At 45.0% G+C, this 56,407-nt stretch carries 61 protein-coding genes; 27 read left to right on the top strand and 34 right to left on the bottom strand.

The annotated features are described in order from the left end of the window. Positions 1-134: 134 nt before the first annotated feature. From QUA83_RS01625 to QUA83_RS01605, 5 genes are all read right to left on the bottom strand, one after another. Complete coding sequence (locus QUA83_RS01625) at positions 135-1,439, bottom strand: TldD/PmbA family protein (protein WP_333291022.1); 1,305 nt, start codon at positions 1,437-1,439, stop codon at positions 135-137. Positions 1,440-1,658: 219 nt separating this feature from the next. Then, complete coding sequence (locus QUA83_RS01620; RefSeq protein ID WP_333291021.1) at positions 1,659-3,251, bottom strand: tetratricopeptide repeat protein; 1,593 nt, start codon at positions 3,249-3,251, stop codon at positions 1,659-1,661. Then, positions 3,208-4,563, bottom strand: coding sequence for a P-loop NTPase fold protein (locus tag QUA83_RS01615; RefSeq protein ID WP_333291020.1), 1,356 nt, complete (start codon positions 4,561-4,563; stop codon positions 3,208-3,210). Before QUA83_RS01615 ends, QUA83_RS01620 begins: the two co-directional genes overlap by 44 nt. 180 nt (positions 4,564-4,743) lie before the next feature. Next, positions 4,744-5,265 carry a tetratricopeptide repeat protein gene (locus QUA83_RS01610; RefSeq protein WP_333291019.1) on the bottom strand — a complete coding sequence of 174 codons (522 nt, stop codon included), beginning with the start codon at positions 5,263-5,265 and terminating at the stop codon, positions 4,744-4,746. Positions 5,266-5,312: 47 nt separating this feature from the next. Continuing rightward, entirely contained in the window at positions 5,313-5,672 is a 360-nt protein-coding gene (locus QUA83_RS01605; RefSeq protein ID WP_190738047.1) for a single-stranded DNA-binding protein, read from the bottom strand. Positions 5,673-6,003: 331 nt separating this feature from the next. Here QUA83_RS01605 and QUA83_RS01600 point away from each other — a divergent pair, with 331 nt between their 5' ends. The 3 genes from QUA83_RS01600 (at position 6,004) to mreD (ending at position 8,468) form a co-directional block, all read left to right on the top strand. Further along, entirely contained in the window at positions 6,004-7,011 is a 1,008-nt protein-coding gene (locus QUA83_RS01600) for a rod shape-determining protein (protein ID WP_015174156.1), read from the top strand. Positions 7,012-7,098: 87 nt separating this feature from the next. Beyond that, positions 7,099-7,905, top strand: coding sequence for a rod shape-determining protein MreC (mreC, locus tag QUA83_RS01595; protein WP_333291018.1), 807 nt, complete (start codon positions 7,099-7,101; stop codon positions 7,903-7,905). Next, positions 7,902-8,468: a rod shape-determining protein MreD gene (mreD, locus tag QUA83_RS01590; RefSeq protein ID WP_333291017.1), complete on the top strand. Its 567-nt coding sequence runs from the start codon at positions 7,902-7,904 to the stop codon at positions 8,466-8,468. Before mreC ends, mreD begins: the two co-directional genes overlap by 4 nt. An 84-nt stretch (positions 8,469-8,552) precedes the next feature. Here the strand turns inward: mreD and QUA83_RS01585 are convergent, their stop codons facing one another. Then, complete coding sequence (locus tag QUA83_RS01585) at positions 8,553-9,344, bottom strand: HAD family hydrolase (protein WP_333291016.1); 792 nt, start codon at positions 9,342-9,344, stop codon at positions 8,553-8,555. Positions 9,345-9,590: 246 nt separating this feature from the next. On the opposite strand from QUA83_RS01585, the gene argB reads away from it, so the two are divergent. Further along, entirely contained in the window at positions 9,591-10,502 is a 912-nt protein-coding gene (argB, locus tag QUA83_RS01580) for an acetylglutamate kinase (protein WP_333291015.1), read from the top strand. A gap of 184 nt (positions 10,503-10,686) precedes the next feature. Continuing rightward, positions 10,687-10,929 carry a DUF4926 domain-containing protein gene (locus QUA83_RS01575; protein WP_333291014.1) on the top strand — a complete coding sequence of 81 codons (243 nt, stop codon included), beginning with the start codon at positions 10,687-10,689 and terminating at the stop codon, positions 10,927-10,929. Positions 10,930-11,049: 120 nt separating this feature from the next. On the opposite strand, the gene QUA83_RS01570 is transcribed toward QUA83_RS01575, so the two are convergent. The 4 genes from QUA83_RS01570 to QUA83_RS01555 all read right to left on the bottom strand — a co-directional run bounded on the left by QUA83_RS01570 (position 11,050) and on the right by QUA83_RS01555 (position 12,608). Beyond that, positions 11,050-11,346 carry a hypothetical protein gene (locus QUA83_RS01570; RefSeq protein WP_333122947.1) on the bottom strand — a complete coding sequence of 99 codons (297 nt, stop codon included), beginning with the start codon at positions 11,344-11,346 and terminating at the stop codon, positions 11,050-11,052. Next, positions 11,333-11,629, bottom strand: coding sequence for a BrnT family toxin (locus QUA83_RS01565; RefSeq protein WP_333291013.1), 297 nt, complete (start codon positions 11,627-11,629; stop codon positions 11,333-11,335). Before QUA83_RS01565 ends, QUA83_RS01570 begins: the two co-directional genes overlap by 14 nt. 254 nt (positions 11,630-11,883) lie before the next feature. Next, on the bottom strand, positions 11,884-12,159 hold the full coding sequence (locus QUA83_RS01560; RefSeq protein WP_333291113.1) for a type II toxin-antitoxin system VapC family toxin: 276 nt from the start codon (positions 12,157-12,159) through the stop codon (positions 11,884-11,886). A 101-nt stretch (positions 12,160-12,260) separates the two neighbouring features. After that, complete coding sequence (locus QUA83_RS01555) at positions 12,261-12,608, bottom strand: hypothetical protein (RefSeq protein ID WP_333291012.1); 348 nt, start codon at positions 12,606-12,608, stop codon at positions 12,261-12,263. Between the two features lie 277 nt (positions 12,609-12,885). Here QUA83_RS01555 and QUA83_RS01550 point away from each other — a divergent pair, with 277 nt between their 5' ends. After that, the gene (locus QUA83_RS01550; protein ID WP_333291011.1) at positions 12,886-13,179 is read left to right on the top strand and encodes a DUF433 domain-containing protein; all 294 of its coding nucleotides are present in this window, start codon (positions 12,886-12,888) and stop codon (positions 13,177-13,179) included. After that, positions 13,176-13,520: a DUF5615 family PIN-like protein gene (locus QUA83_RS01545; RefSeq protein ID WP_333291010.1), complete on the top strand. Its 345-nt coding sequence runs from the start codon at positions 13,176-13,178 to the stop codon at positions 13,518-13,520. Before QUA83_RS01550 ends, QUA83_RS01545 begins: the two co-directional genes overlap by 4 nt. A 171-nt stretch (positions 13,521-13,691) precedes the next feature. Here QUA83_RS01545 and QUA83_RS01540 read toward each other — a convergent pair whose 3' ends face one another. The 7 genes from QUA83_RS01540 to QUA83_RS01510 form a co-directional block, all read right to left on the bottom strand. Then, entirely contained in the window at positions 13,692-14,060 is a 369-nt protein-coding gene (locus QUA83_RS01540; protein ID WP_333291009.1) for a DUF5615 family PIN-like protein, read from the bottom strand. Next, on the bottom strand, positions 14,060-14,284 hold the full coding sequence (locus QUA83_RS01535) for a DUF433 domain-containing protein (RefSeq protein ID WP_190742266.1): 225 nt from the start codon (positions 14,282-14,284) through the stop codon (positions 14,060-14,062). Before QUA83_RS01535 ends, QUA83_RS01540 begins: the two co-directional genes overlap by 1 nt. A gap of 118 nt (positions 14,285-14,402) precedes the next feature. Beyond that, positions 14,403-14,876, bottom strand: a complete 474-nt coding sequence (locus tag QUA83_RS01530) for a hypothetical protein (protein ID WP_333291008.1) — start codon at positions 14,874-14,876, stop codon at positions 14,403-14,405. Positions 14,877-14,945: 69 nt separating this feature from the next. Further along, positions 14,946-15,335 (bottom strand): type II toxin-antitoxin system VapC family toxin, encoded by a 390-nt coding sequence (locus tag QUA83_RS01525; RefSeq protein ID WP_333144409.1) that lies wholly within the window; start codon positions 15,333-15,335, stop codon positions 14,946-14,948. Beyond that, a complete protein-coding gene (locus tag QUA83_RS01520) occupies positions 15,332-15,670 on the bottom strand; it encodes a hypothetical protein (RefSeq protein ID WP_333291007.1) in 339 nt (112 codons plus the stop codon). The genes QUA83_RS01525 and QUA83_RS01520 overlap by 4 nt, the downstream gene beginning before the upstream one ends. A gap of 221 nt (positions 15,671-15,891) precedes the next feature. Further along, positions 15,892-16,542, bottom strand: a complete 651-nt coding sequence (locus tag QUA83_RS01515; protein WP_333291006.1) for a hypothetical protein — start codon at positions 16,540-16,542, stop codon at positions 15,892-15,894. A gap of 149 nt (positions 16,543-16,691) precedes the next feature. Then, complete coding sequence (locus QUA83_RS01510; RefSeq protein ID WP_333291005.1) at positions 16,692-18,833, bottom strand: hypothetical protein; 2,142 nt, start codon at positions 18,831-18,833, stop codon at positions 16,692-16,694. Between the two features lie 415 nt (positions 18,834-19,248). Between QUA83_RS01510 and QUA83_RS01505 the strand changes: the two genes are divergently transcribed. Both QUA83_RS01505 and QUA83_RS01500 read left to right on the top strand, forming a co-directional pair. Next, positions 19,249-19,752 (top strand): DNA-binding response regulator, encoded by a 504-nt coding sequence (locus tag QUA83_RS01505; RefSeq protein ID WP_333291004.1) that lies wholly within the window; start codon positions 19,249-19,251, stop codon positions 19,750-19,752. Positions 19,753-19,923: 171 nt separating this feature from the next. Then, positions 19,924-21,711 carry a cellulose-binding protein gene (locus tag QUA83_RS01500; RefSeq protein ID WP_333291003.1) on the top strand — a complete coding sequence of 596 codons (1,788 nt, stop codon included), beginning with the start codon at positions 19,924-19,926 and terminating at the stop codon, positions 21,709-21,711. A 17-nt stretch (positions 21,712-21,728) separates the two neighbouring features. Here the strand turns inward: QUA83_RS01500 and QUA83_RS01495 are convergent, their stop codons facing one another. The 4 genes from QUA83_RS01495 to msrA all read right to left on the bottom strand — a co-directional run bounded on the left by QUA83_RS01495 (position 21,729) and on the right by msrA (position 23,917). After that, positions 21,729-22,310, bottom strand: a complete 582-nt coding sequence (locus QUA83_RS01495; RefSeq protein WP_333291002.1) for a DUF948 domain-containing protein — start codon at positions 22,308-22,310, stop codon at positions 21,729-21,731. 37 nt (positions 22,311-22,347) lie between these two features. Continuing rightward, a complete protein-coding gene (locus tag QUA83_RS01490; RefSeq protein ID WP_333059922.1) occupies positions 22,348-22,689 on the bottom strand; it encodes a YtxH domain-containing protein in 342 nt (113 codons plus the stop codon). A 121-nt stretch (positions 22,690-22,810) separates the two neighbouring features. Further along, positions 22,811-23,134, bottom strand: a complete 324-nt coding sequence (locus tag QUA83_RS01485) for a hypothetical protein (protein ID WP_333291001.1) — start codon at positions 23,132-23,134, stop codon at positions 22,811-22,813. Between the two features lie 129 nt (positions 23,135-23,263). After that, entirely contained in the window at positions 23,264-23,917 is a 654-nt protein-coding gene (msrA, locus tag QUA83_RS01480; RefSeq protein ID WP_333291000.1) for a peptide-methionine (S)-S-oxide reductase MsrA, read from the bottom strand. Between the two features lie 317 nt (positions 23,918-24,234). Between msrA and QUA83_RS01475 the strand changes: the two genes are divergently transcribed. Further along, positions 24,235-24,372, top strand: a complete 138-nt coding sequence (locus tag QUA83_RS01475; protein WP_333290999.1) for a hypothetical protein — start codon at positions 24,235-24,237, stop codon at positions 24,370-24,372. A 259-nt stretch (positions 24,373-24,631) separates the two neighbouring features. Here QUA83_RS01475 and QUA83_RS01470 read toward each other — a convergent pair whose 3' ends face one another. Next, positions 24,632-25,561, bottom strand: a complete 930-nt coding sequence (locus QUA83_RS01470) for a DUF6999 family protein (RefSeq protein ID WP_333290998.1) — start codon at positions 25,559-25,561, stop codon at positions 24,632-24,634. After that, entirely contained in the window at positions 25,561-27,429 is a 1,869-nt protein-coding gene (locus QUA83_RS01465; protein WP_333290997.1) for a 3-oxoacyl-[acyl-carrier-protein] synthase III C-terminal domain-containing protein, read from the bottom strand. Before QUA83_RS01465 ends, QUA83_RS01470 begins: the two co-directional genes overlap by 1 nt. A 246-nt stretch (positions 27,430-27,675) precedes the next feature. On the opposite strand from QUA83_RS01465, the gene QUA83_RS01460 reads away from it, so the two are divergent. After that, positions 27,676-28,692 carry a hypothetical protein gene (locus tag QUA83_RS01460; RefSeq protein WP_333290996.1) on the top strand — a complete coding sequence of 339 codons (1,017 nt, stop codon included), beginning with the start codon at positions 27,676-27,678 and terminating at the stop codon, positions 28,690-28,692. 203 nt (positions 28,693-28,895) lie between these two features. Here QUA83_RS01460 and serS read toward each other — a convergent pair whose 3' ends face one another. From serS to QUA83_RS01435, 5 genes are all read right to left on the bottom strand, one after another. Beyond that, the gene (gene serS, locus QUA83_RS01455) at positions 28,896-30,176 is read right to left on the bottom strand and encodes a serine--tRNA ligase (RefSeq protein WP_333290995.1); all 1,281 of its coding nucleotides are present in this window, start codon (positions 30,174-30,176) and stop codon (positions 28,896-28,898) included. Between the two features lie 368 nt (positions 30,177-30,544). Then, entirely contained in the window at positions 30,545-32,176 is a 1,632-nt protein-coding gene (locus QUA83_RS01450) for an iron uptake porin (protein ID WP_333290994.1), read from the bottom strand. Between the two features lie 45 nt (positions 32,177-32,221). Continuing rightward, a complete protein-coding gene (locus QUA83_RS01445; protein WP_333148314.1) occupies positions 32,222-33,226 on the bottom strand; it encodes an ABC transporter permease subunit in 1,005 nt (334 codons plus the stop codon). After that, positions 33,223-34,818, bottom strand: coding sequence for a sugar ABC transporter ATP-binding protein (locus QUA83_RS01440; RefSeq protein WP_333290993.1), 1,596 nt, complete (start codon positions 34,816-34,818; stop codon positions 33,223-33,225). The genes QUA83_RS01445 and QUA83_RS01440 overlap by 4 nt, the downstream gene beginning before the upstream one ends. 251 nt (positions 34,819-35,069) lie before the next feature. Then, on the bottom strand, positions 35,070-36,116 hold the full coding sequence (locus QUA83_RS01435) for an ABC transporter substrate-binding protein (protein ID WP_333290992.1): 1,047 nt from the start codon (positions 36,114-36,116) through the stop codon (positions 35,070-35,072). A 780-nt stretch (positions 36,117-36,896) separates the two neighbouring features. Here QUA83_RS01435 and QUA83_RS01430 point away from each other — a divergent pair. Then, a complete protein-coding gene (locus QUA83_RS01430) occupies positions 36,897-38,060 on the top strand; it encodes a glycosyltransferase family 4 protein (RefSeq protein WP_333290991.1) in 1,164 nt (387 codons plus the stop codon). A 118-nt stretch (positions 38,061-38,178) separates the two neighbouring features. Then, positions 38,179-38,559 (top strand): hypothetical protein, encoded by a 381-nt coding sequence (locus QUA83_RS01425; RefSeq protein ID WP_333290990.1) that lies wholly within the window; start codon positions 38,179-38,181, stop codon positions 38,557-38,559. Positions 38,560-38,694: 135 nt separating this feature from the next. Here QUA83_RS01425 and QUA83_RS01420 read toward each other — a convergent pair whose 3' ends face one another. Beyond that, positions 38,695-38,943, bottom strand: coding sequence for a chlororespiratory reduction protein 7 (locus QUA83_RS01420; protein WP_333034902.1), 249 nt, complete (start codon positions 38,941-38,943; stop codon positions 38,695-38,697). A gap of 298 nt (positions 38,944-39,241) precedes the next feature. On the opposite strand from QUA83_RS01420, the gene sir reads away from it, so the two are divergent. From sir to QUA83_RS01395, 5 genes are all read left to right on the top strand, one after another. Then, positions 39,242-41,233, top strand: coding sequence for a sulfite reductase, ferredoxin dependent (gene sir / locus QUA83_RS01415; protein WP_333290989.1), 1,992 nt, complete (start codon positions 39,242-39,244; stop codon positions 41,231-41,233). A gap of 255 nt (positions 41,234-41,488) precedes the next feature. After that, positions 41,489-42,310: an RsmE family RNA methyltransferase gene (locus tag QUA83_RS01410; RefSeq protein ID WP_333290988.1), complete on the top strand. Its 822-nt coding sequence runs from the start codon at positions 41,489-41,491 to the stop codon at positions 42,308-42,310. 80 nt (positions 42,311-42,390) lie between these two features. Further along, the gene (locus QUA83_RS01405; protein ID WP_333290987.1) at positions 42,391-42,621 is read left to right on the top strand and encodes a hypothetical protein; all 231 of its coding nucleotides are present in this window, start codon (positions 42,391-42,393) and stop codon (positions 42,619-42,621) included. Positions 42,622-42,718: 97 nt separating this feature from the next. Then, positions 42,719-43,159: a lysozyme inhibitor LprI family protein gene (locus QUA83_RS01400; protein WP_333290986.1), complete on the top strand. Its 441-nt coding sequence runs from the start codon at positions 42,719-42,721 to the stop codon at positions 43,157-43,159. Positions 43,160-43,212: 53 nt separating this feature from the next. After that, positions 43,213-43,965, top strand: a complete 753-nt coding sequence (locus QUA83_RS01395; protein ID WP_333290985.1) for a PPC domain-containing protein — start codon at positions 43,213-43,215, stop codon at positions 43,963-43,965. Positions 43,966-43,983: 18 nt separating this feature from the next. On the opposite strand, the gene QUA83_RS01390 is transcribed toward QUA83_RS01395, so the two are convergent. Next, positions 43,984-44,220, bottom strand: a complete 237-nt coding sequence (locus tag QUA83_RS01390) for a YgiT-type zinc finger protein (protein ID WP_333290984.1) — start codon at positions 44,218-44,220, stop codon at positions 43,984-43,986. Positions 44,221-44,328: 108 nt separating this feature from the next. Here QUA83_RS01390 and QUA83_RS01385 point away from each other — a divergent pair, with 108 nt between their 5' ends. Next, positions 44,329-45,486: a tetratricopeptide repeat protein gene (locus QUA83_RS01385; RefSeq protein ID WP_333290983.1), complete on the top strand. Its 1,158-nt coding sequence runs from the start codon at positions 44,329-44,331 to the stop codon at positions 45,484-45,486. A gap of 104 nt (positions 45,487-45,590) precedes the next feature. On the opposite strand, the gene QUA83_RS01380 is transcribed toward QUA83_RS01385, so the two are convergent. Further along, entirely contained in the window at positions 45,591-46,043 is a 453-nt protein-coding gene (locus tag QUA83_RS01380) for a hypothetical protein (RefSeq protein WP_333290982.1), read from the bottom strand. 317 nt (positions 46,044-46,360) lie between these two features. On the opposite strand from QUA83_RS01380, the gene QUA83_RS01375 reads away from it, so the two are divergent. Together QUA83_RS01375 and QUA83_RS01370 are read left to right on the top strand one after the other, a co-directional pair. Beyond that, complete coding sequence (locus QUA83_RS01375; RefSeq protein ID WP_333290981.1) at positions 46,361-46,978, top strand: triacylglycerol lipase; 618 nt, start codon at positions 46,361-46,363, stop codon at positions 46,976-46,978. Between the two features lie 2 nt (positions 46,979-46,980). Beyond that, positions 46,981-47,592, top strand: coding sequence for an alpha/beta fold hydrolase (locus QUA83_RS01370; protein ID WP_333290980.1), 612 nt, complete (start codon positions 46,981-46,983; stop codon positions 47,590-47,592). 127 nt (positions 47,593-47,719) lie between these two features. Here QUA83_RS01370 and QUA83_RS01365 read toward each other — a convergent pair whose 3' ends face one another. Beyond that, on the bottom strand, positions 47,720-48,151 hold the full coding sequence (locus QUA83_RS01365) for a VOC family protein (protein WP_333290979.1): 432 nt from the start codon (positions 48,149-48,151) through the stop codon (positions 47,720-47,722). Positions 48,152-48,162: 11 nt separating this feature from the next. Between QUA83_RS01365 and QUA83_RS01360 the strand changes: the two genes are divergently transcribed. Beyond that, a complete protein-coding gene (locus QUA83_RS01360) occupies positions 48,163-49,002 on the top strand; it encodes a TIGR00297 family protein (RefSeq protein ID WP_333290978.1) in 840 nt (279 codons plus the stop codon). 175 nt (positions 49,003-49,177) lie between these two features. Here QUA83_RS01360 and hetR read toward each other — a convergent pair whose 3' ends face one another. Both hetR and QUA83_RS01350 read right to left on the bottom strand, forming a co-directional pair. Then, the gene (gene hetR / locus QUA83_RS01355) at positions 49,178-50,083 is read right to left on the bottom strand and encodes a heterocyst differentiation master regulator HetR (RefSeq protein ID WP_333077431.1); all 906 of its coding nucleotides are present in this window, start codon (positions 50,081-50,083) and stop codon (positions 49,178-49,180) included. 853 nt (positions 50,084-50,936) lie between these two features. Further along, on the bottom strand, positions 50,937-51,164 hold the full coding sequence (locus tag QUA83_RS01350) for a hypothetical protein (protein WP_333290977.1): 228 nt from the start codon (positions 51,162-51,164) through the stop codon (positions 50,937-50,939). A gap of 521 nt (positions 51,165-51,685) precedes the next feature. Between QUA83_RS01350 and QUA83_RS01345 the strand changes: the two genes are divergently transcribed. The 5 genes from QUA83_RS01345 (at position 51,686) to QUA83_RS01325 (ending at position 56,376) form a co-directional block, all read left to right on the top strand. Next, a protein-coding gene (locus QUA83_RS01345) for an ISAzo13 family transposase (protein WP_333290976.1) occupies positions 51,686-52,911 on the top strand; the annotation gives its coding sequence in 2 pieces (ribosomal slippage) (positions 51,686-52,169 and positions 52,169-52,911; 1,227 coding nt in all). 78 nt (positions 52,912-52,989) lie between these two features. Continuing rightward, a complete protein-coding gene (locus tag QUA83_RS01340) occupies positions 52,990-53,121 on the top strand; it encodes a hypothetical protein (protein WP_333290975.1) in 132 nt (43 codons plus the stop codon). 371 nt (positions 53,122-53,492) lie between these two features. Further along, positions 53,493-55,301, top strand: coding sequence for an aspartate kinase (locus tag QUA83_RS01335; protein ID WP_333290974.1), 1,809 nt, complete (start codon positions 53,493-53,495; stop codon positions 55,299-55,301). 233 nt (positions 55,302-55,534) lie between these two features. Beyond that, the gene (locus tag QUA83_RS01330) at positions 55,535-55,954 is read left to right on the top strand and encodes a hypothetical protein (protein ID WP_333290973.1); all 420 of its coding nucleotides are present in this window, start codon (positions 55,535-55,537) and stop codon (positions 55,952-55,954) included. After that, the gene (locus tag QUA83_RS01325) at positions 55,951-56,376 is read left to right on the top strand and encodes a hypothetical protein (RefSeq protein ID WP_333290972.1); all 426 of its coding nucleotides are present in this window, start codon (positions 55,951-55,953) and stop codon (positions 56,374-56,376) included. The genes QUA83_RS01330 and QUA83_RS01325 overlap by 4 nt, the downstream gene beginning before the upstream one ends. Positions 56,377-56,407: the final 31 nt, after the last annotated feature.

Below are 56,407 nucleotides of genomic sequence, written 5' to 3'. Positions count from 1 at the left end.
CTGCCTGGGAACCCATGTCCAGAGGCTTTGCCTCGCAAGCTTTCATCCAAATTCGAGGCAGAGCCTCATCATCTGTATTACCAGGCAGAGCCTGGTAACGAGTAAGCCTGGTAACGAGTAAAACCGCACTGAACTTATTGCCTGGAAGCTACACCCAAATGTTGAAACAGCATACTCGGCAAATAGGCTGCACCGCCTACCCATTCGGCTTCGCTACTCAAATCTGCCAAATTTTTAAACGCTTCAAAAATGCTGCCTGCCACCATTGTATTCTTGACGCGGCCGACAATTTTGCCTTTTTCTACTTTATAGCCTAAGTCCAAATTGACAGAAAATTCGCCCGCTAACTGATTGGACTGACCGGCACCTAAAACCTGCTCTACTATTAGACCTTCGTCCATGCTAGCAATCAAGTCTTGAGTGGCGGTATTTCCGGGGGAAATGCAAAAGTTAGTCAAATCAGGGCCGGGGCGAGACAATCCGCCACGAAAACCGTTGCCGGTTGATTGTACACCGGCGCGAGCAGCCCACCTGCGATCCCAATAAAATCCGGTGACAGTACCTTTGTCTATCAAGACTTTGCGGGTGGTGGGCGTACCTTCGTCGTCAAAGGGACAAGCAGAAGGGCCTAAAGTGGGGTCTTCAAAAAAGGTAAAGCGTTCGTCAAATAAGGTTTCGCCGATTTTGTCGGCTAGGGGAGAGGCTTTTTGAACTACTGCTTGGCCTGAAAGGATGGTATCAAAGAGGCCGCCGAGGGTGCTAGCGGCGGCTCTGGGGGTAAATAATACTGGGTAGGAACCGCTGGTGATGGTGGCTGAATGTTCGGCGAGGCGGTATTTTTCGAGGAGTGATTCGAGGATGCTGTTGGTGTCTAGGGGACGATCGCGCGCTACGTCGTAACTGTATGCTTGCATAAAATCTTCTCCCTTTACCAAATTTCCCGATAGCGAGCCGCTGACTATTTGGCTGCTTCTTTCGGCATAGAGGTCTTGCGTGGTGGCAATTTTCACGCGGCCGCTGCGGACGTGAAAGCCGACATCTACCATAATATCGGGATTGTAGGCGTGAACTTGCTCGATCAGGTTTTTGCCGTTTTCGACTAATTCTTGAGTTGTGGGCGGAGTGTAGGTGGTTTCCGGGCCTTTTAGGTGGAAGTTGGAGGCGAGTTCAAATTCTGCGGGGTCGCCGATTTCGGCTGTTTGAATCGCTGCATCTACTAAATCGTCTATCCGCGTTAAATCTGTGGAACTAGCAAAACCGATTTTGCCATTGTAAATCAGCCGGAGTGCTACGCCTTGCAGGGCTTTGGTTTGCAGGGATTTGAGGCGATTGTTTTCAAATTCTATCGGCGTATCTTGACTCGACAGGTAGTATACTTCAGCCGCATCGGCGCGCTGAGAGGCCAATTTCAAAATCTGGTCTACGGTTGAATCGCTCACAATAATCGCTTTCTGGTTTGGTCTTTGTTTTATTTTAGCGATTTTGGGTGTGACCAGAAACCGGGTTTTTTCCAAAAACATCGATACACCAAGGAAAAACTGCGAAAAACCCGGTTTCTTCGGTTGTATGCGTGGCCAGAAACCGGGTTTTTTCCCAGAATATCGATACACCACCGAAAAGCTGCGAAAAACCCGGTTTCTTTAGTCGAAGTGCATCCATCAATCCCCAGCCATCTGCTGAACCATAGCAATAATTTCTCTCACTGTCTGCGCGTCGGGCGATCGCAAATGCTGTAAAATCTCCAAAGATTGCTGTAAATAATTCAAAGCTTGGTCAAAATCTCCCTGCGCTGCTAACAACTGTCCAAGCATTGCGAAAGTAGCAGCTTTCCCTTGAACATCGCCAATTTTTTCCTTAAGTTCGAGAGATTGTTGATAAAATGCGATCGCCTGTTCTACTTCCCCTTGATTGGCATAGATTCCTGCTAGTTGGTGCAAAGTAGCAGCTTTCCCTTGAAGATTGCCAATTTTTTCGTTAAGTTCGAGAGATTGTTGATAAAATGCGATCGCCTGTTCTACTTCCCCTTGATTGGCATAGATTCCTGCTAGTTGGTGCAAAGTAGCAGCTTTCCCTTGAAGATTGCCAATTTTTTCGTTAAGTTCGAGAGATTGTTGATAAAATGCGATCGCCTGTTCTACTTCCCCTTGATTGGCATAGATTATTGCTAGACAGTGCAAAGTAGCAGCTTTCCCTTGAACATTGCCAATTTTTTCCTCAAGTTCGAGAGATTGTTGATAAAATGCGATCGCCTGTTCTACTTCCCCTTGATTGGCATAGATTATTGCTAGACAGTGCAAAGTAGCAGCTTTCCCTTGAACATTGCCAATTTTTTCGTTAAGTTCGAGTGATTGTTGATAAAATGCGATCGCCTCTTTGGGATTTCCCCAATCGTCCTGAATCCATCCTAATTCATGTAAAGTCTTTGCTTTTAAAGATATGAACTCTTCATCATCTTTCGCCAAATATAACGCTTGTTCCAGATAGTATTTTGCAGTTTTATATTCACTCCGGCTGCGATAGGCAACTCCCAACTCATTCAAAACTCTGATGCGAGTTTTCAAATCCCCTGGAGTTTCCTCGCGCCCATTCGAGGGAGTGTATTCAATCAATAACCGTTTTAATAAATCGATCCGTTCCTGCTTTTCCGGCAACTCACAATTGCTAATTCCTTTGCTAGCATCCAGAGTTTGAGAAAACGCATCATCTCTAGTATTTACAGGAGTTTTAAACACAAAAGTTCCCGAATTCCAGGCCCAAAAATCCGGCGCATAATTAGCAACTCGCGTAATCGCATAATCTGGCAAACAAAAAATCATGGGATGCGGCACTTTAACGGGATAAGCATCTCGCACCCAATTAAAATCTACCAGCATTGGCGGATATTCCCCCGTCATCCCGATCGCATTTTCCAATCCCCGCACAATGAAAATCAACTTTTTGTCTGGTTGAACCTTGACTGTTGGCAAAAGCTTCAGAATTTCATCCATCAAAAAGCGCATATCAGGATCGGGAAAATCCCAAATTTCAAACTGCATCTCTTGACAATCGGGATGACTAATTAAAGCCTGAATAATCGCATCTCTATCCCTGGCAAAATTACAGTCGATAAATCCCAAATCAAAGGCATCGTCGGGAACAATATCGACAAACGTCAGCAATTGATCGAAAGACTCTTGATTGAGTTCAACAATCCTTTGCTGGTATATTTCAGGGATTTCCTTGAATTGATGCCAGGGCTTGTTGGAAAGCATAGCTTTGTTTTACGAGTGGGTTGACATAATTCCACCGACTATTGCCGTTGTATTCCAGAACGGAAATATTGAATAATAAAGTTTGTCCGATTTCATCTTTATCAATATCTTTTTTGAGGCAAACTTGCGCTAATATGGTGTAATATTCTGCCGTAGGAGTAGACCTTTCAAAATCAAATTGCTGTTGCTTCAAAGCGTAAGTGACATCTTCTGCCAAAACTTTACTGTGTTTGCGAGTAATGGCTGTGCGAAAAGCCGATCGAGTCGTCTGCATCAATTGTCGCACATGACCGCCACTAGCTTTTGCCAAATCTAGCAACTGTTGTCGATCGTCAAATACGGCACTAACATCAACCCGTTTTTCGATCAAACTGGCAACTCCCTCTAATCTTTGCTGATTGTAATTTAAATCGCACTCACTGCGATTAAATTCATAAATATTCACCATTGGCACGATGTTGGGATTACCAAACAAATTGCTGACATTTTTATAGGAATAAATTACCGAAATCGGCACTGTATAGATAATTGTACAGTCTAGTTCTTGGAGTTGAGGAGCGTAATCAAAAAACAAATGATTGGCAACATTGGGAGGAATCCGGTCTAAGTTATCAACAATCACCAAAAATCCTTTTTGATAGCGGTCGGGATATTTCCGTCTCAGCTTCTCAAAAGCATCTTTCAATAACAAATTAATATCTGTTTGCAAGCGGGACAAATTACGCTGAAGAGTTTCCCGAATTACTTTTTTTTGTTGACTAGAACCTTTGATTTGACCGAGCAATTTTGCTGTCAACTTATAAATAAAGGGAATTTCTGCGCCTGCACTTGCTTCAGTTTCGATGCTAACGGAAGATTGAACAGTTTCTTCTGTTTCTTTAGTGACTTCTTTAAACCACGATTCAAAACGATCTAAAAGTTTGGGGTCAAACTTCAATCGTAATTTAGTTAAATCATCAGCTACTTTGTTGATAAACAGCAAATATAAATCGGTATATTCTGCATCAAGAACATCTAGTTCCTGATCGAATTCTATGTAAATCACCCGATAGTCATTTTCCCACCGCGATTGAATGCGTTTTAACTCTGTACTTTTGCCGCATCCCCGATGCCCGGTAAACAAAATTGTGTTAAATTCTCCCGGTTCTTGAAGATCCAAATCCGTGCTAACATCCTCGATAGCTACTGTGTTTCGTACTGCGGACAAATCCACATAATATCGGGCAATATCCTCGCCCGTTAGAGGCTTGACATCGCAAGCGCGGTAAGCTTCTTTGAGTGTTTTGGCGCGGTTGGGTGGGAGTGAAGTCATCGGATTCTAGATTGTAGATTGTAGATGGAACCCACAGCTTATCGCGATCGCGGACGATCGGGATGTGGAGCTTTTTAACTCCTATGTTAACTCACATCTCGCACTATACTCAAGAACTCGCGATCGCTACCAACCGACCACAGAAACCGGGTTTTTCCGCGAATCAACTTCCAAAAATGATTAATAACTAATAAATAAGCCGCCTAAAATTAGCCCGATCGCAATTAACGCCACCCAGATAAACCTATTATCTTTCGTATTAACCTGACTCAAATCTACAGGCTCTGGTACGGCGGGCTTGGGTTTAGCATACTTGATATCAGCGTTGGGATTAGCTTGAAAACTGATTGATTGATTTTCATCTAAAGCTGCCAAATCAGGAATTTTCACCATCCATTCAGGAGGGATAGTGAGTTTGGGAGCTTCGAGAATGAACAGCAAGCGCTTTGCTTGCTGGCGGGTTTCTTGGCGGGGATGGCGGGTGAGTTGCCGGCAAAGCTCGATCGCCCTTTCTGTATTGCCAGAGGCTTCGTAGGCTGTCACTAGCCACATCTGCACCTCGCCGCCCAACCGCGAATTTCGATCGACTAAACCGGTGGCTGTTTCTAAACTCTGCACAGCTTGAGCATACCGGCCACTCTCAAAAGCTACTTGCCCAGCTTGGTACTCAGTTTGAACAATTTCTAACTTTTCTGAAGTCACAAGCACCCACCCAATTCACAAATATTAATTCCCCAATTCCCCAAACGCTAGAATTCGCTGTTGTGTTGCGACATACCCGACTCGTTGTCGCGTTTGGAACCCAGCAAGTCTAAATGGTCTACCTTAATTACCGGCTTCGAGCGATTTGAACCCGTATTGCGGTCTTGCCAGCGATCGAACTTCAAAGAGCCTGTTACGCCAATTAGAGAGCCTTTGCGAACGTAGTCAGCAGCAATCTGCGCTGTTTTGCCCCAGATTTCCAGATTGAACCAGTCTGGTTGATCGCTGTTCTTAGTTCTGCGGTTCACTGCCAGCGTCAAATTACACTTAACTGTACCCGACTCAAAATACTTCACGTCCGGGTCGCCGCCGACGCGGCCTACTAAAGTCACAACATTAAGACTCATAAACTTTTTTGGGAATGTGGTCGATCGGTGATGTAGTTAAACAGTCCACACGCGCATTAGCCTCCAAACTGAACTTGGAACAACGCTTATGAGGCTTCATCCTGATTGTACACCCAGTTAGGAGAACATATTGATGGTGGATGATTGGCGAGTCTACGCTCAACCTGAGCTCGACAATGTACATTTCTGACTAGACTCAGGATGAAAAACGTAATAGAATCCACCTCGGTTACACTTTTGTAACAACATTATTGCACACAATAGTATTTTAGTTTTTAGGGGGGGGTACGAATCAGTGGGTCTTCTCAATCGATTTTCGTTATCTAGAGATATGGGTATCGACCTCGGTACTGCTAACACGCTCGTTTATGTATCGGGCCAAGGTATTGTTCTGCAGGAACCTTCTGTAGTGGCGATCGACCAAGATTTAAAAATACCGCTGGCTGTTGGAGAAGAAGCAAAAAAAATGCTCGGCCGCACGCCAGGGAATGTCATAGCACTGCGCCCGCTTCGCGACGGGGTAATTGCAGACTTCGATACGGCGGAACTAATGCTCAAGACTTTTATCCGCAGGGTTCACGAAGGCCGAAGCTTAGTTTCGCCGCGGATAATTATTGGCATTCCCAGCGGTGTCACCGGAGTAGAGAGGCGTGCTGTCATTGAGGCGGCGACTCAGGCCGGTGCTAGAGAAGTACGGTTAATTGATGAACCCATCGCTGCGGCGATCGGGGCTGGACTGCCTGTTGCTGAGGCGACTGGCAATATGATTATAGATATAGGTGGAGGTACGACGGAAGTTGCGGTTTTGAGTTTGCAAGGTACGGTGATCAGTGAGTCTGTGCGGGTAGCCGGCGACGAACTCAATGAGGCGATCGTCCAATACATGAAAAAAGTTCACAATTTAGTCATCGGCGAACGCACTGCTGAAGAAATTAAGATTCAGGTTGGTTCTGCATATCCAACTCCAGAGGATGACGATGTAATGATGGAAGTGCGGGGCTTGCACTTACTGTCTGGTTTGCCGCGAACTGTTACTATCAAAGGCCCAGAAATTCGCGAAAGTATGTCGGAACCGCTTTCAGTAATTGTGGAAGCTGTCAAGCGTACTTTGGAACGCACCCCGCCGGAGTTAGCAGCAGATATTATTGACAGGGGAATTATGCTGGCTGGTGGTGGCGCGCTGATGAAAGGTTTAGATACTCTGATCAGTCACGAAACAGGAATTGTCACTCACGTGGCAGCCGATCCGCTGTGCTGCGTGGTCTTGGGAACTGGTAGGGTATTGGAAAACAAACAGTTAGAACGGGTTTTCAGCGGTCAGTCGTCGCGTAATATGTAGTTAACAAATTTGGGATTGTGGATTGAGAAATACGGCTGCAATCTCAAATCTAAAATCCTGACATAACAATTTTAGATTACTGAAATTATGCTAAAAAATACATTCCGAAAGTGGTGGGACATGCGACTGCCAATTGCTGTTTTAGGTTTAGCTGTAACTGCCGCTTGGGGAGTTCGGCAAACACAAGGTGCGGCAGTATTTGAAGTTTACAATTGGGTGACTCGTCCGTTTCACGCCAACGGTTCGGGGCAAGAGGAACTCATCTCGGCTCGCACTCAAGAATTGCAAGCGCAACTATTAGAATTAGAAACTCAAAATCAGAAGCTAAAAGAGCTTTTAGGTTACGTTTCAGCTAAGAAACCAGCAGGGATTGTAGCTCCTATTGTCGGCCGCAGTGCCGGCCACTGGTGGCAGCAAGTAACCTTGGGGCGAGGCAGTAATGATGGCATCAAAACAGATTTTACTGTGATGGGTCCCGGCGGTTTGGTAGGCCGGGTTGTCAGCGTTACTCCTAATACTAGCTTGGTGCTGTTAGTCAGCGACGCAACGAGTCAATTGGGTGTGGGAATTATCCGCAGTCGCCACATGGGTTTTATGCGCGGGAAAGGCGGAAATCAGGCTGTGATGGAGTTTTTTGATAATGTTCCCAACGTCAAGCCTGGGGATATGGTTTCAACTTCTTCTTTCAGTCAGTTGTTCCCTCCTGGTTTGCCGGTGGGAAAAGTGGTTTCGGTGGATATGAATAAAACTCCGGCTCCAGAAGCTGTGGTTGAGTTCTCTGCACCGATGAATTCTCTGGAGTGGGCGGTGGTTTACCCCCACTCTAAGCAAACCGAACCGAAGGATTCGCAGAGTCAATCTTCAGCAGCATCTGAGGGAGCACAGCAACAATGAAAGCTTTATCTCGGATGTCTTCGCGATCGCGCCCATTTCTCAACTTTGCAGTTACATTTCTATCTGTGATGCTGTGCATACTGATATTGCCCACTCGGATGCCGGGAATGGAATTGCTGGGAATTGGACCGAACTGGCTGTTAATTTGGTTGGTAGCTTGGAGTATTAAGCGGAAACGTACAGTTTGGGGAGCTGCTAGCATGGGCTTGGTTTTGGGGTTTCTTCAAGATGCGATGACGGCTCCTCATCCCACCCATGCTGTAAGTCTAGTTGTTGTAGGAGTCTTAACAGTTGTTTTGCAGAAAACCTGGTCGATTCCGGTAGATATTGTTGAGAGAGATCCGATTCCGATCGCGCTAATTGTGTTTGGGATGGCGGTAGTAGCGGAAACGGTGATGGGGCTGCAATTTTTTGCTATGGGCGATCGGGCTTTATTGGAAATTTGGAGCTATCACCAGCGAGTGGCTTTGTGTTCTGCTATTCTTAGCAGTCTTTGGGCTCCGGTGATTTATTTTCCGCTCAATCGCTTGTGGGAAATGACCAGGAATGTAGAAAAGTCTTAGTCAGTCATTAGTCAGCAGTCATGAGTCCTTAGTTAACAGTTAACCGTCACCAGTTAACTGTTAACTAATTACTGTTAACGGCAGTCATTCTACTATTATTTGTTGTCCGGAACCTAATAAGTGATGAACGGCAATAATCAAGTTGCTGAGAATGAAATTAGGCTGGTGCTTTTGGAGTTGATAGCGGCTGCGAATTCCGCAGGTAACGGCAATTGTAGGTATTCCCAATGCTTTGCCTGCGAGGATGTCTGCTTCTGTATCTCCGATCATCCAAGCCGAACCTAGCGATGACTCAAATTCTTCTGCAACTTCAGCCAACAATTGAGTTTTTAAGGCTGTATAGTTGTGATAGGCGGCATCCGCCATCTGACTTCCGCGAATGCTGGTAAACAGTCTGGCTAAACCGTAATTTTGTAACAGTTGAACGGCTTGATTTCTCGGCCGCAGGGTGACTAAAATCAGCCGCACGCCGCGGGAGTGCAGAAGTCCTATCGCCCATTGCACTCCCGGCTGGATGCGATCTAGGTGCAACAAGTCCGGCTGATTGACAATCCGACTCACGCATCCGAGAAAAACTTGAATTTCTTCTCCCGACAAGCCGGAACTTTTGGCTATTTCAGCATCGGGCACTCGGTTTTGTTTCATTTGCCAAAACTGCTGTTTGCTGAGGATTTGAAGGTTGAGGTTGATTCCCCGATCGAGATAAGCTGCTTGAGTGCCGGCCAATCCATGTTGATAAGTGGCATAGTAGCGATCGGACACATCCACTATGGGCCCGTCTAAATCGCAAAATACCGTCATCCGGGGGGACGAGTCAGCCTCTGACGGTAGCTTGTACTGAAGGTTTTCGGAGTCTTGGGCGACAGCAGTTAACATAAAACGTTAAGTAAATCTAGGGAGCTATACATTTCTTGACTGTAGCAAAAAATGTATAAGTTATAATACATAAAAATTAATCCTTTTATTAAAAAAACCTATTAATTTTTTGAGGATGGGGTTCAATAAAGGCGATAGAGCCTGCGCGTGGATAAATTCAAGGGAAAAAGTGATTTTTGTGGCTGTTGATATGTGCTTTAGCCATTAAAGTTTAGAATTAAGTTTTTAGTCTTCTGTAATTTACCCATGCTCAAACAAAGCGATTTTGTTAGGAATTCGGACACTAATCGAGTAGAGGTGCTGTCCGAAGCACTGCCTTACATTCAACACTTTGCCGGTCGCACCATTGTGGTCAAATATGGCGGTGCGGCGATGAAAGATAGCAATCTCAAAGACAAGGTGGTTCGGGATATTGTGCTGCTAGCTTGTGTGGGGATGCGTCCGGTTGTGGTTCACGGCGGGGGCCCGGAAATTAATATTTGGCTGGAAAAATTGGGAATTGAGCCGCAATTCAAGGATGGTTTGAGAGTGACTGATGCGGCGACAATGGAAGTTGTAGAAATGGTTTTGGTGGGTAAAGTAAATAAGGAAATTGTTTCGTTAATCAACCAAGCTGGCGGCAAAGCAGTGGGACTGTGCGGCAAGGATGCCAATCTGATTCAAGCTCGTCCTGACGGCCGCGAGGGAATTGGGTTTGTGGGTGAAGTCAGCGGCGTGAAAATCCAGATTTTGGAGTCTTTGGTGAACAGCGGTTATATTCCGGTGGTGTCGAGCGTGGCGGCGGATGAAAAAGGTCAATCTTACAACATTAATGCTGACACGGTGGCTGGGGAAATTGCGGCTGGTTTGGGAGCGGAAAAGTTGATTTTAATGACGGATACTGCGGGAATTTTGGAGGATTATCACAAGCCAGAGAGTCTGATTGCTAAGTTAGATATTCAAGAAGCCAGAGAGTTGGTTGAGTCGGGAGTTGTGTCTGGGGGGATGATTCCGAAAGTTAATTGTTGTGTGCGGAGTTTGGCTCAGGGTGTGAATGGTGCTCACATTATTGACGGTCGAATTCCTCATGCTTTGCTGCAAGAAATATTTACGGATGCGGGGATTGGGTCGATGATTGTTGCTTCTGAGTTTAGCAGCGCGAACTTAAGGCCTAAGTAATGCCTATATCCTAGCGCGGGGAGGGCGGGTGCGTGAAAGGGATAAACTCGCTGCGATCGCGTATATCCTAACTAAACCTGCCCCTAAAAACCTTGAGAAGGGACTTCTGGGAAATTACTTCAACTAATTCTAACCGTTGTTGGATTTCAGCTTTTGTTAAACTACGATCGAACACTTTAGAGTTTTGGATTCTGTTGCGATTCTCAAGCCGATTTCAAATACGCGATTAGCGCTAGTGGAACCAGAATACGCATCTATTTCTAGTTTGCCAGTTGGACTTGTGGGAACTATTATTGAAGTATATGAGACGGGAAAGGAATCTCAGTCTTTAGTGGAATTTGCTGATAGTCAAGGGAGTGAATATGCTATGGCTATGTTGAAAGCTGATGAAATTTTAGTTCTGCAATATGAACTTGCAGTTGCTTAGTAATGTGAGGAGAATAAAAGTTAGATCGGGGCGATTCCCTACGGGATAGCTTCGCACGCGCGTACTTTGGGAAAATAACGGCGATCGCCTTTTAGTTTTGTACTTAAATCGCCCCATCATTTAACGTGCAGTTTCAGCTTGAATTTCTCGAATAATAGTTGATATTTCTTCGGCTGACTCCAGGTGTCTAGCCAAAACTTGAGCAGTTTTGTCCAGCAAGCGTTCTGAAAAGACTTTAGCTAAGTCTTCCCGTAAACCTTGCCCTATATAAAACTTAAGCAATGCTTCTACAGACATATCTCGATTTGCCGCTATTTTCTCAAGTGATGCTAAAGTATCTATTGGAATGTTTAGCGAGACTATTTCCGCTGTACGAGGTCGCAATTGCAATTTTATTTCTTCTTCAGAATTGTTCATATAATTTCCTTTCAGTGCGGGTTGCAGGACGGGAAGAAATGATGCGTATTCGCAAGAAGCTGCGTTCTACATAAACAACTAGTAATAGGCGTTGAGTGCGGGAGTAACCGAGGATAAAGTTACGCTGTTCGTCATTAGCCGTTGCATCTCCCTCCTGATAGAATGGATCGAAGAAAACTTCTGCGGCTTCTTCAAAGCTAACGCCATGCTTTTCTAGGTTTATCTGGAATTTGTTTGTGTCCCATTCAAACTCAACGCCTTGCAGTCTGTATACACTATCCATGCTTCGATATTAACATTATTTAAATAAGAGCGATCGCACTTTGGGAAAAAAGGGCGATCGTACTTTTAAATTTGAGATGTCCGAGGGACGATCGCACTTTGAGAAAAAGAACAATTGCGTTACACCCAAAACATTAGGAAACTGCTTTGAGGTATGGCGTGACAGGCTTCAAATCGATGTCATGGTTGGAAGTCAGTATTTTGAATAGCAGCGAAACCAGGCTTTGCCTTCATAGCGAAGGCATTTTTTACCTGTCACTGAAGAGTCTGTACATCAGGATATGCCAGAATTTTTGCATCAGCAGTTAGTAAGGGACACCCGCAAATCCTCGCAGTTGCCACAATGATTTGATCTGCTGGATCGCGGTGAAAACCTGTGAGTTTAGTTGACTCAACAATGATGGGAATGGTGAGTTCGAGTAGCTGCACTCCGGGATAAGCCAAAGCTTGTTTTAACCACTCATCAACTGTAACGGACAAAGTAAGTCTTCCCATTTCTACTAATTTATAAACCTCCCAACAAGAAATGATGCTGACTCCTAAACCTTGAGATTGATATTGTTGTATTCAGTCCCGATGTTCCTGAGTCAGTCGTGTGTTATCGTCAACCCACCAAACCCATATATGAGTATCTAGTACAATCTTTGTAGCGCTTCCCAATCTTCCAACGAAACCGCAGGTTCAAACGGCTCATCATAGCCAATTACAGTGCCTCGCAAAGGATATAAAAAAGTTTTTTTCATGGTTTCATTTACCAAATTTAGATAGCTACTGAATTCTCGATATCCATCCAATTCTGTTTGTTCTTCGGAAGTGAGATTTGATGCTTGTTCTTGAGCTGTTAAAGTTTGAATTCGTTCCTGGGTTTGAAGAGAAGCGCTAAATATTAAGAGTCCGTTGACTAACTCAATGCGGACAGAACCTTCGCTGGGCAAGCTGTTGGGTAAGTGAGGCAGCTTGATGGGCAAATTAGCAATCATGGCATTAATTGACTGTATTTGATGTTGATTTTTTAATTATACCGATCGCTCTGTTGAATTTGACAGTTGTTGCCATGCTGAAATTATAGGCCGATCGCACTTTGGGAAGGAAAGGGCGATCGCCCTTTTGGTTATTTGGGGAAAAGGGCGATCGCCATAAATAGTAAAATCTGCTTAACATTTGAAAAGTGAAAATTAGGTTATGTTAAACTACAATTAGCCAGATGGCGTTTTAGCGTAAGTTATAATCAAGATCGATGTGTCCGGTTAATCTCCCATGACTACACAATCTGCTTCGCGTTATGTTGCACGTCACCCTGAAATCTTGCAAGGGGAACCAATTATCGCAGGAACGAGAACTTCCGTTCGTGCGATCGTAGAATTGTGGCGTTTGGGTATTACTCCTGAAGAAATCCCGATGCACTTACCTCATCTGAAATTAGCTCAAATTTTTGACGCACTGAGCTTTTATTTGGATAACCAGGAAGAAGTAAATACTTATATTGAGCGCAATCGAATTCCTGAAGAATTGATTCATCCTGCTGTTAAAGCTGCAATGAAAAAACCGTGAAACTATTTGCAACTATTCATACAGATGAAGATGTTTCTAGGCTGGTAGCGACTTTGCTGCGGGCTAGGGGTTTTGATGTGACGACAACGAGCGAACAGGGAATGTTGAGTCAATTGGATAGCCAACAATTGGCTTATGCTGCATCTGTCGATCGATGTTTGCTGACTCACAACCGCGTGGATTTTGAGCGATTACACCTAGAATATATGACAGAAGGACGGGAACATTCTGGAATTATTGTGACTCCTCAAAAGAACGCCTATGAGATTGTCCAACGGGTTGCTATTCTATTAAATACGTTGATGGCTGATGAAATTGCCAATCAGCTTTTATATGTGTAAATTGAGCGTATATTGAAAAATTAGCGATCGCAATGCAGGGATTCGGGATGAGAAAGCCGATCGCCCTTTTGGTTGTTTGGAAACATCAGGCCGATCGTCCTTTGGGATTCGGCATGGAAAGGCGATCGCCTTTTTGGTTATTTGGGGGAAAAGGGATCTCGCTATCAATTTTTACTCTCGAATGCGAATTCTGTAAACTTCTACCAGTAGTAATTTACCTCGATAATGCTCCTCACTATCGTGCAATGATAAGTATTCTGTTAGCCTTGCCATCAACTGAGGAATAATTTCAGGGTGATTTCTCAGTTGAATAGAAATGATTCCTTGATATGAACTTGGCGGATAAGTCACAATATCTGAGAAGTCTCCATTCAGAGAAACAAGTATGGCATTTAATTCCTGAGCTTGGGAAATGACAATAGTATCTGGAGATTCAATTGGGATGTAATCTCCCAATACAAATACTTCATGCTCGGTATCACGAAGTATTTGAATAATAGACTTAGGAACGCATTGATCGATGAACAATCTTAAACTCATTAGGCAACTGTTTCAAAATCCGACAAATCGCGAGCATAATCAAGACAAGCAGCTATCTGTTCTTTGGTGATATCTGGAAACTCGTCGATGATTTGTTCTACAGTGTTATTTGATGCTAAATATCCTAAAATCAGGCCAACGGGAATTCTAGTCCCTTTGATTCTTGGTTTACCTCGCAGTACATCGGGGGTACTAACGATATGTTCTCTCCAGTTTACAGGCATAACTTGTCCTTTCTGAATCTGATAAGTTATATTATCTAATCTGACAAGTTATATTTTAACTTAAGGAAAGGCGATCGCCCTTTGGGATGCGGGATGGGAAAGGCGATCGCCCTTTTGGTTATTTGGGGGAAAAGGGCGATCGCACTTTGGGAAGGAAAGGGCGATCGTACTTTGAAAAAGCAACAATTGGGTTACACCCAAAACATGAGGAAACTGCTTTAAGGTATGGCGTTACAGGCTTCAAATCGATGTCATCGTTAGAAGTCAGTATTTTAAATAAATGACGCGGGATGCCGGCTGCAATCAAAACTTCCAAATCGCGATCGAGCTTTGACAAGTCCTCATAAATGCCTACAAACTGACTTACGCAAGCTAAAGATGAATCTTTCGGGTCATTCACTCCCGTGTATTTGTACTGAATATCAAAACCTGCTTTTTCGCCAATTTCTTCGATATCCCAGTCTACAAGATTAATATCTATCGCTTCAACGGCTAGGGCAATATGACCGGGCGGTATGGGGTCAAGAGGCTCGCAGCACCAACCCTCAGAATGGTTCCAGACACTCTTACCTTGAGATTCTCGAATTTTCATGTATTTTCCCTGACTGAAAGTAGCAGCGAAACCAGGGTTTGCGGCCGGGGCGAAGGCATTTTTTACCTGTCACTGAAGAGTCTGTACATCAGGATATGCCAGAATTTTTGCATCAGCAGTTAGTAAGGGACACCCGCAAATCCTCGCAGTTGCCACAATGATTTGATCTGCTGGATCGCGGTGAAAACCTGTGAGTTTAGTTGACTCAACAATGATGGGAATGGTGAGTTCGAGTAGCTGCACTCCGGGATAAGCCAAAGCTTGTTTTAACCACTCATCAACTGTAACGGACAAAGTAAGTCTTCCCATTTCTACTAATTTAGCAACCTCCCAACAAGAAATGATGCTGATGCCTAAACCTTGAGATTGATATTGTTGTATCCAGTCCCGATGTTTCTGAGTCAGTCGTGTGTTATCGTCAACCCACCAAACCCATATATGAGTATCTAGTACAATCATTGTAACACTTCCCAATCTTCCAAGGAAACCGCAGGTTCAAACGGCTCATCATAGCCAATGACAGTGCCTCGCAAAGAATATAGAAAAGTATTTTTCATGGTTTCATTTACCAAATTTAGATAGCTAATGAATTCTCGATATCCATCCAATTCTGTTTGTTCTTCGGGAGTGAGATTTGATGCTTGTTGTTGAGCTGTTAAAGTTTGAATTCGTTCCTGGGTTTGAAGAGAAGCGCTAAATATTAAGAGTCCGTTGACCAACTCAATGCGGACAGAACCTTCGCTGGGCAAGCTGTTGGGTAAGTGAGGCAGCTTGATGGGCAAATTAGCAATCATGGCATTAATTGACTGTATTTGATGTTGATTTTTTAATTATACCGATCGCTCTGTTGAATTTGACAGTGGTTGCCATGCGGAAATTATAGGCCGATCGCACTTTGGGAAAAAAGGGCGATCGAGCTTTGACAAGTCGTCATAAATGCCGACACTGAAAGTAGCATCGCACTTGGGGAAAAGACCATCGCCCCTAAGAATAAAAGGGGCGATATCAGTACATTTCAAAGTGAAATAATGGGCTGTGGGAAATCAGGCAACAGAGGAATAGGAGGTTGTGAAGGTGGCTGTGGTATATTTATAGACGGAGGTGGACTCTCAATAGGTGGCTGATTAGCTAACAAAAGGCTTGCAGTTGTAATCGTGGAAGCTTGAACATTATTCAGTTGGGCTAATTGTTCACCTGTACTTCTAAGACTAAGTATGGTATTAGCACCTGCTGCTTGAATCAAGATGTCACTAATACTTACACCGACTGGTACTTGGATGAAATCACTCCCATTTTCAAAGTCGGTGATGATATCTAAACCGCCACCTGTAGACAAGGCAAATGTATCTCTTCCCTGTCCGCCAGTGAGTGTATCAATGTCCTTGTCACCTAAGAGAAAATCATCGCCTGCATCGCCAAAGAGTTGATCGTTGCCTTTGCCACCAAATAAACTGTCGTTTTCCTCTCCACCTGAAATACTATCTTGACCTTCATTCCCAAAAATTTGTTCGCTGTCGGCAGAGCCTATAATTGTATCATTGCCACCAAGAACCCACACGCCACCGGGAATATTTGTTAGTTGCCCAGGAGATAAGGCGATAGATTCAGAGGTGTTATCTCCGAGTAAGCGAAATAGACCATTATCATTGGTAAATTTTAATTCCATTGTTATTTGTTCTCAAAAGTAAAATTGACTGCAACCATAACAGGATTTGATGGTAATGAAATTGAGAGTAATCGCTCTTAGGGCAAAATGAGCTATCTCTTAGCAGTAAAGTAGATTTGTCCAGTTTTCATTAAGGTTAACTTGATGGCTTAAGAATTCCAGGTTACTTGACTCTTACCATTAGAGTCTATATAATCCAAACCATTTACATTTACTCCGTTAGTTAAAGCGGCTGTTATCACACCCTCGTGAGCGCGCTCAAATACAAACTGAGAAGGCACTTTACCAGAGTAATCAAATCGGTTAAAATCGAGAAGAGAGGGAAAAGTGAAGTCACGCGACATTATATTAGAGAAAACATTAACGACACCATTGTGATAATCAGTGCCTTTGTTCTTGGCTTTCTCCAGGGCACCCCCATATTCTTCATAGCCTATAAAATTAACTATATAGGAATCATTAGCACTCGTTGCTTTTTCATTATCACCTGCTGCACCTCCTACGGTATCCGCGTCTGAAACGACCAATGCAATAGAGTTAGTGGCAGCTTTATTAAAATCTACTACTCTCTGATCTCCTGGGTGATTGCCATCAATATCGTAACGATTACCAGGAAAAGCAGGATCGAGTGCAACAAGATTCTTAACACCTCCACTTATTCTTCCTATCTCAGAGGCAACGTAAGAGCCTAAACTATGACCTAATAGAATAGTTTTTTCAGGAGCTATGCCTAATTCTTTCAACCTATTCGTAGCCCATTGAGCAACTGGGCTAATCCGCTCCGCAGCGTCGAAAGGAATTCCAGTTACCGGCTGACCAGGATCGTTTGCTGCATCCTTCCAATCTAAGTACAGTACCTGAGAGTTTGGGTAATATTGACTCTCTGCTGCTGTTTTTGCTAAGTCAATAGTTAAATTGTCATCATCCCCACCGCCACCTCTACCATGAATCACTACAACGGTGTCTTTGTTGGGGTCAATATTACTACGTTCAGCTTTCCCTTTTACACCATTTTCGTAAAGCGATAGCTTGACGGGAAATGTCTCGTTTTCTACCGTGATATCTTTGTTACTATCCCAAGATAGAGAAAAACTCGCATCACCTTTTTCTTCAGCATATCCAACATTTACCCAATATTTCCCAGTTTTGGCAGGATTAAAGGTGTATGTTTTGCGATCGTAAGCATCCTTAAGCCAATTTCCATTTTGACCACTAATATTAATCCATTCATCCCCACTATTAGCGTTAAATGGTATGGCTCTTATATTGTAATAATCATCTGCTTTTACTGAAAAGTTGTAGGTTACACCTTCTTCAAAATCTGCTTCTCGCCATAAAAATACCCCAAATTTATCAGAACCTACACCAACATTACTCGGAGCCCCATTACCCCAATTTCTCGAAATAACGTTTTTGTAAGAAGCAGCATTCTCGTCATTACGAGTAAATGGAGCCCATTGTTTGTAAACGATTTCTCCTGAACTCCAATCAAAAGTTAGCCCCCCCCAGTCTTGGGAAAAATTAATTCCGTGAAATGTTGCATACTCTACTGAAAGTATTTTGCTATCTATAGTGGCAATTCCACGATCGTCCTCACTCTTCAACCCCTGAAGCTCACCCTCACTCAACTCCTTCCCCTGAACGATCGCCCCAAAAATCGCCCCCTCATCTCCCGGTGAATCCGTAACATTCAACCGCGAATCAACAGAGTGCCCTATCTCTTCCAGCAACACATCCGCCACCGCCGCCGGATTCGCCGCATTCCCAGCCAAAAATTCCTGCGATAAATAAATCGTATCCGTCGCCTCAGCAAAAGCCCCATTCGCCCCAGCAATCTCAGCAGACGAGACAACATTCACCGGCGGAATATCACTAAAATCTCCCTGAAACCATCCTTCAGCTAAGGCTTTCGCACCCGCAGCATCCCAGTTTTCCCCAAAAGCCAAATTCATCTTAGCCACGAAATCTGGCGCGGCCGCAAACTTACTCAAATTCCCATAAACCTCTGACATCGCGTGGCCTGTTAGCAAATCGACAGAGCTATCCGGTAAACTGCTGTTGGAGTCCGCGATCGCCCCATTAGCCATCTGGGTTAGCGCAGCATCAGGCAAGATGATATTGTCATAGGCTTCTGGCGTTAAAGTCGGGATATTAACTTCCTCACCAACACCCCCCGTTAGGACGCGGTTAGCATCTAGCTGCGGGATAATTGCCTTAGTCGGTTCTAGGCTGGCATTCCAAGGAGCGATCGCACTTTCGTTATTAAATTCAGGCGTGAAAAAATTAGACACGTTATTCTCCCGTGTTGATTAGAGACAAGTACATAGACTTGCCCTGTGTTTGCTTGGATTAAATAAACTGTTTGTTGTAAAAGCCGATCGGCCGATCGCCCTAATGAACCCTTAGCCCGGACGAACCGCAACAGTAGCGGTACTTCTCAAGCTCTATTTATCTATCTGGCTGAGTCCGCAAGTTTTATGCAAAATACTGCTTTTTTGTTACAAAACTTTACTTAGCGCCCTCTGACTTTTGCAAATACTAGCTTTGACGTTAGTTGAAGCGATCGCGCCTCCCCGTTGAGCTAAGTATTTACACTTATATCTTTAGTATTAGTATAATACTACACTAGCTACCGCTACCAAGCAACTAACAAACGCTAGCAATTTCGGTTATGCTGACGTTAGCCACATCTCATCACACCCTAAAATGGCCTCAAAGGAAGACTTATTTGCCGAAGCCGCCAAACACTGGGATTTAGAAAGGCTGTACCAAGCTTTTGCAGAAGCTAAACGGCAAATCTCTCCTCGATCGCGCAGGGGACTAACAGAAACAGAAAAACTCTACCTCCGAGGATTGCTTTCCGGTTGCAGTCCCGCCGAAATCGCCCGCCAACTGTTTCAGAGTTCCAAAAGTGCAGAGGTTTATTTATGTAAAACTTTATACCAATATGTTAAAAAAATCGCAGATGTACCTAACGAACCTGTAGGAAATTGGCGCAATATTTGCGATCGGCTAGAGGAAGCCGGATATAAAACTCAGTCTTCTCCTGAATTTAAAATAAATAATTCTGTACCTACAGAAGCATTAATAAAGATAGTTAATATAGGTTGGCTGGAGCAAAGTACAATATCAATGGATATTAACATTCAATTAACATTCCCCTCAACTTCAGAAACTGCAAAAACAGAAGATTTGGATAAAGACGGTTAGATGGGCGATCGCACTTGGGGACAGAAAGGGAGCTCGCCCCTCCACAGAGAGGCAAAAATGTTAATAATCTTATAGCTGATAGTTTGAAAAGGAACTTTTTGATAAAATATCAAAATTAAAACTGCCTCACTCGCTTCGATTTTACCTAAAACAATCAAATTAGTCAAATTTATGTCTCGATTAAGTATCAGATCGAACAAAAAAGCTCTGGGCTTTGTGCTGGGTTTATTGATTTTTGTCATTTTCATTCCCGGATGTTGGGGTTTAACAACTAATATTGCTCCCACACCAGCACGGCAAGTAGATAACACAGTAGCAGTGCGTGCAGATGTACAAAATACATCACATTCTCGCTCTTCTTTAGGAGTTGGGCTTAATGGTATTGCTGACTACTCCACACAATTACCCTTTTTAGATGCTTTCAAATCTTCGAGACAATGGATAACTCAATGCGTTAACGGACAACCAAACTGTAAAGGTGAATGGGGTACAGACGAGTATAATCTTTTAAATCTTGATGAAAATGGGTGGGTGAAGTCTCTCCCATCACCCGAAGATACTCCTAAATATACTAGGGTAAGTACGCTATTACTTAGGGAAATCCCCAATCGCTATCCTTCAGGGCAATATATTGTTAGTTATGAGGGTGAAGGTGCGATCGAATATGGCTTTGATGCCAAAAAAGATGAGGCTGCGTCGAAACCTGGGAGGGATATCATTAATGTAGATGCCACACAAGGCGGAGGCATCATGATTATAATTACTGCTACCGATCCCAAGAAAACAGGGAACTATATCCGCAATATTAAAGTTGTTCACTCCCAAGATGAAAAGCTTTATCAAAGTGGTGAAATATTTAATCCGCTGTTTATAGACAAAATTAAAAAATTTAGAGTCTTGCGTTTTATGGACTGGATGGGGACAAATGGTTCGGAACAAAAAGACTGGTCAAACCGACCTAAACCCGAGAGTGTATCCTATGCTTACAGAGGAAATGTTCCCATAGAAGTTATGGTGAAGTTAGCTAACAAAGTCCAAGCAGAACCCTGGTTTAATATGCCGCATCAAGCTACGGATGAATATATGACTAACTTTGCTAAAATGGTCAAAGATAGTTTAGATCCAAAGCTGAAAGTTAATGTCGAGTATTCTAATGAGGTTTGGAATTGGTCATTTCCACAATCGCAATATGCTTTGAAACAAGGTAAAGCGAGGTGGGGAGATAAAGGCGATGCTTTTATGCAATGGCACGGAATGCGTAGTGCTCAAATGTGCGATATCTGGAAAGGCGTCTTTGGGGATCAAAAGAATCGAGTTGTCTGCGTGTTAGGAACTCAAAGAGGTTGGAGAGAGTTAGGAAATTATGCTTTAGATTGTCCCTATTGGGTAGCTGAGGGCAATAAACCTTGTTATCAACACGGCATTGATGCCTATGCTATAGCTGGATATTTTAGTGGCAACTTGGGCGGTAAAGAAAGTGCCAGCACAGTAGAATCGTGGTTGAATGACGCAGATGGCGGGTTTGGCAAAGCTTTTAAGCAATTAAGAGAGGGCGGGTTACTTCCGGGCTTAAAAGATAGTTTGTCCGATGTGGATAATGACTTTAAGTATTTCTTAGATGTGGCTCAAAAAAAAGGTCTCAAGTTATTTGTTTACGAGGGCGGTCAACATATTGTAGGTAGTGAAGGAGTTCAGGATAACGAAAAACTGACCAAGTTTTTTATGGAATTAAATAGGCGCCCAGAAATGTATGATATGTACACCCAATTACTGAATAGTTGGAAACAAGCTGGAGGCACTCTTTTCATGCACTTTGTGGACGTGGGTAAATTTACTAAGTGGGGAAGTTGGGGGGCTTTGGAATATGTGGAACAAAAGGGTTCGCCTAAGTATGATGCTTTGATGGATTTTATCGATAAAAATCCTTGCTGGTGGGATGGGTGTGCTGTGGAAGGATGATGAGGAATTGGGTGGAATCAAGAATCGTTCGATCGCACTTCCTCGAACTCTTCCGCATCCCCCGGTAAACCCGAACCCTCGCTACTCCTCAACCTGGGGGATTCCCCATTACTCGCACCCGCACCGTAAACCCCAGAATACCTATCCTCCAAACCCGAATCCCTCAGCGAAATCGCACTTCTTTGACTCGGCGACAATCTATCTGTCGAACGGCGATTTGTCCCAGAAATGGGCGGCTTCCGAGTCAAAGTTTTCCAAGCAGCCTTAATCCCAGTCACCACGCTGCGAGTAGTTACCTGCACGTTTTGCGCCTGCTTTTTGGCGGTACCAATACTTCGATCGACCTGTTTGACAACCTCGCCCGCACTTTGTACTCCCTCGCTGACATCATCCGTCAACTCGCTAATTTCCAGCCCCGTCAACCGAATCGCCTCCAAAGTGGGCGGAAATTCGCGAGAAAGCGTGTCAGCGAGCTTTTCCACGCTGCGGGCCGCCCGGGCCAGCGCTTGCACTGCAGGTATTAAAGTCACTAAAACAGCAGTCAGGCTAACTGCCACTAGCAAAATCGAAAGTCCTAGCCAAAATATGGGATCGCTCACTTGAATCTGGGATTTGGGGTTTGGGATTTCATGTCATTTAGCGGATGGGAGGGCGCGACGGGGGACTCACTTCAGATTCAGCTTCCGACAGAGTTTGGCGTTCCCGCTGAGTCGCTTCCAAACCTGCCGCGATCGCCTCTTTGAGTCTAATCAAAGTTTCGTCCCAATTTCGGATTGCGGTTTCAGAAAGTCGATCGGCCTGCAACTGCACGCTAGTCGATAAATCCTCCGCCAACTCCGGCAAAGCATCGGCCGATTTTTTCAATATCTGCCGCGTCTCCTTGCCCGGTCGCGGTGCCATCAGCAAGCCAGTCACGGCCCCGATCGCAGAACCCACAAGCAAACCGCCAATAAATAATCCTGAACGTTTAGTTGACATTTTTATAACTTCTCTCCATACACCAATTTTAGGGGCGTTTGCCCGATCGCAGCCCTTTACAAAGGTAGAAATATTGTTGAAAACCCTAGGGAGTCAGCACAGGCGACAATTTTAGGATAGCTTACCTCAAACGTCGATCGCGCCTGGACCAAAGCATCCGTCCCAAACCAAGCAATCCCAAAAGTTGCTGAACCTGTTGCAGTTGCAATTCTAGTTGTTGATAACGCCGTCGTAGTTGGCGAGTACCTTGCTGCCTTTTACCAAGGAAACCGGGCGTCGTACTGAGGATATTGCTGCTACAGCGTTCGATTGCTGCGATCCGAATTTCCAAACGTGCGATCGTCCCCCTGATTTTCCACACCTTCGCAGCGATATAAAAACAGACCAGAGATATCATTAAATTGATAATTACCACACCAGCCAGCATTATTTTACCTGCTTTCAACTAATCCCTTTTACCATCTCAATAACCTTTCAGTCGTCTTCAGACGACTTAAGCTTTGAGGCAGGGGTTTAAACCCCTGCCGGACTGCCGGACTATTGCAACCGCCTCAAAATAGCCATTGTAAAAGTTTTAAGCCTGAGACATAGCAGGCAAACAAACCTTAGTACCGCCCAAACCGCAATAACCGTTCGGGTTTTTAGCAAGATACTGCTGATGATAGCTTTCTGCGTAATAAAACTCAGGAGCATCAATAATTTCAGTAGTAATCTTGCCGTAACCGGCCTCCGTCAAAGCCTGCTGGTAAGCATCGCGCGAAGCTTCAGCTAGCTGCTTTTGGCTAGCTGAATACGTGTAAATGCCCGATCGATACTGAGTACCAGAATCATTGCCCTGACGCATTCCTTGAGTAGGATTGTGACTTTCCCAAAAAACTTTGAGCAGCGTTTCGTAACTAATTACTTTCGGATCGAACACAACCAGAACTACTTCATTATGTCCCGTCATCCCGCTGCAAACTTCGTTGTAAGTAGGATTCGGAGTAATCCCGGCCGCGTAGCCAACAGCCGTCGAAAAAACTCCATTTTGTTGCCAAAATTTGCGTTCTGCTCCCCAAAAACAGCCCAGGCCAAACAAGGCAGTCTCCATGCCGTTTGGAAAGGGAGGTTTGAGCGGATTGCCGTTAACAAAGTGACTTGCCGGTACCGACATCGACTCTGCCCGTCCCGGTAATGCCTCTTGGGGAGAGGGCAGGCTCGACTTTTTGCCAAATCCAAATAGCACCATAAGTTTGTGAGGGGATCTCTGATAAACGTCTTTACCTTACTTAATAATATCAGATGTATACTGAAAATAGCGGTCTGCTTAAAGGTAGAAGGTAAAAACCAGAAGGCAGATTTTTTTTACGGAAGGTTTTTGGTGATACTGCTCACTGCCAACACAGTTTTCAATCACATTAGGCAGTGTTCTATGTCACCAAAACACACCTAAAATATCACCTATTGTTGAGGTAGAAATCACGCGGATTTTAGGCAAAATAGCCGATTATTAAAGGTATGGTGTTGTAGTAGTTATTCAATACCATTTATAGGGAGTGTGTAGAGATGGGCGCTAAACCTTGCAGTCAACCTTTAAAATCTAATCCGTTTATTACTTACCGCGATCCAATTACAGGCAAGTGGATTGTGGTAAATCAGACTTTGCCCCAAGCAGCAGAACAAGCACACCTAGCAGCAGCTTGAGTTCTTCTATTAATTTTATACCTGAAAAATCAACTATAACTTCAGATAGCCTAGGAGATGGTTTTACCAACCATCTATGCCTAAAATCAACAATCTCGTAAACCCGCCTCGCTCAACGGTCAATTGGAATATACATTTTTTTATTATATCAAAGAAAGGTTTGAGGTAGATTATTAGTTGTAGGGGGGCGGGTTTAGGTAGATTGTTTGCTGTTATTAAATATTATTATTGGTAAAACCCGCCCCTAGGGTACTTAAGGTTATTTAATCCGAGTTGAGTTCATCTCTTTTTGCAGTTCCAAATACCGATACAGATATTCCGAAACTATCCCGTGCAAAAACAAGTCGCGTGCCGCATTAAACGGACTGTTTGGCGCTAGCGGATGGCGGTTAACAATTACATGATTCCAGTCGCAATTTCCGGTAATCTCGCTGACGTACACTCCGAAGTTTTCATCTAACTGAAGCGACATCACTGCTCGCGCAAATTCGTCGCTAGTCAAACACAGAGAATAAAATACTTTAAACAATTCGATCGCCGATTCTAAATCCAGAATGTTTAGCCCTCTGCATTTTCCAAAATCTATGGCAACTTCTACTGGTTGAATGCTATCATAATTTATTCCCCGTTTTTTGACGACTTGCAACCAGTTAGGATTTGTCAGCATTGCCTGGTTGTAATCCCAGACAAAGTTATAGAGAATTAAGTCGTGTTCGAGAAACGCATTCTCAGCTAAATCGCTAACAGTGCGGGGATAAAGCTTTGACTTTTCTATCTGGGTGTCGGGGCCGTTGTCAATCAAGAAGTTGATAATGTTGGAGCCGATGCAGATGTGTCGGACAATTAAATAACAAGCTTCTGGCGAGACAAAGTTATTTAGGAAAAATGCAGCCGATTTGTGCATTAAAGTGTAAGCGCGAAATTGAAATGGCAACAGGCGCTTTGTTGTCATAATTAGCGCCAGCAACAAGTTAGCAATTACTTTGATCGGGATGAGTAAATAATTGCGAGTCCAGTTTTGCAAATCCCGAATCATGTATGCTTTTGCCACTAAATCGACGGGAATAGCTCGATCGCAAAACAGCACATCCCAAACATTCGGATCTCGGCGGTTGTAGGGTTTGGTAGCGTAAGGAATTTTTCGCTGATCTGGGAGATTTTCTAGATCTTGTTTTTGCAGCTTTTGCATTAGCGAATTTCCTCCAATTGCAGCAAATATAAACGAGCAGTAACGCGAGCGGTTTTGACAATGCGGCGGGCAATATCCTCTGTCATCCATTCGGCATTAATCAAATTTTCCAGTTTCGCTAAATGCGACTCGTCATTAGATCCGTGGTACGCTAAAAACGATACTTGTTCATCTTGCAAACCGAGAGTTTCTTGAATTTGTTTTGCCCACTTTCCCGCCAACCGATTGCCCAATCCTTCAATAATAAACATACTGCCAATTAAATCAACCGGATTGTCCCGCGATGCTTGGTGGAAGATAAAAGCTGATAGTGCTTCGCTGCCAATATTCTTATCATATTCCACAATTTTTGCCAATTCACCGCCCACAGAAACATAATTTTGTTCTAGCATTTGATAGTCGCGGTGTTCGTCTTGGGCATGGCCGATAAAAGTCGATCGCAGGCGAAAGTCACTCATGTTAGAAGCAGCGCGAGCAATCCAGCGAGATCCCTCTACAACTTGTGGCCGGAGATTGCACAGCAAAGCTTGATAATCTTCTATTGTAAACTCTCCTCGGTACAATTTGCGGACAATGGGAACAGAACGAATTTCGCGATCGAACTTCAGCCAAATCCATGCTAACTCCCGCAACAAATAAGCTTGCGGAGAGTTGGGGTGTGCAGGTTTCACACTTTCGAGAGGCGAAGCTTCGGGAACCTCATGAAAGTTAGAAATTTGAGAACTCATAGGCTTATGGGTATTTTCCACAGCAGTTAACATAATATATGCCGTGGTAAAGCGCCCGCTTTCCGGGACAAAACAAAAGATTTTCTGTCCAGGCTGCAACTTGCCAGAATTGAACAATTCCTCTAACATTAAATAAATCGAGGCGCAGCCTGTATTTCCCCGTGTGTATAAGTTGGTAAACCATTTTTCTTCAGGAATCATGCAGCCTGCTTGTTCCAGAAGTTCTACAATTTGTCCCCGGAAAAAGTGAGACGAATAGTGGCACAGCAGCCAGTCGATTTCCTGCGGACAAACTCTCCCGGCTTTAATCAGCCGCAGCCAACCTTCAACGCCTAATTTCATTACATTTTCCAGCAAGCGAATATTCTGTCGCAAGTCAAAAGCTCCCGCTGTGGCTGCATCGAGGTAGGAAGAATAATCCAACCAGCTTTTAGTGGATTTTTCGTTGGCTAATCCTGAATACATACAAACAGGATAAGCATTGGCGTGAGAAACGAGTTCAATCCATTCTATTTTTAAGCTAATTCCCGTGGACTTGGGATGGTTTTGGAGCAACAATGCTCCGGCACCGTCGGAGAGCATCCAGCGCAGAAATTCTGTATCGAAAGGCAGGGGTTTTCCCGCTTGCACTGAAGTCTCTGTTTCAAATTTGGTGTTTTTGAACAGGCGCGAGGGAAATTCGGAAGCGACGGCAATGGCGGTTTGTTTTTTGCCGAGTTCGATTTGAGAGGCGGCGTAATTTAAAGCACTAACTCCGGCACAGCAAACTCCTTGAGTTGACACTATTTCTAGGGGAGATAATTCGGAAAGTTCCCCATGTACTGTGCTGGCAAATCCCGGTACTAATAAATCTGGTAAAGTGGTAGCGCAGGCCAATAAGTCGATCGCCCCTGGTTCCAGATTTGACTGAGAAATCGCGTCACGGACGGCAAACGCTGCCATTTGGCTGTTAGAATATAGTGTTTGCTGCTGTTTGTCGATCGCGTAGTAGCGCTGTTGAATCCCGTTGCTGTTGAGAATTCGCTGCCTGACTCTCGAAGGGCGCGAGGCAATTTTGCCGAGATATTCTTCCATCTCATCATTATTAATTGGTTCTCCCGGCAAAAATTTTCCCATCCGATTGATATAAGCACTGTACATGGCGTAAACCTCCAAAGTTGCTAATTTACTCGGGTTCGTTGGTTTGTTAAATCAAGCCAGAAAATATCTAAAATTGATTGTGCTTTGTGAAGCAGTGAACTTGCAAGGAGCAAGCAGCTATCTTGTAGAGTCGCCGGAAATCAGGCAAGTTGAGCAACAGCGGCAACAAGTAACCTGAAGCGGGGTGAAGTTTATGGTAATTGAGCCAATATGTAACTAGAGTTCCTTCGCAGCTTCCCGACTGAAATGGATATTGCAAAACTAGATACTTGGTATTCTCCTTCTCAACGCCGCACGGCTGTTTCGCTGTTGATGAAACGAGTAGGCGTAACTCGCACTAGGGCTGAATGCTTTATCAGGCTTTGGGTTTACTTATCGGTTAAACAGCTTCAGGAAAGCCAGCCCCGTCTCAAACCACCGCTGGCGAAACTGGAAGTGCCAGCAACAGAAGTGCAGTGCACTCACCGGGAAGCCGCCGAACTATTTTACTGCGATTCCGATCGCGGGAGCGATCGCGCCGCCGGAATGATGTTAGATAAATTAGCAGCACTCGGATTAATCGCAAAACACTTTGATGGTAACGCTACGGCAATTCAAATTCAACCAGTTTCAGAAATTTTAGAAACCGCCGAACCTCAAAAGTCTGTACAACTCCAATTAGATGATTTCAACCCTCGGTGCGACGCGATTCCCGTTGCCAATTTATTAGCTACCAATTACAACTGGATGAACCGCAACACTAACACTGTTCCCCACAAAATTGCTAAAATACTCCGGCTTTTTGCCCATCAATACTCAAAGGGAATGCGAGTTTTGCGCCGCTCAGATAATCTCAATCCAGTCGGATTTTACCTACTTTATCCCACAGCTAGCGAATCTGAAGTGAATTTTTTTAATGCTCCTAGTAAAGGGCTTCATTTAAGTTCTATTTCCGATATCGATCCTTTCAATATGGCGCTACCAGGAGATATAAATTGCCAGTCAGTATTTGTCCGCAGTTGGATAATCGATCCGCAGTATTTGTCCGAATACCGCATTGCTTTTCTCGAAGACGCACAAAAAGTTTTAGGCGAAATGCAAACAGATTTTCCCAATCTTTGCGACTTGTACACCCTGATGATTCACCCCATGTACGAAAAACTGTGCCTGGCTTTGGGATTTCAGAAGACTAGCAGCGATAGTCAGTTATCTGTTTATTGGATGTATCTAGCATTGGATAGATTTTTAGCCCTGGACATTAAGGAAGCATTGCTCAAACTGTAATAGACATCTGGTAAATAGCCAGCCAATGGCAGGCAGGATGCATACACCACAAGAGTTTTACTCGTTACTCGTTACCAGGCTCTGCCTGGTAACGGAGATCCACAGGCTCTGCCTGCAATTTTCGCAAGCAAGCGAGGCAGAGCCTCTGTACATCGGTTCCCAGGCAGAGCCTGGGCAACCAGTTAATCGCCGAATTATCTTGTCTATAAAACTTCCCGTCCCAAATAGGGTTGTAAGGCTTCCGGCACTTTTACAGTTCCGTCGGGCTGCTGGTAATTCTCCAAAATTGCCGCCATTGTCCGGCCCACAGCTAAACCGGAACCGTTCAGCGCGTGAACGAATTGAGTGCCTTTTTTACCCGCTTCTTTAAAGCGAATATTCGCCCGCCGCGCCTGAAAATCTGCGACGTTGGAACAACTGGAAATCTCGCGGTATTTGCCCGCAGATGGCAGCCACACCTCTAAATCGTAGGTTTTGGCTGCGGCGAAACCTAAGTCGCCAGTACATAGTGCGATCGCCCGATAAGGCAATTTCAGCGCCTGCAAAACTCCCTCAGCATCCTGCACTAACTTTTCGTGCTCTGCCTCAGAGGTACTCGGATGCACGAGTTTCACCAATTCTACTTTATTAAATTGGTGCAATCGAATTAATCCCCGCGTATCTTTGCCGTAACTGCCAGCTTCGCGGCGAAAACAAGGAGTATAAGAACAGTGATAAATTGGCAACTGTTCTGCTGTCAAAATTTCACCTCTGTACAAATTGACAACCGGAACTTCGGAAGTAGGAATTAACCACAAATCATCTTGATCGCACTTGAAACTTTCTTCAGCAAATTTGGGTAATTGACCCGTAGCTGTGAGGGATTCAGTGTTAACTAAAAATGGGGGAATTACTTCTACATAACCGGCTTTTGTGTGGCGATCGAGCATGAATTGAATAATCGCTCTTTCCAGGGCTGCCCCGGCTCCCATTAAGCTCACAAAGCGGGGCTGAGCAATTTTTACTGCCCGTTCAAAGTTGATAATTCCTAATTTTTCGCCGATTTCCCAGTGCGGTAAAATACCGGGATTTTGGGGTATGTATTCGTCTCCCCAGCGCCGGATTTCGACGTTTTCCTCTTCATTTTTACCGATCGGCGTTGACGGACTCGGTAAGTTTGGCAGCGGCAGCAATAAAGCTTCTATTTGAGCTTTTAGGTCTTTTTCCTGTGCTTGCAGTTCGTTCGACTCGGTGCCGACTGCGTTGCCTTCTGCCTGCAGTTCCTGAATTTCGGGTGATTCGAGGGGTAAACCCGATTTTCTTTTTTGACCGATGAGTTTGGCAATTTCGTTGCTGCGGGCTTGCAGTTGCGATCGCTTGCCTTCCAACTCCCGCTGCTGTTTGTCTAATTGCAAAATCGGCTCGATTTCATAGTTACCTCCGCGCAGGTTGAGGCTTTCTTGCACGGCTTGCGGGTTTTCTCGGATTAATTTGAGGTCTAGCACAGATTTATTCTAAATCTTAAATTTTAGAGCGGCTGGGACAGAACGAGATGATATAAAAGCTTTGTTAATCATTGGCATATTAAATCATAATTTATTCTGACTTAAAATTTTCGTTGGGTGTCACCCCTGAAGGGTGACACCCCACAAATATATGTTATAGTTGCAAATATTAGTAGATGCACCCTGATAATTTTCTACCCCAGCCAGCGATGGTAGGGGTTTTTTGTTGTTTGGCATGGAATTCAAGCCCTGGATGCACGATCGGTCTAAAAAACCCGGTTTCTCGCGATTATCGTCTCAAATGAGACAATTACGTCAAGAAACTGGGTTTTTGCGTCCAAGACTAGGTTACTAAAATATCTTTCCGGTTAAAAGTTAAAGCCAGTGCGAAGCAACCAAACCCATTGAGTGTCGTTGCGGCTGTCATTCTCAGGATTAACAACGGCCCAAACACCAGGGGTAATGGAAATGTTGTCGTTGACCTGAAAGCGATAGAAAGCTTCAATGTGATAGGAAGTATCTCGCTCGCGGCGCACGTTACTGCTCGTCACGCGACCTGGCAAACCCACTAAAATCCCCGGTAGATTGCCTTCACCTCCCACATCTGGGAAACTTATCCCGATCGCTGCATACACAATATCAGCGCGATCGTCCCCGTCAACATTTAGCAAAACCACGCCACCTCTACCATCAGAAACGCTGCTAACACCGGAATTTTCGGCATTGGCGCGAGTATAAACGCCCCAGCCGTGAACTTGCAAGCGGGGAGCAAGGCGGTAGAATCCTTGTACGCCTACAGAATCGCTGGATGTAGCAATATTGTCCCCAAACGGTCGCGCCGCCAGAAAACTGCCCGTACCGCCTGTGAGATCGGCTTTACCGCTGGGTGCAAAGGTACGAGAATAGGCTACGCCGATGGCTCCGCGATCGCCCCGGTAGGCAAGCTGAACCAGAGCGTTGTAGGAACCGTTGAATAAACCGTTACTTTGCTGCGAGAGATTGGGATTGCCGGCGACATAGCCCACAGTCAGGGTGAGGTTTTTGACGATCGTCCAGTTGACAGCAGCACCGCCACCTCCCCGGCGGTAGAGGGGATTGTATTGTCCGAACTTCGAGGGAATTCCCTCACTATCGCTGGCGATCGTGGGAGGAGTCAGCAAATCCGTAATATCGGGATACCCGACACCTGTGGGGCCGACGGTCAGCGCCAGATTAGAGGTCAGCGGGGTGACATACAATACGTGAGGGACGGTGATTGTGTTATCGACATTGCCATCAAAGTTCAAGGCCGTCATATTTGTACCCGTCTTGTCGGCAATCCTGCCCAAGTTGCCGAATTCCAAACGGGTTCTCAGCATATCGCGACCGGTGAAGCTGGTTTCAAAATTTAATCGCCCCCGGTTGGTAACAGTAGTGCTGGTGCGATCGCGCGAATCCCCAACACTGTTACCGGAGGTATCTGTTACCACCACGATAATTTCCGCATTCAGCTTCGTCGTAGTCGAGAACTGATTGGCTTCTAGTTCGGCCGTGCGTGCATCTAGAGTATCGACTCGACCCCGCAACACCGATAATTCAGTTGCAAATTCTTCTTGCAGTTTTTGGACGATCGCTAAATCTTCCCCAGTAATCTGGTTGGTTGTTCCTGCTGCAATTAGTTCGCTGACTCGATCGAGACAGCTATTCAATCCTGCGGCAAATTCGTACCGCGTCAGCGCCCGGTTTCCTCTGTAAGTTCCGTCGGGATAACCGACAATGCAGCCGTAGCGTTCTACTAAAGATTGCAGCGCCTGAAACGCCCAGTCAGTGGGTTTTACATCCGAGAGTTGAGAGACAGAATTCACCTGCGCGAAGGGTTTTTCTGCCAAGGTATTTAACGGTTCAGAAGCAACTAATCTATCAATTGGTAGAGCAAAACTTGGTAATGATGTTAGTAGAAATACACCAGGCGTTCCCAGTATAAAAGCAGTAATCAGGTGAGGAAAATGCTGGATGTGCATAGGACAAAGCTCCGCATAAGGAACCGATCAACCGAATTAGCAATATTACGCTGCGCTTGAACCGGTGCGAACTTTGTCAATCGTCACTGCGATAATTATCACCAGACCTTTGACAACTAACTGCCAGAAGAAAGACACGTTCATGAGAGTTAGTCCATTGTTTAGCAGGGCAATAATTAAAGCCCCCAGCAAAGTACCCCAAATAGTGCCAATTCCACCTGTGAAACTCGTTCCTCCCAAAATTACAGCGGCGATCGCGTCTAATTCGTAGCCTTGCCCTAACATCCCCGTCGCACTGTAGAGGCGCGACGCGCTCATAATTCCACCTAAACCAGAAAGCAACCCACTTACGCCATAGACAAATAACAGCACCCGACTCACTTTAATACCTGTCAATCGTGCTGCCCGAATGTTGCCTCCCACGGCATAAATATGCCTCCCCAGAACAGTCCGCCGCAAGACAAACCAACTCGCTAAAACTGCGAGGAAAGCGATAATAACTAACCAGGGAATAGGGCCAACATAGCTGTTACCTACCCAAGCAAAATTCAAATTTCTATTGATAACTGTAGTGCCGTTAGCTACTAAATAAGCAACTCCCCGCAAAGCAGTGTAAGAACCAAGAGTTACGATGAACGGAGGCAAACCTAAATAGGCAATTAGCGAGCCGTTAAGCAATCCCAAAAAGACTCCCGCTATTAACGCCGCCGGTACGGCAAACCAACCGAGACCTGGAACTAAGGAAACCAGCACCCCGACAACTGCCGTCACACCCAAAATTGACCCAACAGAAAGGTCAATCCCGCCCGTCAAAATCACAAAAGTCATGCCGGTAGCAAGGACAATATTGATCGAGGCTTGCCGGATGACATTGATCAAATTTCCTACTGAAAGAAAGTTGGGCGTTACCAGGGAAAAAATGATACAGATGCCCACCAAAATCGGCAGGATACCGGCCACTTGGATGAAATTTTTCCAAGCTTGAGCTTTACTGGCTTTTTGGCGATCGCTTGATTGATTTCTGGTGCTTTTTACTTCTGTTTGACTCATGATTTTTTTACCTCTGTTGCCCCGGTGGCATAAGCCATAATGTTCTCTTGCGTAATTGCTTCCCCAGTCGATCCGCCTACTTCACCGACGAGGCTGCCTGCTCGCATCACTAAGACGCGATCGCTCATTCCCACAATTTCCGGCAGTTCGCTGGAAATCATTAAAATACCTACACCCTTGGCTGCCAAATCGCTAATAATTCGATAAATTTCGCTTTTTGCGCCAATGTCAACACCCCGCGTCGGTTCATCTAACAAAAGTACCTTTGGGTTGATAGCCAACCAACGCGCTAGCAGCAACTTCTGCTGATTCCCCCCAGAAAGATCCATTGCCCTGATGCTCGGACTTGCAAGGCGAATCTGCAAATTATTAATAGCATCATTGACAATTTTTAACAGAAAATTTGAGTTAATAATGCCAGCTTTTGCTTCTCGATCGAGGACATTCATGGTGATATTTTCACCCGAACTTGCCTCCAAAAATAGTCCGAGAGCCTTGCGATCTTCGGGCACGTAAGCAATTCCGGCGGCCATTGCTTCATTGGGTGTTGAGACATTAAGAGGATGATTTTCGAGTTTGATTTCACCGCTTGTCTTTCGATCTGCACCAAAAATCAGGCGGGCAAGTTCTGTTCTGCCGGCGCCAACTAAACCAGCTAAACCCAGAATTTCGCCCGCATGAAGTTGAAAAGTGGCCGGCTTTACTTTGCGGCCGTCGCTTAAATTTGTTACCTCAAGAACAACAGCACCCGGTGTTATTTGATGCTTGTTTTCGTACAAATCCTGTAAAGAACGACCCACCATCATTTCCACCAGGCGATTGGCAGAAATTTCGTGCTTTTCAAGAGAGCCAATATATCCGCCATCTCGGATGACGCTCACGCGATCGGCAAGGGCATAAATCTCTTCCATCCGGTGGCTGATATAAATAATAGCAATGCCCTCATTCCGCAAGCGGCGAACCACTTCAAAAAGCTTATCTGTTTCGCGGTCTGAAAGCGCGGCCGTCGGCTCGTCCATCACTAAAATGCGGCTTTTATCTTTTAGCGCTCTAGCTATTTCCACTTGCTGCTGTTCTGCAATTGAAAGTGTGGAAACCAGGTCTCCAGCATCAAAACTTGCATCGAGGTTTGTTAATACCTCAGCAGCCCTACGCCGCATTTCATCTTGGTCTAAAAATGTACCTCCTTTCTTCAGCTCGCTGCCCATAAAAATGTTTTCAGCAACTGTCAGATTGGGGGCGAGATTGAGTTCTTGATAAATAATCGCTATCCCTAAATTTCTGGCTTGACCGGGGTCTGTCATCTTAACAGCTTGACCGTCAATTTTGATTTCGCCTGCATCAGCTATGTAGGCTCCCGCCAGAATTTTCATCAGCGTACTTTTGCCCGCACCGTTTTCCCCCATGAGGGCGTGGACTTCGCCTGGGTAAACGGTAATATTTACATCATGCAAGGCTGTAAAACCATGAAAGGTCTTTGTAATACCTTGCATTTCGAGGACGGGCTGAGTTTTAATTGAATTTTGAGTGCTATTTACCATCGTAGATTTGGTGTAGGAGGATGTCACTTGCCATTGAGGCCAACTTTCCACGCTCTTTCCCGCAGTCCGGCAGGGGTTGAAACCCCTGCCTCAAAGCTAAAGTCCTCTGAAGAGGACTAATAGACATCTCCCATAATTCTTGTGGAACAGGCAAGATACCTGTTCTTGACAGGCTTTTTGGGAGAGATCTAATGAGTTTGAAAAGTCTTCTTCTGAGTCCTCTTCAGAGGACTTTAGCTATTAGCCAGGGACTTCAGTCCCTGGCGGACTGGCGGACTGACAGCTTAAGTTGACACTAATGGTCACTCGCTTGTCCAGCCTTTATGTTGATTGACGTTTTCGCGAGTAATCAGCGCGACTGGAATCAGAATGTTTGGATTGGCTGGCTTTTTTCCTTTCAGAATGTCGTTCCCGACTTCAACGGCTTTGGCTGCCATGCGAAATGGATCTTGAGCTGCTGTAGCCACAAATAAACTGTTGTTCTGCTTGAGTGCATCTAAAGCTTCAGGTGCACCATCAACTCCTACAATGAAGAACTCGCTCCTTTGTGCTTGTTTGGCTGCTAATTCTGCACCAATGGCACAGGGGTCATTAATTGCAAAAACAGCATCAATTTTTGGGAAGGAAGTAAGCAAATCGCTCATCACTCTTAACCCGCCATCGCGACTGCCTTCTGCGTTCTGATCTTTGGAAAGAACTTTGAGATCGGGATATTTGGAGAGCACACTCTGGCAACCCTGAACTCGCTCGACGACTGAAGCGACGGGAGGCCCGTTGATAATCACAACGCTGCCTTTTCCTTTCAAGCGATCGGCTATATATTGACAGCTTACTTCGCCAGCTTGCACGTTATTTGAAGTAACTGTGGCATCAACGCCTCCCTCGGCGGCGGTATCAACTGCAATTATCGGAATTCCGGCTTGCTTGGCTTTTTCGACAACCGGGGCAATGCCTTTGGTGTCAGCAGCATTGAGTACAATCATGCTGACATTAGAGGCAATAAAGTTTTCGATTTGATTGAATTGCTGATTTAAATCATCGCCACTGGAAACGAGAGTTGTCCTCACGTTTGCACCGCCGATTTTCTTGGCTGCGGCCTCAGCGCCCTTGCCAACTTGTACGAAGAATGGATTGCCGAGGTCACGGACTGCTACAGCAACTGATGAAAGTTCGGAGTTGCTTTTTTGCGTGCTGTTTTGAGCGTTCTGGGAAGCGGCGGTGCAACTTGCCAGAGTGCTGCTGAGTAGACTAAAAAGACTGAGTGCGATCGTTACTCGTTTCACCTCAAACTCCAATGAAGGCTCGTTTGGAGAGAGTCGCTCGTAAATATGACGTTGCCAACCTAACATTAGCTTTGGTCAGGTTTAAGCTCGAATACCTAATGTTTTAGGTGACAGGCTTTTCTTCGTACATGATTGTACAAAACCTTGTTTCTTTTCTTCTCGTAAAACTTTCTGGCTCGGCTCGTTAGACTGCTTTTGCAAACAGACAAGATACAAATATCCAGTCTCTGTGATCCCTGCAAAAAAAATCAACGACGCTTGATTTTTTAAAATGCTTTATGAGCATTAATTTTAGCAGTGTCTGAGAAAATTTTAGGAGAATATTTTCGACAAAATTTTTCAGAAATTGTTTTTAAAACCTGGCAGAGTCATATTGAATTTAACTCTCTATGTTTGCTGATGATAACAGTTCAATACTGGCTCGATATCTATCTTTGGATAGACAAAACTTTTAGCAAAAACTAAAGATGCGAGAGCCTCGATCGGCACCGATCTGCTGCTTCGCAGTCTGGTCGGATGCACCGCACCAACTCAATAAATCTTAAATTTTGGTTGGGGTAGGATATTGTAAAAAATCATTAAGTTTACAGTTAATAACGGTAGATAGTAGTAAACTGACAGCAACGCTTCGCGCTCACCCATGCAGCTAGTTAAAAAGCCATAGTAAAAAAGCAGATTGTCGCTCAAAACCAACGGTGAAAGTGGGCGAGTCTAATATTTGCCTGTAAAACCTGCAATTACAGTCATCATGACATGGTTTAAAAGCTCTGGATAATGGCGATCGCCCTTTTTGGCAAAATCACTATACTGAAATAATTGTCTACCCTGTCAATGGGTAAATCTGAGATGCGATCGACAAATTACGTGTTCTGTTTCCTAGAAATATTTGCCAGCGAAGGCGGCATTCAATCCTACGTTCAAGACATTCTCAAAGCTTACCTGTCCATAACCGCAGGGACAAACTCGCCGCCCCAAGCTGAAGTTTTGCTGTTGCGAGATTCCGAAGACTGCAACAATCCTTACGAGTCAAAAAATCTGAAATTTTATTACCTCAAAACCGAGAATCCCGGCTTGGGCCGTCTTAATTTTGCTACAGTATTACTAACTCGCTTGCTGCAAAAACGACCGCAGCGGGTTTTTTGCGGTCACATCAAACTCGCACCGCTAATTAAAATTCTGTGCCAACCCTTGGGAATTCCCTACACAATTTTAACTTACGGTAAGGAAGTGTGGGAACCGCTTGGGCCCAAATATCAAACAGCAATGAGTAAAGCTGACAGTATTTGGACTATTAGCAGGTACACACGCGATTCCCTACGGGATAGCTTCGCTTCACGCACTTGCTGCAATAATCAATTAAATCCAGAAAAATTCCACATAGTGCCTTGTACTGTAGATGAAAATATATTTACGACTGGGCCGAAGCCACAGGATTTATTAGAACAGTACAATCTGGTTGGTGCTAAAATATTGATGAGTGTAGCCAGATTGCGATCGACGGATATTTACAAAGGCGTCGATGTCACCATTCAAGCTTTGCCGCAAATAGCCAAAACTTTTCCGAATGTGAAATACTTAGTTATTGGACGCGGAGACGATCGACCTAGATTAGTCAAACTTGCGGAAGATTTGGGAATTGCCGAAAGAGTAATATTTGCGGGTTTTGTACCGACAGAAAATTTACCCGCACATTACCAGTTGGCTGATGCTTATGTAATGCCCTCCCAGGAAGGCTTCGGTATAGTTTATTTGGAAGCGCTGGCTTGCGGAGTACCCGTACTCGCGGGAGACGCAGACGGGTCGGCAGATCCGCTGCAAGATGGTAAACTGGGATGGCGAGTTCCTCACCGAGATTCAGCAGCAGTAGCGCTTGCTTGTGTGGAAATGCTGCGAGGAGAGGATAAAAGGTGCGATCGCCACTGGTTGAGGGAACAAACCCTGGCAAGATTTAGTTTTGAATCCCTTTGTCAATCCTTACAAGGAATTTTTCAACCCTCTCACTCTGATTAACTTATAACGTAGAGAGCGGTTTCTGGGTGTACAATGGGAAAATTAACTCGATCGACCGCCTGAATTTCTGAGTAGGATAGAGTTAGGCCTACCTGCAAAGACACCCAAGGAGACGACAGTGAACCAAGGCACCCCCAAAATTTCTTTAAAGCTACCCCGTATTAGCAATTGGTTGATACTGCTGGGCATCGCGTGTTTGTTGGTGTCTATTGGTTTGGGTTGGGTAGTTAAATCATTGTTAATTGTAGTAGCTTTTTTGCTGCTGACACCTGTAGTCGCATTTTTCGCGCTTCAGTGGTGGCTGAAACGCAATTTAATTACGGACAATTGTCCAGTTTGTCAGTACGAATTTCCAGCTTTAAATCAAACTCAGTTTCAGTGTGCCAACTGCGGCGAACCTCTGAAAATAGAGGAAGGTCATTTTAGTCGCTTGACACCGCCCGGTACGATCGATGTTACCGCAGTTGAAGTATCATCGGTTCAACAGTTGGAAGAATAGTTAGTTGTTATTGGTTATTGGTTATTTGTTACTTGTTACTTGTCAGTAGTTTTTGGTTGTTAGTTGTTAAGTTCTTAGTTGTTGGCTCTAATAACCAATAACCAATAACCAATAACTAACAACCAATTCCCAAAATTACTTTTCCAAGCGCACTGCATACCACTGCAAAAATTTTCCAGCCCCGACATCTAATTCACAATAAGTATCAATCAAATACTTGGCTTGAGCTTCCACGCCCGATATTTTATCAACGTCTTGCGGCAAATCTTCGTGTTCCTCGGTTAACACGGCTTTCAGCTTTTCTAACAGTTCCGCCGCTGTCAAAAACTGCTCTGACTGGTTTGTTTCTAAGACCACAAAGGTGTCTTCGTCATACAGTGACATAGTTTCAAAGGTTTAGGTTAATTATTTCTAAAGTTTCGTACACTTAAGCGATCGAAAGTATAAACTCTTAATTACAATTTTTCAGCCCCGGCTCGATCGTGTTACAATTGAACAACATCAGAATTCCTACCGGATTACCGTTATTAACTTACTTGTTAACTGACTTGTTAACCGAGTTGTCAACATATCCGACAAAGCATTTCTGAAGAAATTTGTCAAGTGCAAATTTGTCAAGTGTCAAATTGTCAAGAAATATTCGATCGGCTGTATCTAATTATAACTGGCACTATACATTCCCATGATCACATCTTCCACTTCAACCCCTGCCGCGCGCAAGCCCTCTAAATCAGAAGGTCTCAAAGAACGCAGCAACTATTTACGAGAACCCGTTGCGACTGAATTGTTACAAGAAACTACCCACTTCACCGAAGACGGGATTCAGATTCTCAAATTTCACGGCTCGTACCAGCAAGACAACCGCGACAATCGAGTTAAAGGACAAGAAAAAGACTATCAGTTCATGCTCCGCACCCGCAATCCCGGCGGGTTCACTCCGCCGCAATTATACTTAGCCTTAGACAAGCTATCTGAAGAATACGGCAACCACACGATCCGCGTTACAACGCGCCAAGGTTTCCAACTGCACGGGGTGTTGAAAAAAAATCTTAAAGCAGTGTTTTCCTCAATTATTAAAAATATGGGGTCAACCTTGGGAGCTTGCGGCGACTTGAACCGCAACGTCATGGCACCGCCTGCACCGTACAAAAATCGTCCAGAATACAAGTATGCCCTGGAATACGCCAACAATGTCGCCGATTTGCTGACGCCGCAAACCGGTGCTTATTACGAAATTTGGCTGGACGGCGAAAAAGCTGTTTCGGCCGAGGAAGACCCCGCAGTGAAGGCGGCGAGACAGAAAAACGGCAACGGCACAATCTTTAGTGACGACAAAGAAGAACCGATTTACGGCAGCCATTATATGCCGCGCAAGTTCAAGTGTTCCGTTACCGTGCCGGGAGACAATTCAATTGACTTGTACTCTCAGGATTTGAGCTTGGTGGTAATTACCAATGAAGCTGGCGAGTTGCAAGGTTTTGACGTGTTTGCTGGCGGCGGTTTGGGCCGTACTCACAATAAAGAAGAGACTTTTGCGCGGGTTGCTGATGAGATTTGCTATGTTGCCAAGGATGATGTTTACGATTTGGTCAAGGCAATTGTAGCAACCCAAAGAGATTTTGGCGATCGCACAGACAGACGGCACGCGCGGCTGAAGTACCTGATCAACGACAAAGGTGTACAGTGGTTCCGCGAAAAAGTAGCCGAATATTTTGGCAAGCCCCTAGAAGCCTTTAAACCGCTGCCTGAGTGGAAGTATTTTGATTTCTTGGGCTGGCACGAACAAGGAGACGGTAAACTGTTTGTCGGCATTTCCGTGGATAATGGCCGGATCAAGGATGAAGGGTCGTTTCAGCTAAAAACGGCTTTGCGGGAAATTGTGCAGAAGTACAACTTGCCGATACTGGCGACGCCGCACCAAAACGTGCTGATTTACGATGTTTCGCCGGATATCAAACAGGAAATTCAGGGAATACTCGATCGATGCGGCATTCAGCGGGAAACTGCGATCGACCCCTTAGTGCGCTATGGGATGGCTTGTCCGGCAATGCCGACTTGCGGGCTGGCGATTACCGAGTCGGAGCGCGTGATTCCGAGCATTTTAGAGCGAATTCGGGCACTTTTGACCAAAGTTGGCTTGGCAGACGAGCATTTTGTGGTGCGGATGACTGGTTGCCCAAATGGATGCGCCCGTCCTTATATGGCAGAATTGGGGTTTGTCGGGAGTTCCCCGGAATCCTACCAGATTTGGCTGGGCGGTTCTCCCGACCAAACGCGGCTGGCAAAACCAATTGAGGAAAAGCTGCACGTCAAGGATTTTGAAGCTTTTCTGGAGCCGATTTTTGTTTATTTCAAACAAAAACGGCAACTGAACGAGAGTTTTGGCAATTTTTGCGATCGCGTCGGGTTAGAATCTATCCGTCAATTTGTAACCAACTACCAATCTGCTGACTCGATGACAACTGAGATTAATGAATTAGAAGTTACGTCTAGTAACGACGATGCAAATGAGACTGCCCCTGCTAGCGGTGGCAAAGTCCGCCGTCGAATTAGCGTCCGCGATGAAATCTACAACGAGCTCAAGGAAGAAGCAGCCCGTCAGGGCAAGCCAATCACGCAGCTAGCTACAGAAGCGATTTCCACTTATTTAAAGAAGATTAAGGAGGAAGGATAAGCCGGTTTTCGATTTGTGATTTTCGATTGTATTCAATAGACTTCTGGCAAAAGTAATATAAAGGCAGAGCATTTGCAGAAAAAAACTTGAATTTGTAAAATAATTCCGGTTGTAGATGCTTTGCCTTTATTGTTTTTTAAACTGTTGAAACCCCGCCTGCCTATCTCCTCTCATTCTCTCTTCCTCTGCGTTCTCTGCGTTCTCTGCGGTTAAATAAAAAAAATCTCTAATAGAAAACGAACAATCCCAAATTAAATGCCTCAACTACAAAGATTAGCAATTACTGCCCCTCAAATTTGCGATCGCAAAATCGACCTAACTAGAGAACAGCAACATTATTTAAATCGAGTGCTACGTTTGCAAGCAGGCGATCGATTTATTGCGATGGACGGACGGGGACATTGGTGGTTAGCAGTCCTAGAAGTAGGGGAAACCGGGTTATTTGCCTCGATAGCAGAGGAGATTGCTGTGAACAGGGAGCTACCCGTGGAAGTAACTTTGATGGCGGCCTTGCCCAAGGGAAACGGCTTTGACGAGGTTGTGAGACAGGCGACGGAGTTGGGTGTGGCAAGTATTGTCCCGGTAACGAGCGATCGAACTTTGCTCAAACCAAGTGATCAAAAAGTTGAGCGTTGGAGAAGAATTGCTGCGGAGGCGGCGGAACAGTCGGAACGTCAAATTGTGCCGACGATTTTAGAGCCTGTTTCGTTTGATGTTGCTGTGAAAGATTGCGGTCAAAAATATCGATTTATTTGTGTTGCTCGCGGGGACAATCGGCATTTGTGGGATTGTTTGATTGGTTTTGAACCCCCCCAGCCCCCCTTGTTAAGGGGGGAGCAAGATGGAGCGACTGGTTTCGATCTCCCCCAGCCCCCCTTAATAAGGGGGGAGGAAGAACGGGAAGAATTATCGATTGTGATTGCTGTTGGGCCGGAGGGTGGATGGACTGAGGGCGAGGTGCAAAGAGCGATCGAATTTGGCTTTGAGCCGGTTTCTTTGGGGAGTAGAATTTTAAGAGCGGTGACAGCACCGATTGTGGCTTTATCGTTGGTGGGCGCGGCGTTTGAGAAGTGCTAATTTCAACAAAAAAGTGCGGATACTTGCTGGGTTTGGCGATCGCACCTAAAATCTAAATAGGTAATTATCAGAGGAGTAAAATGTTACATTCCGTAGAGGGTATATATCGAAATGGCAAAATTGAGTTATTGGAAACACCTGCCGACATGGAAGAAGCGCAAGTTATTGTTACTTTTATACCAAAATCAGGGTTAGTAAACTTGCGATCTCACGGTATTGACCAAGAGCAAGCAGCAGATTTACGGGTTCGGTTGAGTAGATTTGCTCCTGACTGGGAACTACCGGAGATGGATGCTTACGATGCCTTATAATCATCGCCTTCAGTAAATATAAAAAAATCTTTAAATAAATTAAATTTACTTTGTTTTGTGTTAATAAAAATTATCATATAGGTGGAGTTGACGGGTAATGAAAATAGAGTTGAGAAAAGGTCGATCGCTCTTTTGGTCGATTCCCTACGGGATAGCTTCGCTTCACGCATTTTTGGCAATAATCAGTACAACATCAGTTTTTGCACAATCTGGGCGCTCTGTCATTGCTCAACAGATTAATTGCGATCGCCCGCAAGGAGATGTGCAAGTCAGAGCTTGTATTCGGTTGAACTATGAAGCCTCTGATCGACAACTTAACGAGGTTTACAAACAACTGATTTCCCAATTGAGCGGCGAAGAGCGATCGCTACTTTCCGAAGCACAATTAGGGTGGATTCAGTTAAGAGATAAAACCTGTGAATTTGAAGTTTATAAAAGTCGTGGCGGTACGGGTTATGGAGGTTTCCTCAATGAATGTTTGGATCGCATGACTAAACAGCGCACTGCGGAACTAGAACAGTATTTAAAACAGAGATAAAATAGGAAGTACAGCGTACAAAACCTGACAAGAATAAAGAGAAACAAGTATTTATGAAAAGCCGATCGCCCTTCACCCTCACCCTCACCATCATCTCAGCAATTTTAACCACCATCGTCCCAGCAGGTTTCGCCCAGCGACAGCCATCAGCCAACGAAATCTACATCGATAAAAATTGCCAGCGCAATCAGCAACTACCGCAATTTGAAAGATTCACTATTTTTAGCAGAAACGAATTTACAACTAACGGTCAAAACTATTGGTTATACGCCGCCCGCTATCTAGACGGAGCCGTGCTTTTCTGTACCTCAAAACCAAACTTCAACCAACCTAAACCTCTCACAGCAAAACAAATACAATCCCAATTTATTGACAAAATAGTCCGAGATATCAACAACAAAACAGCTTTTATCATCGTAGTCAGAGAAGGAAATGGCTTGGATGTACCCATGACCAATTACGGCTTAGAATTGAGCAATGTCGATCGCCCAAAACTCACCTCACTTTCCATCCTACAGCAGCGGGGAACCCTCAAAGACGGCGACCCCAGCGAACACACCTTTCAAGGACGGACAGGTCAATCTATTACGATCGACCTCAAAAGCAGAGCATTTGACCACAACATAGCACTGTTGGACACCAGCGGCAAAAATATTGCCCAAACAACAGGCAACTCCCAGAATCGCCGAGAGTCTCAACTCACCGTAAAATTGCCTAGTAACGGCACTTATAAAATAGTTGTTAAAGGAGGCGATCGTACAAGCAAAGGTACTTACACATTAAGCGTTAATTCCAATCAGCTTTAACTCAATTTAAACTAAGTGCTAAGCAAACTCAAAAACAGGTGTTTCAATCACCCTAATAGGCTTTCTATCTTCCCAAATCATCTTCTGCAAATGTTCCACAGTTTCAGGTGAAAAAAATCGCTCTCCCGTTTCCAAACACACTCTAGCAGGAACATTTTCAATAATAAACTTACCATTGATTTCAAGCGTATAAGTTACTTTTTGTTCCACCATTGTTTCTTGCAATTTGACACGTGTTTTTTTAATGATTGTCATAGTTTCATATCATATCGATAAGTTAACACAAGAGCCAAAATTGTTAACCACTGGCGGAACCAACCAAACATCAGCCAAGATAGAAACAACGCCATTCCCGCAACCGCCATGACAGACATCAACCAAATAGCAGCCGCCCTAGATGGCAAAGAATACAAACAAGCTGCCCAACTCATCAAACAACTACAAAAAGAATCCCCCGAAAATCCGTGGGTACAATACTATATCGCCCGCTACTACGAACTCACCAACAACCTCGAAAAAGCCCAAACAACCTATAAACAAATACTCCGCGACATCACCAACCCCAAAATCGTCTCCCAGACCCGCCAAGCTATTCAACGGGTTGAAACCGCACAACAAAACCTTCGCCAACAAGCCATAGAAACCGCCAAAAACGACCCCAGCAACCTCGAACCCGGACTCCTCATCCTCGAACCCGTGAGTCCCGAAAACAAACCCGCAGCCATTCAAAATATCAGCAGAATCTTTAAAATCGACGCCTACACAACCCGGATGCAAATCCAAAGCCGCGGCTGGAGACTCTACAAAACTGGCCCCATTGCCGAACTCCGAATTTATGGTCAAGAACTCCTCAACGCCGGCATTCCCGTATTTTGGGCAACCCTAAGCGATATTCAAAAAATCCAAATCTTCCGAGTGCAACACTTCCAGTCTCTTTCTTCCCCAGCCGTTGTTTGCAAAGATAAACTCTCACGACTCGGTGCGATCGAATTTAGCTGGTCAGAAGTTACCCAAAGAGTAGAAGGCTTGTTGCCGATGTTCATCGAAGTCATGGACTACTCCCCCAACCGAAGAAAGGAGCAATTTCGCCACAGAGAAATCAGGCAAGATTACGCTCAAATCTGTGACTTGCACATTCCCAGCAGAAACTGCATTCTGCGAATTTGCGACCAAAGTTACGAATTTCAACAAGGAGTTGACTTCACCAAAGCTTCAGCCGAACTCCCCACTTCACCGAACCATAAAAACAAAACATCGAGAGTCAAAAACTCTCAACAAATTCCTCAAAGTACCACCCGAATTAACTGGAATCACTTACTAGAAATATTCGATCGCCAGCTTGACGTTACAGTTTGGTCAGAATTTACGCCCTTTGCCGAGACAGTGCTCGATTACACTAATATGTTGAGCAAGATCGAATCTCATATAGAAGTCGATCGCAAATCCGAAACTCCTTGGGACTCAGCTTTTCAGCTATACAGCGGATTAGCCTTCCTCAGAAACCAAGAAAATAGGGAATAGAACAAATAGTTAAAATTAAAAATGAGGAATCCCATTTTTAATTTGTTAACGTCAGCATTGGGAATTATCCAATGCCCAATTCCCTATTATCAATTCCCAATTTCCTACTTCGTTTTCACCTGACGGGCCATTTCTCGGAAATTGTTCATGCTGGGGCCAGGGCCACGACGAGTTGCATTTGATGTCGGCATTAAATTATTAGGAGCAAAAGTCCGATTCGGTTCAGCTTGACTCGGCACTTTGCCGTTAGTTGCTGCAACTGCAGGTACTTTTGCGGGTTCCGGAGTATTAGCAGGAACGCTAGCAACTGGTTCCTTGTCTTTCTTAGACTTTTTCTCCACCTTAGCCTTCTTAGCCGGTTCTGAGTTCTCAGACTTAACAGGATCAACTTTTGCCGGTGCGATCGCAACAGGCTCAGCCTTCGCAGGCGCAACTTTTGCTGGTTCCTTGGCTCCCGATTCGCCCAAATCTAGGAAATATTCAGACTTTTTCAAGCCCAACAGTCTGCCGAAAAAGCCGAAAATACCGCCGAAGAAATTTTTGATAAAACCAAACATTAGACTTACTCCTTTTGTTCTTTTAGAGAAATTTGTACAAGCTTGTCAACAAAGTTAGATTACGAGCTAGGGCAACCTTTGTCTACATTTATTCATCAAAATTTACATTTGGCTATATCTAAGCTAGCTCATCAAAGCAAATTTTAGGTATAAATACTCGCACTGCTTTGCACTTATTTACAAGTATCTCAGAATTTGTTAGCGATTCCCACTAATTGTCGATCGTACCTCGATCCGATTCGCTAGCTGTCCTAGTAGGGGTCAAACTCTCTAGGGGAGTAATCTATGCTGTAATCAGCAAGCAATTTTCTTTTCAAATGAACAGTTCGCTCGATCGCAATCCCGTCATCCTGATACACGGCATCTGGGACACAAAGATTATTTTCAGCAAAATGTCCGCCCGCCTCACCCAACTCGGATGGTCAGTCCACAGTCTCAACCTCACCCCCAACGACGGCAGCCTCAGCCTCGACTTACTGGCCAAGCAACTCGCAGACTACATCTCTGAAACCTTCGATCCAGAACAATCTTTAGACATAGTAGGCTATAGCATGGGCGGCATCGTCAGTCGCTACTACGTCCAGCGACTCGGAGGAATCAACCGCGTACAGCGTTTCATCACCCTATCTTCCCCCCACCACGGCACCCTCACCGCTTATTCCCTACGCCTACCAGGATACCTGGATATGCGCCCCGATAGCGGCTTGCTGCGCGATTTAAATCAAGATGTGACAATGCTCAAACGCATAAACTTTACATCAATGTGGACGCCATTTGACATAATGATTGTACCGGCGAACAGCTCCCAAATGCCAGTAGGTAAAGAAATTAAAGTCAACGTTTTGCTGCACCGCCAAATGGTGACAGAACCCCTAAGTATTAACGCAATAGTTGAAGAACTAAAAGCACCTATTGAAAATAAAATTCCCACTTAAAAATGAATAGCAATTTCAGCCGCAACCCAGTCTTGCTAATTCACGGAATCTTCCGAAAATCGGGAATTTTTTACAAAATGTCTGCCTACCTGACCCAACTGGGATGGTCAGTCTACACCCTCAATCTCTCGCCCCATTGGGGCAACGCCAGCATAGAAGAATTAGCCCAACAAATAGCAGATTATATAGACAAAACCTTTGCGCCAGAACAGCATTTAGATATAGTAGGATTGAGCATGGGCGGCTTAGTAACTCGCTATTACCTGCAAAGGTTAGGCGGCATTAACCGAGTGCAGCGCTTTATTGCCATATCTTCTCCTCACAGCGGTACTTGGATGGCTTACACTCTCTGGGGAAAAGGCTGCGTTCAAATGCGTCCTGGCAGTGCTTTTCTCCAAGATTTAAATCGAGATGCTGCCTTGTTGGAAAACCTCAATTTTACTTCGATTTGGACAGATTGGGATTTCATCATTGTACCCGCTTCTAGTTCCCAAATATCTGCTGCCAAAGAAGTAAAATTGTCTGTTTTCGCCCATGCCATGATGGCGCGGCATTCCAGCAGTTTAAAAGCGGTCGCTGAAGCACTTTCAGAACCATTGAAAGTTCATGATTAACCGTTAGATTCATTCTGGTATAATGTCAAATTTTGTAGGGGCGAGTTTCACCTACAATAATTGCCTAAAACCAACAATCTTGTAAACCCGCCCCCGCGAACACGGCAAATCGCTACCAACCTAGATATCAAACAGCGTCGCCGACTTCAGCGTATTCGCTGCGACCAAAAATTGCTTCAGCTTCACAATAATACTTGAACTCCAATATATTGTGGAAAGGGTCTTCTAAGAAGAAAGTACGGTGTTCTGTAGGCAAACCGACAAATCGCCGTCTCGGTTCTTGATAGAAATTTAACTTGTTTTGCTGGGCTTTTTCTAGCAACGCTTCCCAGTCAGCTTCGGAAGTAAAAATTAACCCAAAATGCCGGGGATAGATGCCTCGCTGAGGCGTCAAAGGTTCGCGGCTGACGTGGGCGACAATTTGATGGCCACACAAACCCATAATCGCAGAATTTGGCGATTCGCGACCTAGTTCGCAGCCGAGCCCGTCTACGTAGAACGCTTTTGTTTGGGCAATATTGGTCACGGGGAAGGCAAGATGAAATAAGACTTGACTCATGGAGCTACTAAATGCAGAATTCAGAATTGTTCTTTAATTATTTATCTTGGTCTAATCCTTGGTTGGTGGCGATCGCCCTAAATACAGTTTTACTCGCGATCGCCACCATTGCTCCTAAAAAATTGCTCACTCCCGCTGGCCAATTTCACGGCTGGGTATTGGGTGTCCTGATCTGGGGCTGTTTGGGATGGCAAGGCTATGCTGTGGTGATGTTTTACTTTCTTGTCGGATCGGGAGTTACCCGCATCGGCAAAGCCCAAAAAGAAGCAGAAGGCATAGCAGAAAAGCGTTCAGGCGCCAGAGGCCCAGAAAATGTCTGGGGTTCGGCTTTAACCGCTACTCTTTGCGCTTTGGGAGTTTTGGCATTATCTATTTTAGGAGATACAGGAAAGATGGCTGTTTTAGGAGAGACAGGCAAGATGCCTGTGTCACAAAATGCTATTTCCCTGTTATTGCTGGGTTACGCCGCGAGTTTTTGCACCAAACTTTCCGATACCAGCGCCAGCGAAATCGGCAAAGCTTACGGGAAGCGGACTTTTTTGATTACCAGTTTGCAGCCTGTACCTAGGGGTACCGAAGGGGCCGTAAGTTTGGAAGGAACGATCGCAGGTATTGTCGGCTCAATTTTGATTGCGCTTTTAAGTTGGGCCGTCGGTTTAATAGACTTGACAGGAATTGTTTTTTGTGTTATTGCAGCTTTTATTGCCACGAACATCGAGAGTGTGATTGGGGCGACGGTGCAATCAAAGTTTGAATGGCTGACAAACGAGGTGGTAAATTTTTTTAATACACTCATAGGAGCGATCGCAGCGATTATTTTAGCTGCGACCTGGAGAGCTTTTTTAGCTTAGTTAATCCTGGACGCATTCGCGACCCAATAAACCTGGTTTTTTACGAAAATTCAAACGATTAACGCAGTATTTTTGCAAAAAAAGCCGGTGGCGCCGTCCAGGGCTATTAGCTATTAATCATTAGTCATTAGTCTCAAGCAATCAACTCATGACTAATGATTAATAGTTAATCAAACTAAGCGTCGTCTTGCGGTCCAAAAACCATTTGTAAAATCATCGTCGGTTCGCCCCGCTTGTGATAGCGATCGGCCCAATTGCGAATAATTTCATCTAATTCCTCAAGGGCTTGGTCGAGCCGTTCCGGCGGAATATCCAAAGTCTCCATAATTCGCATCACATTCGGTTGTTTTTCCGCCCAATCCTTCATCAGCCGGAAATATCTAGCCGTATCCTCAACCATAGTAAATGTCCGCTCTTCCTGCTCTGCGGGAGAGTAAGTAGCGCGGGTGAGGGCATAAAACGGCATTCCCCAAGGAGAATCAATACGAGTCACAGTCCCAGAATAGATCAAGCGTCGCTTAATGTGTTCTGCTAGAGCTTCGCTCAAAGGCATTCGCCTTTCTGGAGACATATCTTCTTGCGATCGCCTGTGCAGAAACTCGATCAACTCCATAAACTGAAAAGAATTGATCAGTTGAGCGTCAGGCGGATTAGGAGGAATTTTGCCTTCGAGATATTTTTTTTCATCTACAGTCAAATTGTTTCCCGGAATGCGAGGGCGTCCCGGCATCCAACCATACTGTTCCAGCCAGACATAAGGAAACTGAATCAAATATCTAGGTTCTTGAGAACCCAACATTTTCAGCAATTTTCCCTGAGTCAGAGCTTCCCGGACTTCTTCAACAATCACCTTCACCCGTTTAGGCTCAATGTGATGCAAGTGTCCGGTCATCCGCAGGTTGTTGTCCTGCTCCATATAAGTCATATAAATGGCACACTTAGCCGCCGTTGCGGCCGCGTCTAGAAACGCCCCGTGCCTGTGCCCACTGGTTCTCATGGCGCTAAACGCCAGATATAGCATGATCTGATCCATTGCACTAGGGCTGAGGCTTTTGACCAGATCTAAAGAGTCATTTTTCATCACTATCCCCGAAATAGCCAAATTAGGAGGCATTTTGTCATCCTCCATTAAATTATTGCGAGAGCGCCGAATCAAGCATAGCCGACTGTCGCCGGAAAGCTTGCCAGCTACCCTAATATTCAGGTTAGTTAATTTCCCTGAGGTAACAGGGGCATGGGCTTAAAGGCTATCCACACCGCATAAGTGGTTCTTATTGGTGGCCAATTTAAGTAGATTGCTGCACCCTCTGCGCTGACAGTTTACCTATATATAAGTTAGTTATCGCAAGTTAATTATAGTGCAGCGGTTGAAAATTAAACCCTACCTGTGGGGGGGAGAAGGTAAATAACTGTTGCGATCCCAGGAATTTGAGGCGACTCCGAACCCCTAATTCTTGAAGAGTCATGGATGTCGAAACCTGGTTTTATCAACTAAAATAAGGCTGTTGCATAATTGCGGGAAGATTTTGATGGTTTTGTGGGATGGGATCTCGTAGCCCGTCCGCTGTATTTTCACTGCAGGCGGGACATCCCACAAAAATCCTCGTCAAATTGTGCAACGCCAAAATAAGGCGTGGAAAGCGAGGGATATTGGTTGAAAAACCCAGATGATCAGAGGCCTGTGGTTAGTTCCTGTTTAATAGAAGCGTTTTCAATACAAAACCGCCACAGACTAGAATCTATCTCTAGGTAGATGGCGGTTCCCCGTTTATATGCTAACATTTATCACACAAAAAAGAATATCCTCAGAACTGTCCACAAAAAGTGCAGTTGTCGCTTAACCTAAAAAACTAGAATCTCCGAAAATCCGATCGAGTGATCCAATGAACGCCCCGAAGCAACTCAGTTGTGGTCATCACTTGCGTCCGATGCCCTTAGAAATCTTGTAGCGGATGAGTGTAAACAGTAGGCTCAGTAAAATTTCTGCGGATGCGCTTTCTCTCAGGACCACGCTCGCCCCTTTGTTGAGTTTGCGCTGACAACATATATTGGGCGGTGCCAGTTTCGAGGATGGGGAGTGGAGATTCAAAAGCTTGAGCGGCGCTGGCACTCAAGGTAATGCCCAACAGGCTCAGTAAAGCAATTGCAGTGTAGGTTTTCATGGGTAGTATTCGTCTCAGTATCTATTTAGAGATACGACATTTACCCTGGCTGATCAGGATGAATTTCCCTGAAATTATCAAACTATAGAATCAGGAATCAGGAATCAGGAATCAGAAGGAAGAAGAAGAAGAAAAAGGAAAAAGGAAGAAGGAATCAGGCTTTAGTTAAGCTATCGCGCATTTAAATTGTCTCCTAAAATCCTTGTATAAAAAGCGGAAAATTATCTTTCCCTCTCCCTTTTTCACCCTCTTCCCCTCCGAAGCAACAGACACTTTAGATGCGTAGCATTTGATATATAGCAATCCTAAATGATTATACTCGTTACCAGGCTCTTCCTGGTAACGCATATCCGGAGGCTCTGCCTCCCTAGTCTGGGCCGAGGCAGAGCCTCGCTTACATCGGTTCCCAGGCAGAGCTTGGGAACCAGTTAACCAGTTAGGGACATCCAAGAAATAAACTCTTCCAGTCCCCGGAGAGGGTAAACTGAATTAAGTAAGGCTAACGCACAAAAAAACTCAACGTGCTAGAACTAACTGAAACCCTCAAAGCTTGTCTGTGGCAAACAGCGAAAACGCTCAAAGGTACACAGCGACGAAGATTTATGGCCCAGATAGTCCAAGAATTAGGCACAGGAGGTCAACGCCAAGCTCAAACAGAACTGGGGTGGTGTCGAGATACCATCAGAAAAGGACAACGAGAGCTAGAAACAGGGCTAAGTTGTATCGATGCCTTCAAGGCCAGGGGCCGAAAACCAGTGGAAAGCAAGTTGCCTCAGCTAAGTGAAGACATCAAAGCCATCGTGGATAGTCAAAGTCAGACCGACCCCAGCTTCAAAAGCACTCGTTTGTATACACGAGTGAGTACCGCCAAAGTCAGGCAACAACTGGTAGAACAAAAGCACTACCAGGAAGCGGAACTACCCAGCAACGAAACCATCCGTCAGCGGTTGAATCAGTTGGGATATCGCCCGGCCAAGGTAGCGAAGACTCAGCCTCAAAAAAAATTCCCGAAACCGATGCTATATTTGAGCAGTTGAGTCAAGTTAATCAGCAAGCTGATAATGACCCGACAACTCTCCGACTCTCACTTGATGCCAAAGCCACGGTGAAAATTGGTCCCTTCTCCAGAGGAGGTAAGAACCGGGTGCCAACTTTTGCCTGTGATCACGACTTCGCCCCAAAAGCCAAGTTGACTCCCTATGGAATTTTTTTGCCCCAATTAGATGAGTTGTTTTTATATTTCACCACATCAAAGGTGACTAGCGACTTCATCGTTGATATTTTGGAATCGTGGTGGGAGAGTAACCGTCACCGTTTTACTCATATCCGCACCTTACTACTCAATCAAGACAACGGACCTGAAAACCATTCCCGACGAACTCAATTGATGAAACGTCTTGTGGAGTTTGTCAGTAAGCACCAGTTGAATCTGCGTTTAGCCTACTACCCGCCCTACCACAGTAAATACAATCCTGTAGAGCGGACTTGGGGAGTGTTGGAAAACCACTGGAACGGTAATATCCTTGATGATATTACCACCGTGCTGCATTTGGCTGAAACGATGACTTGGAAGGGTAAACATCCGATAGTCAAACTCGTGACCTTGACTTATCAAACTGGGGTTAAGCTCACAACTCTGGAAATGGCTGAAGTTGAAACTCAGATTCAGCGTCTGTCCCAACCTGTTGGGGATAGCCTCCCCAATCTCGGTAAGTGGTTTATAGATATTGTTTACAGTACTGCTTGATTTTGGACGAGTTTTTTATTTGGTAGTCCCTTAGTCCCACAAAATGAGCGCGGACATTACCCGATCGCACAAATAGGAGTGGAATTAGGCATTTGGCAAGGGGTTTATCAGGGCGTAGAGCTGCCTTGGCTGCGCTGGTGGGATGCTTCCGGGAATTTGCTGCCGGCGGCCGAGGAACGGGCAGAACAAGCCGAATTAGTGGCAGAATGAGAACGACAGAGGCGCCTAGAAGCTGAGTTGCGAATTCAAGCTTTGGAAGTGCGTTTGCGAGAGTTAGAAGGCGAGTAATTCGATTTTAGATTTTAGATTTTAGATTTTAGATTGGGGATGACTGATGATTATCGGGATGGGGTTCTTCATAAGTTATTCCCAATTATTCAATCCTTCCATCAAAAATCTAAATTCGCATAAGTCGCAGATTCCGGTAGAGACACGGCAATTCAGTGTCCCTAGGAATATCATGTGCTGTAAAAACGCGATCGCCTAGCAGCCTCCTCAGAAACGATATAAACATTCATCGGTTATTATCAAAAATTTGCGTATATTAACTTAAGTATTGCATCACTTTTTGTGTAAGTCCTATGGCACTAATTGTTCAGAAATATGGCGGAACCTCGGTTGGTACAGTCGATCGCATTTTGGAAGTAGCCCGACGAGTAGTAAAAACAGCACAGCTTGGCAACTCTCTGGTTGTCGTACTTTCGGCGATGGGCAAAACCACCGACGGTTTAGTTAAACTCGCGAAGGAAATTTCCCCAAATCCCAACAAGCGGGAAATGGATATGTTGCTTTCCACTGGGGAACAAGTCTCGATCGCACTTTTGAGCATGGCATTGCAGGAAATGGGACAGCCCGCAATTTCCCTCACCGGCGCCCAAGTTGGCATTGTCACCGAAGCCGCCCACACCCGCGCCCGGATTTTGCGAATCGACCCAAATCGGCTTGAGAGTCAGTTAAAAAGCGGTAAAGTTGTTGTGGTGGCGGGTTTCCAAGGCATCGCCGATGCCGGAGAATTGGAAATTACCACCTTGGGCCGTGGCGGTTCCGACACGACAGCAGTTGCCCTCGCAGCAGCGCTGCGGGCCGACAGATGCGAAATTTATACCGACGTGCCCGGAATTCTGACTACAGATCCGCGCTTGGTTGCCGACGCGCAATTGATGGACGAAATCACTTGCGACGAAATGCTGGAATTGGCGAGTTTGGGCGCAAAAGTCCTCCACCCGCGCGCGGTAGAAATTGCCAAGAATTACGGCGTGCCCCTGGTAGTGCTTTCTAGCTGGAGTGACGCCCCCGGTACGCGGGTAGTGTCCCCACCCCCGCAACCCCGGCCTTTGGAGGGCTTGGAGCTCGCAAAAGCCGTCGATGCGGTGGAATTTGACTTAGATCAGGCAGGGGTATCGCTGCTGCGTTTGCCCGATCGCCCCGGAGTAGCAGCGCGGTTGTTTGGTGCGATCGCGCAGCAAAACCTCGATGTTGATTTAATTATCCAGTCAATTCATGAAGGCAATACTAACGATATTGCCTTCACAGTGACGAGAAATTCGCTGAATCAAGCTGTCGCGGTTGCAGATGCGATCGTACCCGCCCTCGGCAAGAATTCTCGCCCAGAATTGGGAGAACCGGAAGTGAAAGCAGAAGAGCGACCAATAGCTAAAGTTAGCATTGCGGGTGCGGGAATGATCGGTCGTCCGAGGGTAGCGGCGCAGATGTTTAAGACTTTAGCGGATGCGGGAATTAACATTCAAATGATTTCCACTTCCGAGGTAAAAGTTAGTTGTGCGATCGATGCCGAAGATTGCGATCGGGCTGTTGCCGAACTCTGCAAAACATTTGATGTTGCCAACTCCCCTATTGGGCTGCGTTCATCATCCCAAAAACCGCCCGCAGTCCGCGCCGTTGCGTTGGATCTGAATCAAGCGCGTCTAGCAATTCGCCAATTGCCCGATCGACCCGGAGTAGCAGCAAAACTGTTCGGACTTTTAGCCGAGGAAAATATCAGCGTAGATACAATTATTCAGTCGCAGCGCTGCCACAATATCGACGGCATATTAACTCGCGACATTGCATTTACCGTAGCACAAATTGACGCCGAAGCTGCTAAAAACGCCCTCGAAAAAGCCGCCCCCGAATTTGGATGGGGCGAAGTAGCAGTCGATACACAAATAGCCAAAGTTAGCGTTGTCGGTTCCGGGATGGTAGCGCATCCGGGAGTAGCGGCAAGGATGTTTGAAGCGCTTTCCCGCCAGCAAATCAACATTCAAATGATTGCCACTTCCGAGATTAAAATTAGCTGCGTTGTGGATGAAGGACAAGGTGTAACTGCTTTGAAGGCAATTCACGCAGCCTTTGAACTTGCCGGCACCGAAAAAATCCAAGTTCCAGCCTAATACTTGTTTGCAGTCGGGAATTAAGATTGCGTCCGATCGGTGCTTGTATGGCGGTTTTCGGTAGGGACACGGCACTGCCGTGTCCTTGCAAATATATTCGGATTTGGACACCGCACTGCTGTGTCCTTGCAAATATCGATCGACAGTCAACAATGGGAGTTTTGAGTGCAAATTTCACAGCATGAGGCTGTGTTAAAATAAAAGTGGCGATCGGCTAAAAGGAATTGAATCTTATGACTGTAGCGAAAGAACAGATTACTGATAGCGGTAGCAACTACAGCCGCTCAGGACTGAGTATCACTCTCAAACGTCTGGGAGAACTTTATGAAGGCGAAGATGATGAGGATGAATACGGCCTTTTAAAACCCAGCGACTTTGCTTTTAAAACAGCACTTAATTTGGTTGTAGAAGCACATTCTATGATGGGAAGCAGTTTTCCAAAAGCATCAGCTTGTACAGATCATCAAGGCGGTGTTAGCCTGACTTGGACAAGTGTAAATCCAGCTTGTAAAGTTCGCTTGTTTTGTCCGTTTATTGACGATGACGAGCAACCTGTTCGCATTTATCATCGCAAAAATGATGAACACGGTTCAGAGAAGGTAATTTCAGCAACAACATTAGTCGAGCGGCTAAAGTGGTTTAATCAAGCATGAACGAACAAAAATTTAGTAATCAGGCAGAGTTTGAACCACTACCTAATAGCGCTATTGTCTACCGGGCTTTACTTCGCAAACCGTGGATAAATGAGGATACTGGACTGGTTGAATCTGAAGCTTACTATTTGCGAAAAAATAAAAATGAACAGGGTATTTCTGTAAATATTGCTAGTGTTTGTTCTCCTGAAGAATGTGCTGCAAGATTCAGAAATTGTTATGGAGTTGCTCGCCTTGAGGTAGGTGGCATTCGCGAGTTAGGTTTAGATGTAATTCCTGACTCTATATCTCACGCTCAGATAGCAGGTCTACCTTATGCTGAAGATGACCCTGAGATGGCTGATTTGCTGGCTGATTTGTTAGCACAGCAATCTCAAATAGACATCTCCAAAATAGTAACATTATGTGGTAAAAGAACATAAGAGACCTTTTTTTACACAGAAAGATGAGCGA

The sequence above is a fragment of the Microcoleus sp. K1-B1 genome (assembly GCF_036704705.1).
Lineage (GTDB): Bacteria > Cyanobacteriota > Cyanobacteriia > Cyanobacteriales > Microcoleaceae > Microcoleus.
Note: the sequence above shows the minus strand (reverse complement) of the source record. Positions and strands in the feature narration are given on the sequence as shown.

What these genes read in the sequence shown, in the direction of transcription:
- QUA83_RS01515 (WP_333291006.1), bottom strand. Translation starts at nt 16,542, where the DNA reads ATGGAATTAAAATTTACCAATGATAATGGTCTATTTCGCTTACTCGGA.
- QUA83_RS01445 (WP_333148314.1), bottom strand. Translation starts at nt 33,226, where the DNA reads ATGAGTCAAACAGAAGTAAAAAGCACCAGAAATCAATCAAGCGATCGC.
- QUA83_RS01410 (WP_333290988.1), top strand. Translation starts at nt 41,489, where the DNA reads ATGCCTCAACTACAAAGATTAGCAATTACTGCCCCTCAAATTTGCGAT.
- QUA83_RS01465 (WP_333290997.1), bottom strand. Translation starts at nt 27,429, where the DNA reads ATGTACAGTGCTTATATCAATCGGATGGGAAAATTTTTGCCGGGAGAA.
- QUA83_RS01540 (WP_333291009.1), bottom strand. Translation starts at nt 14,060, where the DNA reads ATGAGTTTAAGATTGTTCATCGATCAATGCGTTCCTAAGTCTATTATT.
- QUA83_RS01530 (WP_333291008.1), bottom strand. Translation starts at nt 14,876, where the DNA reads ATGAAAATTCGAGAATCTCAAGGTAAGAGTGTCTGGAACCATTCTGAG.
- msrA (WP_333291000.1), bottom strand. Translation starts at nt 23,917, where the DNA reads ATGGTGCTATTTGGATTTGGCAAAAAGTCGAGCCTGCCCTCTCCCCAA.
- QUA83_RS01535 (WP_190742266.1), bottom strand. Translation starts at nt 14,284, where the DNA reads ATGCCTGTAAACTGGAGAGAACATATCGTTAGTACCCCCGATGTACTG.
- QUA83_RS01420 (WP_333034902.1), bottom strand. Translation starts at nt 38,943, where the DNA reads ATGTCACTGTATGACGAAGACACCTTTGTGGTCTTAGAAACAAACCAG.
- QUA83_RS01460 (WP_333290996.1), top strand. Translation starts at nt 27,676, where the DNA reads ATGGATATTGCAAAACTAGATACTTGGTATTCTCCTTCTCAACGCCGC.
- QUA83_RS01325 (WP_333290972.1), top strand. Translation starts at nt 55,951, where the DNA reads ATGAACGAACAAAAATTTAGTAATCAGGCAGAGTTTGAACCACTACCT.
- argB (WP_333291015.1), top strand. Translation starts at nt 9,591, where the DNA reads ATGCTCAAACAAAGCGATTTTGTTAGGAATTCGGACACTAATCGAGTA.
- QUA83_RS01365 (WP_333290979.1), bottom strand. Translation starts at nt 48,151, where the DNA reads ATGAGTCAAGTCTTATTTCATCTTGCCTTCCCCGTGACCAATATTGCC.
- sir (WP_333290989.1), top strand. Translation starts at nt 39,242, where the DNA reads ATGATCACATCTTCCACTTCAACCCCTGCCGCGCGCAAGCCCTCTAAA.
- QUA83_RS01525 (WP_333144409.1), bottom strand. Translation starts at nt 15,335, where the DNA reads ATGATTGTACTAGATACTCATATATGGGTTTGGTGGGTTGACGATAAC.
- QUA83_RS01390 (WP_333290984.1), bottom strand. Translation starts at nt 44,220, where the DNA reads ATGACAATCATTAAAAAAACACGTGTCAAATTGCAAGAAACAATGGTG.
- QUA83_RS01605 (WP_190738047.1), bottom strand. Translation starts at nt 5,672, where the DNA reads ATGAGTCTTAATGTTGTGACTTTAGTAGGCCGCGTCGGCGGCGACCCG.
- QUA83_RS01380 (WP_333290982.1), bottom strand. Translation starts at nt 46,043, where the DNA reads ATGTTTGGTTTTATCAAAAATTTCTTCGGCGGTATTTTCGGCTTTTTC.
- QUA83_RS01370 (WP_333290980.1), top strand. Translation starts at nt 46,981, where the DNA reads ATGAATAGCAATTTCAGCCGCAACCCAGTCTTGCTAATTCACGGAATC.
- QUA83_RS01330 (WP_333290973.1), top strand. Translation starts at nt 55,535, where the DNA reads ATGACTGTAGCGAAAGAACAGATTACTGATAGCGGTAGCAACTACAGC.
- QUA83_RS01550 (WP_333291011.1), top strand. Translation starts at nt 12,886, where the DNA reads ATGACTACACAATCTGCTTCGCGTTATGTTGCACGTCACCCTGAAATC.
- QUA83_RS01335 (WP_333290974.1), top strand. Translation starts at nt 53,493, where the DNA reads ATGGCACTAATTGTTCAGAAATATGGCGGAACCTCGGTTGGTACAGTC.
- QUA83_RS01430 (WP_333290991.1), top strand. Translation starts at nt 36,897, where the DNA reads ATGCGATCGACAAATTACGTGTTCTGTTTCCTAGAAATATTTGCCAGC.
- QUA83_RS01520 (WP_333291007.1), bottom strand. Translation starts at nt 15,670, where the DNA reads ATGATTGCTAATTTGCCCATCAAGCTGCCTCACTTACCCAACAGCTTG.
- QUA83_RS01500 (WP_333291003.1), top strand. Translation starts at nt 19,924, where the DNA reads ATGTCTCGATTAAGTATCAGATCGAACAAAAAAGCTCTGGGCTTTGTG.
- QUA83_RS01350 (WP_333290977.1), bottom strand. Translation starts at nt 51,164, where the DNA reads ATGAAAACCTACACTGCAATTGCTTTACTGAGCCTGTTGGGCATTACC.
- QUA83_RS01505 (WP_333291004.1), top strand. Translation starts at nt 19,249, where the DNA reads ATGGCCTCAAAGGAAGACTTATTTGCCGAAGCCGCCAAACACTGGGAT.
- QUA83_RS01565 (WP_333291013.1), bottom strand. Translation starts at nt 11,629, where the DNA reads ATGGATAGTGTATACAGACTGCAAGGCGTTGAGTTTGAATGGGACACA.
- QUA83_RS01585 (WP_333291016.1), bottom strand. Translation starts at nt 9,344, where the DNA reads ATGTTAACTGCTGTCGCCCAAGACTCCGAAAACCTTCAGTACAAGCTA.
- QUA83_RS01470 (WP_333290998.1), bottom strand. Translation starts at nt 25,561, where the DNA reads ATGCAAAAGCTGCAAAAACAAGATCTAGAAAATCTCCCAGATCAGCGA.
- QUA83_RS01360 (WP_333290978.1), top strand. Translation starts at nt 48,163, where the DNA reads ATGCAGAATTCAGAATTGTTCTTTAATTATTTATCTTGGTCTAATCCT.
- QUA83_RS01450 (WP_333290994.1), bottom strand. Translation starts at nt 32,176, where the DNA reads ATGCACATCCAGCATTTTCCTCACCTGATTACTGCTTTTATACTGGGA.
- QUA83_RS01385 (WP_333290983.1), top strand. Translation starts at nt 44,329, where the DNA reads ATGACAGACATCAACCAAATAGCAGCCGCCCTAGATGGCAAAGAATAC.
- QUA83_RS01395 (WP_333290985.1), top strand. Translation starts at nt 43,213, where the DNA reads ATGAAAAGCCGATCGCCCTTCACCCTCACCCTCACCATCATCTCAGCA.
- QUA83_RS01400 (WP_333290986.1), top strand. Translation starts at nt 42,719, where the DNA reads ATGAAAATAGAGTTGAGAAAAGGTCGATCGCTCTTTTGGTCGATTCCC.
- QUA83_RS01570 (WP_333122947.1), bottom strand. Translation starts at nt 11,346, where the DNA reads ATGAACAATTCTGAAGAAGAAATAAAATTGCAATTGCGACCTCGTACA.
- QUA83_RS01615 (WP_333291020.1), bottom strand. Translation starts at nt 4,563, where the DNA reads ATGACTTCACTCCCACCCAACCGCGCCAAAACACTCAAAGAAGCTTAC.
- QUA83_RS01475 (WP_333290999.1), top strand. Translation starts at nt 24,235, where the DNA reads ATGGGCGCTAAACCTTGCAGTCAACCTTTAAAATCTAATCCGTTTATT.
- QUA83_RS01375 (WP_333290981.1), top strand. Translation starts at nt 46,361, where the DNA reads ATGAACAGTTCGCTCGATCGCAATCCCGTCATCCTGATACACGGCATC.
- mreD (WP_333291017.1), top strand. Translation starts at nt 7,902, where the DNA reads ATGAAAGCTTTATCTCGGATGTCTTCGCGATCGCGCCCATTTCTCAAC.
- QUA83_RS01405 (WP_333290987.1), top strand. Translation starts at nt 42,391, where the DNA reads ATGTTACATTCCGTAGAGGGTATATATCGAAATGGCAAAATTGAGTTA.
- mreC (WP_333291018.1), top strand. Translation starts at nt 7,099, where the DNA reads ATGCTAAAAAATACATTCCGAAAGTGGTGGGACATGCGACTGCCAATT.
- hetR (WP_333077431.1), bottom strand. Translation starts at nt 50,083, where the DNA reads ATGAAAAATGACTCTTTAGATCTGGTCAAAAGCCTCAGCCCTAGTGCA.
- QUA83_RS01600 (WP_015174156.1), top strand. Translation starts at nt 6,004, where the DNA reads ATGGGTATCGACCTCGGTACTGCTAACACGCTCGTTTATGTATCGGGC.
- QUA83_RS01555 (WP_333291012.1), bottom strand. Translation starts at nt 12,608, where the DNA reads ATGATTGCTAATTTGCCCATCAAGCTGCCTCACTTACCCAACAGCTTG.
- QUA83_RS01620 (WP_333291021.1), bottom strand. Translation starts at nt 3,251, where the DNA reads ATGCTTTCCAACAAGCCCTGGCATCAATTCAAGGAAATCCCTGAAATA.
- QUA83_RS01435 (WP_333290992.1), bottom strand. Translation starts at nt 36,116, where the DNA reads ATGTTAGGTTGGCAACGTCATATTTACGAGCGACTCTCTCCAAACGAG.
- QUA83_RS01490 (WP_333059922.1), bottom strand. Translation starts at nt 22,689, where the DNA reads ATGTCAACTAAACGTTCAGGATTATTTATTGGCGGTTTGCTTGTGGGT.